Source organism: Embleya sp. NPDC001921, from assembly GCF_053594475.1.
In genome coordinates this window covers 172,331-228,900 of sequence record NZ_JBSFEO010000012.1, presented here as the reverse complement: position 1 = coordinate 228,900, position 56,570 = coordinate 172,331, and the positions used below count along the sequence as shown (strand labels likewise).

Here is a 56,570-nt window from a genome sequence, read left to right as displayed (position 1 = left end):
TGGTTCTACCTCCTCGCCGAGGGCACCAGCCCCGGCGGCGGCAAGCCCAACAGCCCCACCTGCAACAACACCACCCTCACCGGGGTCGGCATCCAACAGGCGGGCAAGATCTTCTACGGCGGCATGCTCCTCAAGACCAGCGGCATGACCTACAAGAAATACCGCACCGCGACCCTCAACTCCGCCAAGACCCTCGACCCCACCTGCGCACTGTTCAACAAGACCAAGGCCGCCTGGGACGCCGTCAGCGTCCCCGCCCAACCCAACGACCCCACCTGCACCGGCGGCCCGGGCCAGAACGACTTCTCGATGACTCTCAGCCCGAACTCGGGCACCGTACAGGCCGGCAACTCGGTCTCGTCGACGCTGAGTACGTCCGTCACCTCGGGTGTGGCGCAGACCGTCGCGCTGACCGCGTCGGGTCAGCCCACCGGCGTCTCGGTGACCCTGACCCCGAACTCGATCCAGTCCGGCGCGTCCTCGACGCTGACCGCGACCGCCGCGGCGAACGCGGCGAACGGCACCTACGTGATCACGGTCACCGGTACCGGCGCCTCGGCCACGCACACGGCCCAGTACACCCTGACCGTGGGCAGCGGCCCGCCCGGCAACGCGCTCCGCAACGGTGACTTCGAAGCGGGTACCGCCAACTGGACGCAGAACGCCAACATCATCACCAACAGCAACCCGGGCTCCGCGCACGGCGGCTCCTGGTACGCGTGGATGATGGGCTACGGCTCGACGGCCACGGAGAACCTGAGCCAGGCCAACGTCACGATCCCGGCCGGTTCGCCGAACCTGCGCGCGTGGATCAAGACCACCACCCGGGAAACCGGCAACACGGTCTACGACACGCTCAAGATCAAGATCGGTTCGACCACTCTGGCCACCTATTCCAACGTCGGCGCCACCGGTGCCTACGTGCAACGCACGGTGAACCTGAGCGCCTACGCGGGGCAGACGGTCACCATCACCTTCGCGGGCTCCGAGGACTCGTCACTCGTCACCACGTTCCTCGTGGACGACGTGACCATCTCCTGATCGCACGCGACCGATAGCGGCCTCGCTCCCGGCGCCCCACGCCGGGAGCGAGGCTTTCGCGTGCGTTCCGCCGCCGGCGGCGCAGGCGACGCCCCCGTGTGCGTCGGAGTCGTCGGGGCGGGACTGGTGTCGGGTGGGAGTGGGGATCGCTCGTCTCGCGCACGTGGGGTTTCGGGGGGCGGTGAAGGGGTGACCATCTCGCGCACGGTGACCGTGTCCGCCGCGCCCGGCACGGATGGTCGGCCCGCCCCTCGGCGTCTCTGGAGAGTGATGGCCTCGAACCAGTCCACCCCCTGGGTGGGCGCGTCGCGGGTGTTGCGCAACCCGCGGATCTGGGTGATGCCCTCGGTCATCGTCGGGCTGTTGGCCTTCCTGCTCTCCATCCTGTACATGGGCGGCATCCTCGATCCGCGCACGGACCTGCGCCGCCTGCCGATCGGCCTGGTCAACGCGGACCAAGGCGTGCCGTCGGCGGCCGGGACGGAGAACCTGGGCGAACGGATCACCGCCGGCATCGCCGCCGCGCCCGACCCCGGAAACACGGTGTCCTGGCGCGTCCTCGACGAGGCGTCGGCGCGCCGACGGATGGCCTCGGGCAAGCTGTACGGCGCGATCGTGGTGCCGGCGGACTTCACCGCGTCGGTGGCCGCCCTGAACACACCCGCGTCGGCCGCGCCGACCCGCCCCACGGTCACCGTACTGACCAACCCCGGAGCGGGCAGCCTGGCCTCCTCGCTGTCCACCGCGATCGCCCAACAGGCGGTGCACGCCGCCTCGTTGCAGCTCGGCGCGACGCTGACCGCCGCGCCGCAGGCGGCTCCGGGGCAGACCACCACGGCCGGTCGCCTGCTGCTCGCCGACCCGATCGCGATCGCCGTCGCGGTGGGCCATCCGATCGCCCCCCGCAGCGGACTGGGCCTGACCGCGTTCTACTACACGCTCCTGCTGGTCCTGGCCGGCTTCCTCGGCGGCAACGTCATCAGCAACGGGGTCGACGTCGCGCTCGGCTACGTGGCCAGTGAGATCGGCCCGTGGCGTACCGAACGCCCGCTGGTGCACATCACCCGCACCCACCAACTCGCGGTCAAGTGCGTGATGTCCGCGGTGTTGTCGGTGCTGACCTCGACCCTGATCATGCTCGCCACGATCGGCATCCTGGACATGGACGCGTCCCATCTGCCGCTGCTGTGGGTCTTCTCGGTCTGCGCGAGCACCGCGGTGGGGCTGGGCGTCCAGGCGATCAACGCCGCCTTCGGCGGGATCGGCCAGTTGGTGAGCATGTTCGTGTTCATCGTGCTGGCGCTGCCGTCCTCCGGGGCGACCATCCCGCTCCAGGCGCTGCCGCGCTTCTACCGGGTGTTGTCCTCGTTCGAGCCGATGCGCCAACTCAGCGACGGCGTACGCGCCATCCTGTACTTCGACGCCCGCGCCGACGCCGGCCTGACCCGGGCCTGGGTGGGCATCGCCTTCGGCGCACTGGCCGGCCTCGCCTTCGGCTTCGCGATGACCACCTACTACGACCGCAAACAACTCCACCGCATCGCCCCGGCAACCGAGTAGCGCCGTCGAACCCGGCCGCGAACGGTCGGCCCGGCCCGGGTCGACTCGGCCCGGTCCCGGGTCGGCCCGGCCCGGGTCGACTCGGCCCGGTCCCGGGTCGGCCCGAGCCGACCCGATTCGGCAGGCTGGGCCGCGCGGTTCAGCTCCTTCAGCATCGCCGAGATGTCGGAGTGCCGGCCCTCCACGCCCTGCAGGGCGGCGATCAGCGTGTCGATGGACAGTTGCACGACGTCCTCCACCGGGACGTCGCGGTACGCCGGCCGGTCCAGGCTGATCCCGTCCGGGTAGCCCACCCAGCCGCGCAGCGCGGCGCGCAGGATCGGCGGCGGCGAAGCGGACTCGATCTCGAACAGGTCCAGCACCAGGTCCACGCCCGCCGCGCGGGCCGACTCGAAGATCCCCCGCACGTCGGGGTCGCCCAGGCCGGTGCGACTGCGGCGAGAAGTCGGGCTGTCTTTCGGTGGAACCGGTGGAGACCGAGTTCGGCCGCAAGACCCGGATCCACCAGTCGTCCTGCACCAAGGACTTCTCCTGCCTTCAGGGGGATTGCCCGGCCTTCCTGACGGTGCGCACGAAGTCCGCGCGCACCGGGCGCGGCGCGGTGCGGAGGCCCGGGCGGCCGGCGTCCGCGCCATCGGCGTCGGGGCGGTCGGTGTCGGGGCGGTCGGTGTCGGGGCGGTCGAGGGCCCAGCGGTCGAGGTCCGGGCAGCCGGCGCGGCCCGTGTCGCCGCGACCGCCCGACCTGTCGCCGCCGCGCTTTCGGGTCGGCGCCCAGGACCTGCGGATCCGGATGGTGGGAATCGGCGGCACCGGCGTGGTCACCGTCGCGCAGGTGCTCGGCGCTGGACGGCCTGCACACCGCCGGGCTGGATCGGACCGGGCTGAGCCAGAAGGCCGGCCCCGTGGTCTCGGACGTACGGATCTCCACGACGCCGGTCACCGGTTCGGCGACCGTGTCGGCCGGCGGCATCGACCAGCTGCTCGGGCTGGACATCCTCGGCACGGCGTCGGCGGCCAACCTGGCCGGCGCGAGCACCGAGCGCACCGTCGCCGTGGTGAACACGGGGCTGGCCCCGACCGGCGCGATGGCCACCGACGTCACCGCGCCGGTCCCCGACACGACGCTCGCGCGGGAGGTGATCGACTCGTGCACCCGCGAGCGGGACAACGTCCACCTGGACGCGCGCGACCTGGCCGAACGAGTCTTCGGCGATCACCTGCCGGCCAACATGATCATGCTGGGCGCGGCCTGGCAACACGGCATGTTGCCCCGATCTCGCTCGACGCGATCGAGGAGGCGTTCCGGCGCAACGGGACCGCGGTAACGCCGGTGAGCTGGATCGAGGGCATCGGCGAACTGCGCAATCCGATGCTCCCTCGAACGGCGAACCCGTAACCCCCGGAGCCGGTGGGCCGATCCGCCCTCCGGCTCCGGCCCTCGCCACGCACGTCGACCCGACCGCGCGCGGCCGGCGGCTCGACGGCGATCACCACGCCGTGGCATCCGGTTCGCGGCGGCGGTGTCGTCGGTGCGTCGTCTCGTCCGCGATGCGCCGGCCCGGTGCCGATCACGCTGATCCGACCGGTCCGCGGGCGCCACGGGATATCGTGATCGAACGCCCGCACCAGCGGCCGAGATCCCGGATCCGTGAGCCCAAGGACCTTGCCAGTGCCTGAGTTTCGCCCTTCGTCATCGGACCGTCCTCGTCTTCGGGAAACGCTCCAGGGAGCGGAACCGTCCGGACTCGACGACTCTCGGGAGGGCGATCCTCCGGGCTTGGACTACGACTACTACGACAACTACGACGCCCCGGAGCCGAAGCGCGGGGGCGCCCACATCGTGGAGGAGGGCGACCCCCGGGACGACGAGGTGGAACACCACGTGCCGCCGGGCGCCAAGGCCGCGAGTCGACGCATGCTGGAGCAGGGTCCGGACGTCTTCGGGACCGATTCGACCGCCGCAACGCGCGGGCGCGTCCCGGCGGACAAGATCCCCTCCCCGTTTCTCTCCGCTCCCGCTCTCGCCCCCGGCTCCGGCTCCGCGGGGATCGCTGCCACCGGCATGACACCGGCCCGCGGCTCGGACCCCTCCGTGAACCGAACCACGCAGGTCACCCACCCGCGCGCCACGACTGTGGGCGCGGGCAGCGACGTGAAGAAGTCACTACAGCGCACACCACAACGCGGCTACTGACCCGTCCCCGGGCCGGCGGGCGTGGGGGCGGGGCGCGGGTGGACTGTCACAGCGGGTCCTGGCTTCGGGGGGTCATGGACAGGAGTCGGGGGCCGGCGACGTGGCGGAAGATCGACCAGTACTCGGCGTGGCCGATCAGCGGGGAGACCACCCGCAGGTCGGCGGCGTCGCGGATGTCCTCGTCCGCGGCGGCCAGCAGGGCCTCCACGATCGCGGCGGTCCGCGCCAGCAGGTCGTCGTTCCGGGTCTCGACGGCCGGGACGATCACGGGCCAAAAGAGCGCGTCGGAGAGGATGCCGTACGGATTGAGCAGGTAGCCGACGGAGGCGTCGGGGATCGCGCGGCCTTCCTGCACGGCGTCGAGTTCGGCGTCCGCCTTCAGCTCGGCAAGGTGGGGGCGCGCCTCCGGGAGCCGTTCCCACAACCAGTCGAACAGTCCTCGAAACGTCAACGCGGGTTCGCGAGACTCCGGCACGTCCTCTCCTCTTCCCGTCAGGTGAACCACTGTGCCCGAAGCGGCATTTGCGATGAGATCGTATCGTTCGACCGGCGCGGGCCCCGCATGGCCGCGCGCGGGGACGCCGTCACGGGTCGACCTCCGGGCCGTTCCGTCCGCGTTTCCTGGTCGCGTCGTTCGAGACCGTCGGCCCGCCGCTGCGCCCCGGTGACGGGCGCAACGCCTCGGATCCCCGCGCGGTTTCGATCAGCGACGCGGCCCGGCCCATGCCCTGGGCCGCGATGCGCGCGGCCCCGGCGGCGAGATTCTGCGGCTCCGGTCTGGCCAGCGTGCGGCGCAGGTGCGCGATCAGGCCCGCGTCCGGAACCACCGCCTCGAGGGCGGGCCGCTTGAACGTGGACGTGAGGAAACGCGAGCCCGTCACCGGCGCCAGCTCTGGTTCGGCCTTCACCGACTCGACCGCGTTCAGCGTGGTGTTCGCGCGCTCCGGATTGGCGTTCAGCCACGCGGTGACGCCGCCCGCCGTGTCGCGCATCTGAAGTGTCCGGTACAGCTCGGCGGACTCGGCCAGGATGACCGACTTGTCGCGGTCCGAGAGTTGGGGCTCCCGGAGCGCCTTGCGATATCGACCGAGCAGGTCGGCCACGTCGACGGGGTGGAACTTCTCTCGGCCGGGAGGGCCCGTGGGTCGCCCGTCGTGAAGTTCGGCACGCAGGGCCGCGGCGGACTTGCCATTGCCGACCCAGGTCCCGGTCTCGTTCGGCTTCAGGTAGGTGTCGGCGACGACGGTACGCAGGTTGGCGTTGTCCACTTCCGGAGGCGTCGCCCTGGCCAGTTGATCCCTCGGCGATCCGGTCGGCGGACCCTGTGGCTGAGACATGTCCCGACCGAACTCCTCCCATGGGCAAACGAGGAAAACCTATCGGGGAGAACCTCGTGTCACATGCGATTGCGGCACATTGCCGGGCCGGACGAGGGACTTCCCCGGACCTTCGGCCTGTTGGCCGCGACCTGTACGATCCGGCCCGGTTCATCCTTACCAAAATGTAGGTACCTGACAAAAATGTAGGTACTTGAGGAACCGCATGTGCCCCTCCAGCATGGAGCGAACGGCGCGCCGAGGTCACCCGGACCGGCGGCGCGCACAGACTCGTTCGAATTCTCCGGGCACACCGACGTGGAGTGGAGCGCACATGGCCGACGAGAATCACACGCCCGTGACCGTGATCGGTCTGGGTTCGATGGGCCGCGCGTTGGCCGCGGCCTTCATCGCCGCCGGTCACCCGACGACGGTGTGGAACCGTACGCCGGGCAAGGCCGCCGCCCTCGTGGCCGCGGGTGCGGTGCACGCCGAGACGGTGGCGGACGCGGTCGCGGCGAGTCCGCTCGTGATCACCTGCCTGACCACCTTCGACGACACCCTCGACGCACTGGCGCCCGCCGCGCGGGCGTTGCGCGGGCGGGCCCTGGCCACCTTGAACAGCGGCTCCCCGATCGGCGCCCGCGAGACCGCGGCCTGGGCCGACGCCCACGGCGCCCGCTTCCTGGCCGGGGCGATCAAGAATGTCCCGGCGGCCGTGGGGGCGCCGGACACGCTGTTGTACTACAGCGGCGACAGGTCGGTCTTCGAGGAGTACGAGGCGACCCTGAAGGTGCTGGGTGGCGACACCGTCCACCTCGGCGACGAGACCGACCTGGCCGCGCTGTACGAGATGGCGGTGGGCGCGATCCTGCTCCCCGCGCTCGTCGGCTTCTTCCAGGGCGCGGCCGCCGTCCAGGCCCGCGGGCTTCGGGCGGACTCCATGGTCGGGTTCGCGGGCAAGTGGCTGGACATGATCAAGTCGCTGCTGCCGATGCTCGCCCGGGAGATCGACAGCGGCGACTACACCGACGCGGCCGCCACCGTGAACCTCTTCGTCGCCGGAGCGGCCCACGACGAGGACCTGGCCAAGGAGACGAACGTCGACACCTCCTGGCTCGCGCCCCTGAACGACCTGGTGCGGCGCACGGCCGAGGCGGGCCACGGTGAACACAGCATCTCGGCGGTGACCGAACTCCTGCGCCTGCCGCCGACGCAGCCCTGAACGCGGCGTCCGGCAGCCGGCGCTCGGTGCCCGGTGCCGGGCACCGACCTGGACGCGACGCCCGGCACCCGGCGCTCGGCGCCCGGCACCGAAAGGGCGTGGAGCGCCGCGTTGGCGAGGGTCAGACGCGGCTCAGTTTGTCCGGGTTGGCCACCATGCGAATGCCGTGGACGAGGCCGTCCGCGCCGATCTCCAGGGCGATCACCGTGACCACCCGTCCGTGTGCGCTGATCCGCAGCGCGGGCTCGCCGTTGATCTCGGCCAGGTCGGACACCATGTCGGCGATCTCGACGCCCTCGTACGGGCGTTTGGTGACGCCCGCGAGCCAGGCCGCGACCTTGTCCGCGCCGAGGATCGGGCGCAGCGCGGCACGGACCTTGCCGCCGCCGTCGGTCCAGATCGTGACGTCCGGGGCGAGCAGTTGCATGAGTTCGTTGAGGTCGCCGCCCGTGGTCGCGGCGAAGAACTTCTCGGTGACGGCCCTGCGGGCGCCCCGGTCGGCCGGGTACCGGGGGCGGCGGGCCCGCACGTGCTCGCGGGCGCGATGGCCCAGTTGCCGGACGGTCGCCTCGGGCCGGTCGATCGCCGCGCCGACCTCGGCGTAGGGGAAGCCGAACACCTCGTGGAGTACGAAGACCGCCCGCTCCAGTTCGGACAGCGACTCCAGCACCACGAGCATCGCCAGGGACACCGAGTCGGCCAGCGCCGCGCTCTCGGCCACGTCCGGGCCCATCGGAATCGGCTCGGGGAGCCACGGGCCGACGTAGGTCTCCCGGCGTGCCCGGGCCGAACGCAGCGCGTCCACCGCGAGGTTCGTGGCGATCCGCACCAGGTACGGCTTGGGGTCGTGCACATCGGAACGGTCCGCCGACGACCAGCGCAACCACACCTCCTGGACGACGTCCTCGGCGTCGGCCGCGCTGCCCAGCATGCGATAGGCCACCGAGAACAGCAGGTTGCGGTGGTCCTCGAACACGTCCGTGGCAACCACGCGTCTCCCTCGTCCCCTCGGTCATCGTGGCCGACGGGTGGCCCGGCCTCCGGTCGGCCACTTTACGGCTCCGCCGATCCTCTTCAACAGGCGGAAGGACTTCCACGGCGAGCCGCTGACGAACTCCTTGTACGTCACCGCCCACCTGCCGGTCAGGACGAACCGACGCGGCGTGTCGTCGGGGTGGGTGAACTGGACGACCGCGTCGTGGCGTCCCAGGCTCACCGGCTGATGGATGTATCCGAACCGGAACGCCTCGGGCTCCCTGCCCCGCACCTGCCGAGCGATCGACGCCGCGGCGTGCGCCCCGGTCGGGATGCCGCTCTGGCAGGTGCCGTGGATGACGCCGTACGCCTGGCGGACCGCCGCCGCGTCGCCGATCGCGTACACCTGCGGGTGGGAGACCGAGCGCAGCGTCGGGTCGACCACGATCCGGCCGCGCTCGTCGACGGTGAGGCCTGCTTCGGCGGCCAGTGGCGACACCCGTACCCCGGTCGTCCACAGCAGCGCGTCGCAGTGCACGAGCTCGCCGTCCTCCAGTTCGGCCGCGTCCGGGAGCACCTTGACGATCGTGGTCGCGGTGCGGATCCGGACGCCGAGGCGGTCGAGGGCCGCGTGCAGGTGGGCGCGCGCCTTGGCGCCCATCATCGCGCCGGGCTCGTGCCGGCCGAGCAGGACGACCCGCAGGGTCGGGTGGTTCTCGGCGATCTCGGCCGCGGCCTCGATCCCGGTCAGGCCGGCGCCGCCGATGACCACGGTGCCGCCGGTCGCGTCGAGCGCGGTGAGGCGTTCGGCCAGCCGGCCGGCCGCGGCGGCGCTGTCGAGCGTGAAGGCGTGTTCGTGCACGCCCGGCACCGTGACGGTGTCGGCGACGCTGCCGAGCGCGTACACGAGGGTGTCGTAGGTGATCGACCGGTCGTCGTGCAGCCGGACGGTACGGGCGGCCGCGTCGACGTGCGTCACCCATGCCTGCACGAAGTCGATTCCGGTGCCTCGGAGCATGTCGGGAATCCGAAGATCGGCGAGTTCTTCGCCGGCGGCCCTCTGGTGCAGCCGCAGCCGCTCGGTGAACCGGCCGATCGGGTTGACCAGGGTGATCCGGACGTCGTGTTTGCGGGTACGCCGGGCCACACCGAGCACCGCGGTCATGCCGGCGTAACCGGCCCCGATCACCAGGATGCGCTGTGTCATGATCCATCCCTTCCTCGTTTGCCCCCGTAGACGGGAAGGGTCGGCGGAACGTGACATGACCACGAAGGTGATCCGGGTCACATGCGAACGGTCACTCCGGGTGTCGGGTGCCGAGGTTTCGCTCCAGGAGTTCGGTGGCGGTTCGGACGCCGACCGCGGACGGGCCGTCGGGTGGGGGCAACCGGCCGTCGGACCGGACCAGTTCGGCCAGCGCGGTGTCGATCGCGGCGTGCGCGGCGAACAGGCACGGTGTGCTGTAGATCGCCGCGTCCACGCCCAGGTCGGCCAGTTCGGTCAGGGACAGCCGCGGCGACTTGCCGCCCGCGATCTGGTTGAACAGCAGCGGCTTGTCCGCGACCGCCGCGCGAATCCGGCGGATCCACTCGACGCTGCGCACGCCGTCCACCAGGACCACGTCCGCGTCGGTCTTGGCCAGCGCCTTCGCGCGGCGCAGGATGTCGTCCGGCTCGGTGGCGTCGGTGCGCGCGACCACGACCAGGTCGCCGCGGCAGTCCAGGACCCGGGTCAGCTTGTCCAGGTAGTCCTCCAGCGGCAGCAACAGCTTGCCGTCGGCGTGGCCGCAGCGCCGGGGCCGCGCCTGATCCTCCAGGATCACCCCGGACGCCCCGGCCCGGTCCAGCCGCCGCACCACGTGGCAGGCCACCTCGGGATCGCCGTACCCGTCGTCGATGTCGACCAGGAGGTGCTTCCGGGGAAAGGCGAGGCGCAGGCGTTCGACGAAGGCCACCATGTCGGGCCAGGCGATGAAGCCGATGTCGGGCAGCCCGTAGTACGAGGCGGCGAAGCCGAAGCCGGAGACGAAGAAGCCGTCGAAGTGGCTCGCCGCCAAGGACGCGGAGTACATGTCGTGGATGCCGACCAGTGGCGTGGTCCGCCCTCGGGCCAGGTCGTCTCGCAATGCGCTGCCGTAGAGCACGAGTTCTCCGAGGGTCGGGCGCGGGGCCGCGGTCGAACCCGACACGTCTCCGAAGCGGGCGGAGCACTTGCGGTCGCCCGAAGGACCGGTCGCCATGTGTAGTCACGCGACTACACAAACAGTATGGAGATCTCGGTTGATTCATGTCAATCCTGACCAACCGCCCGTCCTGGTGGGTGTATCGCGTGGCGGTCGGCGAGTGCGGCGGGGCGGGCGGGTGCCGCGGGTGCCGCGGGCGTACGCTCGCGCGCCGGTCAGGTGGCGGGCGCCCGGTCTACCTCGACCACCTCGACCATCCGGCGCAGTCTCGCCTCGACCCGGGCCGCGTCCCGGGCGAGCACGGTGACCTCGACGGTGGCGGACCCGAACTCGGTGGACACATAGGTGAGTCGGCGTACGCCGTGGTTGTTCAGCGTGGTGGCGACCCGGGCGAGCATGCCGTGACCGTGGCGCATCCGGGCCACCAGCCGGGCGGTCCCGTCGACGGGATCGACCCCGCCGCCCCCGGGCGCGGCGGCCGGTGCGGGTACGGCGGGCGGCGCTGCGGCCGGGGCCGGATCGGCGAGGCTCGGGGCGGGTTCGGCAAGGCTCGGGGCGGACTTCGCGAACCGGCGGGCTTCGAGGACCTGGGTGCCGTCGTCAACCATGAGTCGCTGTTCTCCTGTCGCAGTGCGGGGGATCAAGTGGCGTCGACGAGCGTCGGAGGCAGGGCCGAGCCGGGAAAACAGAAAGACCCCTCGCGAAGCGCGAGAGGTCTGCGTGCGGACGGTGGGCCGCAGGGAAGTGGTCGCCTGGTCAGCCCGGTGTCGGCACGCTGCCGGTAATAATCATCCGACGTCGCATGACATCGAACCTGGCACACCCGCCCCGCGCCGTCCAACGCGTCTCATGATGCGGATGCCGAGGACCGGTCCCCGGACGACGGCGCCCGGTCGGCGGATGCCTTCGTACCGATTCGCGCACCGCCGGCGCCCGGTCGAACAACCGGGCGCCGTCGGGTGTCTCAGAATTTGATCCACTCGCTGGACGTGGTCACCGAGTCCAGGATGTCGACGATCGGGTCGATGCCCACGCCGGGGCCGGTGGGCACATCGAGGTGGCCGTCGGCGAGTTCGAACGGCGTGGTGATGTCGGTGGCGTAGTAGCGACGCGAGGCCGAGGTGTCGCCGGGGAGGATGAAGCCGGGCAGCGCGGCCAGCGCCACGTTGGCGGCCCGGCCCAGTCCGGTCTCCAACATGCCGCCGCACCACACCGGTACGCCGTGCGCCACGCACAGGTCGTGGATCGCCTTGGCCTCCAGGTAGCCGCCGACCCGACCGGGCTTGATGTTGATGATCGACGCGGAGCCCAGGGTGATCGCCGCCGCGGCGTCCTCGACCGACTCGATCGACTCGTCCAGGCAGATCGGCGTGCGCATCTGCTTGGCCAATTGGGCGTGCTGGACCAGGTCGTCGTCGGCCAGCGGCTGTTCGATCAGCAGCAGGTCGAACGCGTCCAGCTTGGCCAGTTGACGCGCGTCGGCCAGCGTGTACGCCGCGTTCGCGTCCACCTGGAGCAGCAGGTCGTCGCCGAACCGCTCACGCACCGCGCGCACCGGCGCCAGGTCCCAGCCCGGCTCGATCTTCAGCTTGATCCGCACATAGCCCTCGTCGACGAACTCCCCGACGGATTCGAGCAGTTGCGGAATCGAGTCCATGATCCCCACGGACACCCCACACGGCACCCGGTCCCGGGAGGCACCCAGGAACGATCCGAACGACTGCCCGGCGGTCCGCAGTTGGGCATCCAGTACGCCGGTCTCCAGCGCCGCCTTGGCCATCTTGTGGCCCTTGAACGGCTTCAGCGCCCGCTTGACCGACAGGGCGTCCACCCGCTCCGGCAGCGCGGGGATGAAGAAGCGCTTGAGCACGTCGACCGCGCCGTCCACGTACTCCGAGTTGTACAGCGGATCGGACATCGCGACGCACTCGCCCCACCCCTCCGCCTCCGGCGTGACCACGCGGAGCAGCAGGATGTCGCGTGCGGTCTCGACGCCGAAGGAGGTGCGGAACGGCGCGCGCAACGGCATCGCGATCCGGCGCAGTTCGATTCCGGTGATCTTCATGGTTCCTGGACTCCTGATCGTTGGGGGGTCACGCGGCGGTGTCGCGCGTGAGGACGTAGCGGGACTTGTCCTGGAAGCCGATCACCCGCGCGCCGTCGGCCAGCAGGCCGCCCAGCACCTCGCGCAGGGCGATCCGCCAGTCCTTGGCGACGCCGGGGTCGGTACGCCGCAACTCCTCGATGTCCGCGGGGAGCTCGACGAGCAGGTGGTCGGCGTCGGTCCGGCCCGGGACCGGCCGGTCGCCGTCGACGGACAGCGCGACCACCGCACCCGCGGGTACCACGACCGGGATCGGTGTCAGGTTCGCGGCCGCGACCACCCTGGGGTCGGACAGGTCCCAGATCACCAGCGCCCGGTCGGTGTCGGTGCCGCCGTTGATCGCGTCGTCGACCGAGCCGTAGAAGTTGGGCAGGTAGCCGTCCGGACGACCGGCAAGCTTGGTCACGTTGAAGTGTGCGTTGCGCCGGATCAGCGGATCGTAGGTCCAGGTGATCCGGGTCACACCGCGGGCCAGGGCCCAGTTGCGCTGGTGCAGCTTGAGCGCGAACCCGGCCGCGTGGCCGGGGCGCGCGCCGGTGATGTGCGAGTGCATCGTGCGGGCGATGGGAGCGCCGAAGAACCCGACGGTGGCACCGATGATGCGCCCTTCCGCGTACGCCCCGGCGACGTAGTTCCCGGCGTGCGAGAGCGCGCGCATCTGTTCGACGGACATCGGCGCGTTGCCCGGTCCGGTCCCCCAGATCTCGCAGAACAGGGTGAACGCGTCCTCGAGTTCGTGGAGTTCGTGCAGCTCCCGGATGACCACGGCGCTCATCGGACCGCCTCGATCAGACCGGCGAGCAGCAGCGCACGCGGCGCCAACTCGGACACGATCACGTGTTCGTGGTCGGCGTGCGCACCGCCGCCGACCGCACCCAGGCCGTCCAGGGTCGGGCAACCGACGCCGGCGGTGAAGTTGCCGTCGGAGGCACCCCCGACGGCCGCGGCGCGCAGCGGCGGCAGACCGCTGCCACTCGCCACCCGGTCCGCGAGGTCGAACAGCGCGCTGGAGGAACTCTCTTCCAGCGGGGGTCTGTTGGGACCGCCGAGCACTTCGATCCGAGCACCCGGCACGGTCGTGGGCAGCGCCCGGATCAACTCGTCCACCCGCTCCTGGGCCTTGATCGTGGGCACCCGTACGTCCACGGTCACCCGGGCCCGATCCGGGACGGTGTTGGACACCGCGCCCGCCTCGACCACCGTGGGGGTCACCGTGGTGCGCCATCCGTCCAAGGCGCCCTCGTCCGCCAGATCGGCCAGGCCGCCGAGCGCGAGCACCAGGTGGGCGGCCTCGATCGCCGCGTTGATCCCCTTCTCCGGCTCCAGGCCGGCGTGCGCGGCCTTGCCGTGCACGACCAACTCGTATTGGGAGCCGCCCTTGCGCCCGGTCTTCAGTGCCCCGCCGTCGGCGGACGCCTCCAGCACGAAGGTCGCCGCGCAACCGCGGGCCGAGTCCTCGATCAGGGTGCGCGAGGTGGTCGAGCCGACCTCCTCGTCGCCGGTGATCAGCACACCGATGCCGTCCAGCGAGTGCAGGGAGGCGAGCGCGTGGAACATCTGGACCAGGCCGGCCTTCATGTCGAAGACGCCCGGCCCCCGGGCGATCCCGTCCACGACCGACCACGGGTGGGTGGCCAACGAGCCCATCGGCCAGACCGTGTCGTGATGCCCGACCAGCAGGACGCGCGGGGTGCCGAACGTCCACTGGAGGTGGGTCACCCCGTCCAGCACGATCCGGCGCGGCGGCACGCCGAGGTGACGCGCACCCTGGGCGGCGACCACGTCCGCGCTGCGCGCCACCGCCGCCAGATCGGCGGAGAAGGACTCGCACCGCACCAGCTCGGCCAGGTCGGCCAGCATCGCGTCGGTGTCGAACACGGGGGAAGCGGCCGCCGAACCGGCCGTCGCGCCGCTCATCGGGCCAGGCCCAGCTCGGCACGGAACAACCTGTGCACATTGCCGCCGAGGATCGCCATGATCTCCTTCTCACCCAGTCCGCGCCGCACCAACGCCTCGGTGAGCGCGGGAAGTTCGGCCGGGCCGTTCAGCCCGGGCAGTTCGCTGGTGGTGTCCACGCCGGTGTAGTCGACGCCCTCGCAGCACGGCGGGGTGATGTCGGCGAGCACCTCGCGCAGGAAGTCGGGGCCGATCCCGACGTGGTCGACACCCACCAGGCCGATGATGTGCTCGATGTGGTCGACGAGCCCGTCGATGTTCTGCCTGTCCCGGTCCCTGGACAGGAAGTCGGGCACGAAGTTCACGCACACGACGCCGCCGCCGGCGGCCACGCCCCGGATCTGCTCATCGGTCAGGTTCCGGTGGTGGTCGCACAACGCCCGGGCACCCGAGTGGGTGGCGATCAGCGGACGGGTCGCCTGTTCCAACACGTGTGCGACGCCGACGGCCCCCAGGTGGGAGATGTCGAACACGATGCCGAGCCGTTCCATCTCGCGCAGCGCCTCGACACCGGCGTGGGTCAGCCGGCTGCCGGTGGCGTCCTCGCCGCTGCCGTCGCCCAGTGCGGAGCGGCCCCAGTGCGCGATCGAGGCGACCCGGACGCCGAGGCGGTACAGCGTGCGGAACAGTTCCAGGTCGGCGTCCACGCCGGGCGCGCTCTCCAACGCGAGCACGAGCGCGATCCTGCCGTCGGCCAGCGCCGCGTCGATGTCGTCGCCGTCCAGGCACAGCCGCACCTCGTCCGGGTTGCCCTCGGCGATCGCGTGCGCGCACTCGACCATCCGCAGTGTCCGGCGCAGCGCGCCCTCCGGGCGGAACTGGTCGTCCACGAACACCGGCAGGACCTGGATGTCCACCCCGCCCTCGCGAAGCTGGGGCAGCCATTGTTCCCGGAAGAAACTCGCCCAGCGGCTTGGTGGTCGTTCGACCACGGCCATCAGGAGGTCGTTGTGCGTGTCCGCCACGACGGCACGGGTGTGCAGCTCGGCGCTCATGTCGCGTCCTTCCGGTCGATGTGTGATCGACGCTAGGCCGCGCCGCGCACCGGGTGCTTCGTCCGAACGGCCAATGCCGGCGACACTTTCCGTCACGGGGCACCAAGCCACAGTGTGATCGCCTCGCTTCGATATCGACGGTTCATCACCGGATCCGACCCCCGCGAAAGCAGGATTCGGACCCATAGGTGGGCCCCGACGAAGAACCCGGCTCGGCTTTGTCGCGCCGGACGATCCCGGGCCGGCGGCCGGGCACCTACCGTGCGCAGGTGTCCCGGTATCCCCCGGCCCGGTCCGGCCGGTCCACGCCGCCGGCCCGGCTCGGGTCGTCCCCCCGATGACCCGGACTCCCCACCCGGCCCGACCGTCCACCCCAGGGATGCGCCCGTGCCCGTCGATCGCCTGCTCCCCACCGACGAAGCCCACGACCTGATCGCCCGGACCCGGGCGTTCGCGGACCGGGAACTCGCGCCCCGGGTGACCGGGTGCGAGGCCGACGCGAGCTATCCCACCGGCCTGTTCGCCGCCCTGGGCCGGGCGGGCCTGTCCGGCCTGCCCTACCCGGTCCGGTACGGCGGCGGCGGTCAGCCGTACGAGGTCTACCTCCAGGTGCTGGAGGAACTCGCGGCCCGCTGGGTGGCAGTGGCCGGCGCCCTGGACGTACACACGCTGGCGTGCCTGCCGACGGCGGTGCACGGCGGCGCGACGCAGCACGAGCAGTGGCTGCCCGGGATGCTGGACGGCGCGCTGACCGGCGGCGGCAGCCGGTCCGAGCCGCACGTGGGCGCCGACCCCTCCGCGGTCACCTGCCGGGCCGAACGCACTCGCGGCGGGCACCTGCTCCAGGGCACCCAGCTCGCCGTCGCGCACGGGGGCCGCGCGCACTTCCACACGGTGTTCGCCCGCACTGGTTCGGCCCGACCGGACATCTCCTGTTTCCTGGCTCCCGGCGCCGACGAGTACCTCTACTTCAGCGCGCCCGAACCGACGGCCGCGCTGCGTGCCATCCCGACCACGACCGCCTATTGGGACGGGGTGTACCTGGAGCCCGAGCGGTTGATCGGCGCACCGGGTCGGGGCCTGCGGATCGCGTTCGACCTGCTGGACGCGGGCCGCCTGGGCACCGCGGCGTGCGCGACCGGACTGGCCCAGGCCGCGCTGGACGTGGTCGGCGACTTCGCCGGCGGAGGCGATCGGCACCTGTTGGCCGAGCCCGCGGGCGCGGTCGACTCCGCCCGGGCGATCTACCTCGACGCGGCCCGCCGGCGCGACGCGGGCATCTCGTACACGCGCCAGGCGTCGGTGGCCCAGTCGGCGGCGGTCGAGGCGGCGCTCGGGGCGACCGCGGCCGCGGTGCGGATCCTGGGGGCGGAGGCGGACACCGACGAGTTCCCGGTGCGGCGCTACGCGCGCGAGGCGGCGGCGCTGCGGGGGCGGATCGCGCCGGTGGGGAAGGGTGGGGGTGCGGGCGCCGGCGGCGGGGGCGGTGGTCCGGGTGCGGGTGGGGGTGCGGGTGCGACGGTGAGCACGGGTACAGGTTCGGGTGCGGGTGGGGGTGCGGGTGCGACGGTGAGCACGGGTACAGGTTCGGGTGCGGGTGCGGGTGCGACCGTGAGCACGGGTACAGGTGCGGGTTCGGGTGCGGCGCCGGTGGCTTCGTGTGGCCCGTCGGCCCTGGCCGCTGTGGGTCCTTGAGCCGCCTCGGGGCCGGGTGGGGGATCTCGGCGGGCTCGGACCCGCCCGGGGTGGTGGCCGACCCGACCGGGGGCTCGGCGGGCCCAGGACCGTCCCGGGGGCTCGGCGGGCCCAGGCTCGTCCCGCGGGCTCGGCGCGGCCGGGTTCCGGAGCCGCGGCCCGTGCAGCCTTGGCCGGAAAGCGAGTTACCCTCGGCCGCGAACTGTCCGTAGAGTGCGCAGCGTCTCGCCCGAGGATCTTCGGCGCGACGGCGACGTCCGCTCCCGGGCCCGCCGCGCCCGCTCCGTCCGGGCGGGGCGACCCGCGTCATCTTCGGCCGCAGGGGAAGTCCGGTGCGAATCCGGCGCTGACCCGCAGCGGTGGTCCGTCCGCGTGACGGCGAGCCCGAATGCCTGGGGCCGGAGCGTTCCATCTCCATTCCCCGTCGTGGTCTACGGGGCGGAGCCCTCGCGCCGCCGTGCCGAGGCCGTGTCGCCCTCCGGGTCGCGGTCGAACGCGCGGCGTGTCCGCCGGGCATGCCGCGTCGCAGGCCCGGAAAGGCTCCGCCATGACGCTCACCCGATCCGGCCGGAAGATCTCCGCCCTGCTCGGCGGTCTGCTCCTCGCCGCGGCGACCGCCGTCGTCCCGGCGACCGCCTCCGCCGCCCCGGCGAACTCCGCCCCGACGAACTCCGCGCCGACGGCCGCCGGTTCGATCCCGGCCGGCAATCGCACCCAGGCCGCCGCCGGTTGGCTGGCCCGGCAACTCGTCGACGGAGAACGCTTCGAGGCGACCTTCGACGGGGTCACCTACCCCGACCAGGGTCTGACCATCGACGCGATCCTCGCGTTCGCCGCCGCCGGGGTGGCCGAGCAGAACGCGGCCAAGGCCACCACGTGGCTGGCCCGCCCGGAGATACTCTCCGGCTACATCGGCGACGGCACCACCAACGCGTACGCCGGCGCCACCGCCAAGCTGCTGCTCGCGGCCGAGGTGCGCGGGGCGAACCCGAGCAGCTTCGGCGGCGTCGACCTGCCGACTCGGCTGCGCTCGCTGCAACAGCCCTCGGGCCGGTTCACCGACCTCTCGCCGTGGGGTGACTACAGCAACGCGTTCAGCCAGTCCCTCGCGCTGCTGGCCCTGGACCGCACGCCGGCGGGCGCACCGGCCGGCGCGGTCGACTTCCTGGCCGGCGCGCACTGCGCGGACGGCGGGTTCCCGCTCGACTTCGGCAAGCCCACCTGCACCAGCGACGCGGATTCGACCGCGATGAGCGTGCAGGCGCTCGCCGCCACCGGCCGTCTGCCGGAGGCGGCGGCCGGCCTGAACTGGCTGGTGGGCCACCAGCTCGCGGACGGCGGCTTCGGCACTCCCGGAGCCGGCACCTCCAACGCCAACAGCACCGGCCTGGCCGCGCAGGCGCTGCTGTCCTCGTGGCGGGTGCTGCCCGGGCTGACCGCGCGACACTTCATCACCGAGCGCCAGGTCCCCTGCTCGGGCACGCCCGCCACGCGTGGCGCGATCGCGTACGACGCCACCGGATTCGACCCGTCCACCGCCACCCGGGCCACCGCCCAGGCGGTACTGGGTCTGGCCGGCACCGGCTTCGCCGGGCTGAGCGCCGCGGGCGCCCGACCGGACGCGCCGAACCTGCGCTGCCCCTCGCCCACGTCCTGACCCGCGATCCGGTTCGCCCGCGCCGTCGGCCGCCGATCACGGAGGCCGACGGCGCGGCGCGGGGCGGCGCGTACAAGCCCACGGCATGCCGGGTGCCGATCACGGTGGTGTCACCCGGGCGGCCCTTGCGCCGGGCGATCCCGGTTCGCCAGCGTGGAGTTGCGCGCACGGCGTGCGCGTTCCGCGCCGAACGGGCCCGCCCGCGTGGGCGCGTCGCGCCGGCGGGGCCCGACGAGAGCAACGGGAGTGCTGTGAGCGACCGGAACGGCGACAGGCGAGCGGACGAAGCCATCGTGCGAGTACGGATCCATCCGGCCATCGGCATCGCGCGCGTGGGCAACAGCACCCGCCCGGACGGCTGGTACTACGGACCCGAGACCCCCGACCCGCAGCCCCTTCCGCCGGGTTTCGCCAAGGACCAGGACGGCGCGATCAAGCGCCAGGCGGCGCGCTTCCGGCTGTACGGCCACGCCGCCGACGGGCGGGTCGTCCGCGAGGTGACCGTCACCGACCCGGGCACCACGATCACGTGGGGCGTGCACGTGGCCAACCGCAAGGCCGGCTGGTACCAGTTCCATCTGCCGCTGGACATCCCCGATTCCCGGGATCCGGCGGCCAGGCCTTCCGTCCGGCGCAATCCGGGCGTGGCCGATCGCGACTCGCTCGTGATCGACCCCGGCCGCAAGACGCTCGACGCCGCCGCGGGCGGCCGAGTGCCGTTCACCGGCGGCCGGTTCCTCGGCCGGGTCGACGTCCCGCTGGGCGAGATGCGCACCGACGAGCACGGCCGGTTGGTCGTGTTGGGCGGGCTCGGCAGTTCGGGATCGCCCGACCACACACCGCTCGCCTCGGTGACCAACAACGACGGCTGGTACGACGACATCTCCGACGGCCCGGTCACCGCGACGGTCACCATCGGCGGCGTGCGCGTCCCGGTGGATCCCGCGTGGGTGGTGGTCGCGCCGCCCAACTTCGCCCCGGACGTGCGGACCATCCGCACCCTCTACGACCTGCTCTTCGACGTGTTCGTCGGCACCGGCCAACTGCCCTTCCCGGCCCGGGTCTCCTTCGGCGAGCACATCGAACCGATCCTGCGCCGGTTCTGTGACCTCCAGTGGGTCAACGCCGGTTTCGCGGCCAAGTTCGGTTGGGCCGGGCCCGATTACTTCCTCGCGCCCGAGGCGCTGCGCCGGTTGTCGAGTCCGGCGCCCGAGCATCGCGAGCTGCGCCGGCAGGTGTACACCGCGCTGCGCGACTACGGGCGCGACGGCAAGTCGCCGATGCCGTGGCCGTGGTTGTACGGGGACGGCATGGCGAGTGTGCCCAGGACGGTGCGCCAGTACATGACGCTCTCGCCGACCCAGGACAGGTTGCTGCTCGCCTGGTCGCGAGGGGACTTCGACGCGACGCCGTTCGCCGGCTACCCGCATCGTGTGGAGGACGCGCCGCCGGCGGCGCAGCCGGGCCTGTTGGACCGGGCCGCGTTGGACTTCTGTGTGGCGGACGCGTTCCATCCCGGGATCGAGCTGACCTGGCCGATCCGGCACGCGTCCATGTTCACCGAGCCGTTCCGGATCCGGCTTCGGGCCGAGGGCGAGCCCGATCCGGACTACGGCGCCACGCTCACCCCGGACGCGGCGCTGGCCGCGAACGGTCCGCTGCACGCGCAGGGTCCGGGCGACCTCAGCCGGTGGATGGCGGTGCCCTGGCAGACCGATACCGCCGGGTGCCGGGCCGGCTACGAGTCGCAGGCCGGGCTCGGGCCGCGCTACGACCCGTACGTGCCCACGTTCTGGCCCGCACGGGTGCCCAACCACGTGCTCAAGGAGAGCGACTACGACAAGGTCAACCGCCCGGACGGCGGCGGAGTGCCGGACCGCGAGGCCGCGTTCGCGCACCGGGCCGTGTGGTTGCGCGGGCTGACCGGGACCACGCCCGAGGCGCAGCGCCGGCAGATGGTGGACGGCTGGTACAAGCTCGGCATCGTCGAGGTGCGGCCCTACACGGTGGGCGACGGCCGATTCCCGGCCCGGATGCAGGTCGAGTCGCCGCCGCAACCGCCGTTCGACCAGGCCTCGGACGCCAACAACCTGGTGAACGTGCACGTGCCGGAGCCGGTGGTCGCCGACGCGGTCACGCGCGCGGTGGCGGAGGCGACGGGGCAACTCGGGCCGGATGTGACGGTGGGCTACGTGGACAACATCGATCCGTATCTGGACACACCTTGATCGTCGAGGAGTCGGGGCCGGGGGCGGGGGCGGGGGCGAAGTCGCCGTGACCGGGCTCCGGATGCCGAATGTCCGCCGCCGGCGCTACGACGTCGTGGTCGCCGGTGGCGGGCCGGCGGGCTCGGCGGCCGCGATCACCCTGGCCGGCGCGGGCCGGCGCGTCCTGCTCGCCGACGTGGGCACCGGACCGCCGGCGGTCGGCGAGGCGCTGCCGGGCGCGGCCCGGACGCTGCTGGCCGATCTGGGCCTCGCCGACGCCGACACCGCGCCGGGGCATCTGGCCTGCTACGCCACGCAGTCCGCGTGGGGCTCGCCGCATCCGGTCACGGTCTCGGCCATCAGCGACCCGAACGGGCCCGGCCGGCACCTGGATCGCGCGCTGTTCGACCGCCGGCTGCGCGAACGTGCCCGCGCGGCCGGTGCCGAGGTCGCCGAGCACACCCCGGTCGGCGCGCCGGCGCGCCATGCGGACGGCACCTGGTCGGTGCCGCTGGGTCGGGCCGCCCGGCGCGAGAGGGTGGTCTGCGACTGGATCGTCGACGCGACCGGACGCCGGGCCACGGTCGCCACCGGCAGCGGCGGCGCGCGGCGGCGTACGCACGACGCGCTGGTCGCGACGCACCTGACCCTGGCCGGCCCCACCGCTCCCGACACCGACGCGAGCACGCTGGTCGAGGCGGGCGCGGACGGCTGGTGGTACACCGCGTTGCTGCCCGGCGATCGGCGGTTGCTCGCGTACTTCACCGACGCCGACCTGCCCGCCGCGCGAGCGGGCGAACCGGCCGGCTTCCGTGCGCTGCTGGGGGAAACCACGCAGGTCGCCCGACGGCTCTCCGGGTGGCCCGTACCCAAGGACGCGATGCCGCGTCGGGCGCCCGCGCACGGCGCGCATCTGGATCGGGTCTGCGGCGACGGCTGGGTCGCGGCGGGCGACGCGGCGGTCGCCTTCGACCCGCTGTCCGCTCAGGGCATCCTCACCGCGCTGTACACCGGCCTGAGCGCGGGCCACACCGTGCACGCGTGCCTGTCCGGTCGCCCGGACGCGCCCGACACCTACCGAGCCCGCGTCGCGGACCTGCTCCACGCCTACCGCCGCAACCACCACGCCGCATACGCCGCCGAACGCCGTTGGCCGGACCGCCCATTCTGGCAACGAAGGCACCAGCCTCCGACCGCCGGATGGCTCGAGCCCGCCGGACCCGACGCCTGAGGGCGCGATGTGACACCGGCGGGCGAACGACGGCCGCCGGAGCACCGTCATTACCCGTCGAGGTGTTTCACAGCGTCGTCAACTCACTCGTTCGGGTGAGCCTCGCCCGGAATCAGGACCATCGGCCACGTGCATGCGTACGGTCTCGACCCGACGGCGACATATCGGCCTGGTTGATGGCCCGATGTGTGGTCGGCGGTAATCATGGAGACATGACGCGACGCGAGCCACAGGGACGGAGGCCATCGGTGAGCATGGTGACCGCACATGCAGGCATGCCCGTCGAGGAGTTCGAAGGCATTGCCCGCGACACCGCCGAGTCGGTACGACTGGAATTCATCGGCGGCAGGGTGGGAGTAAAGGCTATGCCCGACGGCGACCACGACGAATTCGTCGTCTGGCTCATCGAAGAATTCGCGCGACAGCAGCGCACGCTTTCGGTGTACCCCGCACGTGGCCTGAAGATCGAAAAGTATCGGAAGGGCCGGGCTCGCCCCGATTGCGCCGTCGCCCCCAAGCGCAGCTTCGTCGGGCAGGGCGAGTGGGCCGATCCCGCAGCGGTGCTCATGGTCGTAGAGGTCACGTCCCTCGACCCGGATACCGACCGTCGGGATCGTGCGGACAAACCTCGCGCATACGCTGAAACCGATATTCCGATCTATCTGCTGGTTGATCGTGACAGTTGCGAAACCGTCCTGCACAGCGACCCCGCGAACGGTACCTACACCACCATCGTCAAGCGCCCCTTCGGCAAGCCCGTGCACCTCCCGGCTCCCGTCGACCTCATGTTGGAGACCGAGGATCTCCTGGACCTGGTTCGTTGACGCGCCGCTGCGGCGGTGGGCCCGTGGGCCCACCGCCGGGGGTCGGGTCAGGGCTGGGTGGCTTCGCGGGTGCTGCGGGGGCGGAGGTCGGTCCAGACCTTGTCGATGTGGGCCAGGCAGGCCGGGCGGGTGCCCGTGAAGCCTTCCGCGCGCCAGCCGGGTGGGATGTCGCGGTCGGTGGCCCAGACCGAGTATTGCTCCTCGTCGTTGATCACGACTCGGCAGTGGCGCTCGGGGGGTTCGTCGGTGGTCATACCTTCTCCAGTTCGGATGTGGGTTCGCTGTCGGGATCGGACGCGGGGGACTTCCGGGCGAGCGGCGATGGGGGTGCGGCGTTCGCGCGCTTCCGGCGGCGTTCCTCGATGCCGATCAGGTCGTCCGGCATCGCGTCGGGGACGTCGTCGTCGAAGCGTGCGATCACCCGGTGGCGCAACGAGGCGAGCGCGAGCAGGATCATCGCCGACGCGCACAGCAGGTACAGGAAACCCGTGCCGCGGCCCTCGCCGACGCCGATCACCCGGCCGACACTGGAGGCCAACGCGCCGTCCGCGGTGAACAGTGGTTCGAGCAGGTGTACCGCCAGCGGCGCGATGACGCCGAAGCCCAGCGGGAGGGTGGACCAGGCCACCATCGTGTTCAGCGCGATCACCCGGCCGTGGAACCGCTGCGGCACCTTGACCTGGATGATCGTCGCGTAGATGCCGTTGAGCAGCGACAGTCCGAAGAACACCCCGAAGAAGCCGACGCCGACCAGCACCGGCGAGGGCCGCAGCCCGGCCACGAAGGCGAACACCGCGATCAGCACGGTGGCCAGCAGGATGCCGTGCATCCGGCGGTGCCGGGGGCCTCCCCACACCCCCATCGCCAGGCCGCCGAGCAGCGCGCCCGCGCCCGCCGCGACGCCGACCGCGCCCGCGGTGTGTACCGATCCGAACGAGAGCACCAGCGGCGTCATCAGCACCAGCATCGGCGCGAGGAAGACGTTCAGCAGCGCGAAGTAGAGCAGCATCGTGCGGAATCCGGCGTGCCCCATCGAGTAGCGCACCCCGTTGGCGATCTCCTTCACCATGCTCTCGCGCCGGGTCTGCGCCATCGTGTCGGGGAAGGGCACGAACGCGACCACCGTCACCGCGATCACGAACGTGGTGATGTCGATCACCAGGATTCCGCCGAGTCCGATGCTCGCCAGCAGCGCGACCGCGATCAGCGGCACCACCAACTGCGCCATCCCGGTGCTCATTTGCACGATGCCGTTGGCGTGCCCGAGGTAGCGCTTGGGCACCAGTTGCGGAACCGCCGAGTTGTAGGCCAGGCGTTGGAACGTCGCCGTCACCGACAACACCACCAGGAGCCCGTACACCGCGCCCACGCCCAGATGGCCGCCCCACAACAGCAGCGCCATCACCACCTGCACCGCGCCGGCGGCGCAGTCCGCGGCCAGCATCACCGAGCGGCGACTGTTGCGGTCCACCACCGCGCCCGCCAGCGGCGCGACCACGATCCCGGGGACCAGCGCCAGCACCGAGAACAACGCGAACTGGGTGAGCGAATCGGTGCGCAGATAGATCCAGATCGGGATGGCGAACTCGGTCAGCGCCGACCCGGTGATCGAGGCGAGTTGTCCGAGCGCCACCGCCATGAACCGGCCCATGCTCGGCCGTACCGCCGGTGTGCGCGACGGTGTGGCCTCGACTGCGGATCCCGGCTTGTCCGCGGATCCCGGCCTGTGATCCGATTCCGGCCCGTCCGCGAATGCCGGCTGGTCGGCAAATGCCGGCTTGTCCGCGAACCCCGGCCCGTCCGCGGATCCCGCCCCGTCCGCGGATCCCGCCCCGACGTTCGGGCCGGAGACCCCGTCCAGCCACCAACCCGCGTCCTCACCGCGCGCCGCCCGGGTCAGCGCTTCGGTCCGGTCCCGGGCCACCGCCTCGTGGGTGGCGGTGACGATCTCGGCCAGTTCGTCCGCGCGGTAGCGCAGGAAGTAGTGGCCGGCCTCGTCGATCACCACCAGGGCGGTCGAGGCGGCCATGAAGTGCCACTCCCGGTAGCGCTCCTGGTAGAACTCGGTGCTGGGGTCGCGCTCGCCGATCACCGAGATCACCGGCGCGGCCAACGGCCGCATGCCCTCGGCCATCCGCCGGGTGAAATACTCCTCCGAGGTCCGGCCGTCCTTGCGCATGTTGCGGACGATGAAGGTGACCTGCTCCTCGTCCAGGTCGCCCAGGTCCGCACCCATCGAGGTGAGCCAGTTCAGGTGCACCCGGTCACCGCGCAGTCGCTCCAGTCCGGCGAACCGGGACAGCGCGCCGAGCACGCCGCCCTCGGGTCGGGCGAACGGGAAGATCGCGCCGAGGTAGACCGCCTCCAACGTGCGCCCCGACTCCTCCAGGAGGTGGGCGATCTGCGCGGTCAGCGCGCTGCCCACCCCGCAGTGGCCGTACAGCGCCAACGGTCCCTCGACCCGGGCCAGGATCTCGTCCACGCACTCCCGCGCCACCTCCTCGATCGGCCGGGGTGCCTCGGGCATGGACAGGTCGTGGCCGGGGATCGCCACCGAGTACAACGCGTGGCCGGCCGGCAGCGCGTCGGCCAGTGGCTGGTACACCACCGCGCTGCCGCCGCCGTAGGGCACGCACACCAGCGAGAGCACACGCTGTGCGAGCGGTACGGGACGGGTCAACTCGTGCAGCAGCGAACGTGGTTCGTCCGCGCCGCCCGGGCGGTCGATCAACGCGGCCAGTTCCCGGATGGTGCGGTGCTTGAACAACTCCAGCAGGCTCACCTGCCGACTGCCCGGCGGCAGCGCCTTGCGCAGCCGGGCCAACACCTGCATCGCCAGCAGCGAATGCCCGCCCAGCTCGAAGAAGTCGTCCGTGACGCCGACCGAGGCGAGATCGAGGACCGCCGTCCAGATCCCGACCAGGACCTCCTCGGTCGCGCCCGCCGGAGCCACCCGCTCCGCGTCGCCCGCGCCCGCACCCGCGTCCGGTTCGGGCAGCAGGGCCCGATCCACCTTGCCGTGCGCCTTCAGCGGCATCCGGTCCAGCCATACGAACCGGGACGGCACCATGTACTCGGGCAGCCGAACCAACAGTTCGCGGCGCAGCTCGGCGGGGGCCGGCGGCTCGCCCGGATGCTCCTCGGCCGCCACCAGGTAGGCGATCAACCGCTGCGCGCCGGCCGGGCCACGCGCGTCCACCACGGCCTGCCCGACCGCGTGCTGGGCGCGCAACGCCTCCTCGATCTCGCCCGGTTCGACCCGATAGCCGCGAATCTTGACCTGCTGATCGCTGCGACCCAGGAACTCCACGTCGCCGCCGGGCAGATACCGGCCCAGGTCGCCGGTGCGGTACAACCGGGCGCCCGGCGGTCCGAACGGGTCGGGCACGAACCGATCGGCGGTCGCCCCGGGTTGCCCCAGATAGCCGCGCGCCAACCGCTCGCCGCCGATGTGGATCTCGCCGGTGACCCCGATCGGCACCGGTTCCAGGTGCTCGTCGAGCAGGTACACCCGGGTGTTCGCCAACGGTCGGCCGATCGGCGTCACCGTGCGGGTGGGCTCGTCCTGCGGACGGACCCGGTAGGTGGTCACGCCCACCGTGGTCTCGGTCGGCCCGTAGTGGTTGACCACCGCGCACCTCCCGAGCCGGGCCAGGTCCCGCGTCCACTCCCAGGACGAGCCCTCGCCGCCGAAGATCAACAACCGTCGGGGCAGCAGGCGTTCCGGACCGACCTCGGCGGCCAGGCCGGCCAGATGGGACGGTGTCATCTTCAGGTAGTCGACCGGATGCCGCTTCAGGTGCTCGGCGAACTCCGCGCCGGACAACCGCTTGGGGATCAGGTGCAGTTCGCCGCCCGTGGTCCAGGCGAGGTACAGCGCGGTGATGGCGAAGTCGAAGGACAACGACTGGGCCAGGCCGTGCACCGACCCGGGCGCCACCTCGAATCGTTCGCGCACGCCGTCCAGATAGGACAGCACCTCGCGGTGCTGCACCGCGACACCCTTGGGCCGGCCGGTGGATCCGGACGTGTAGATGACGTAGGCCAGATTCCCCGGCCCGGCCGGCACGGGTGGCGGGCCGGCCTCCTCGGCGTCGGTCGTGTCCGGTTCCCGATCGAGCAGGATCACCGTGCCGGGGTGGCCCGCCGTGCGCTCGCGCAGCGTCGTGTCCGTCACCAGGACCCGCACGTCGGCGTCCGCCAGCATGAACGCCAGTCGCTCGACCGGCTGTTCGGGATCCAGCGGCAGGTAAGCCCCACCCGCCTTGAGCACGGCCAGGACGGCCACCGCGAGGTCGAGCGACTGTTCCAGGCACAGCGCCACCGGTGTCTCCGGGCCGACCCCGTGCCCGCGCAGTCGGAGCGCGAGCCGGGCGGCGCGCGCGTCGAGTTCACCGTAGGTGAGCGTCTCGCCCCGGTAGGTCACCGCAGGCGCACGCGGAGCGCGGGCCGCTTCGGCCTCGATCGCCGCCGTCAGCGTCGGGTGTTCGGGCGGCGGCGCGGCGGTGTCGTTCCAGCCGGTGGTGACCTGGGCCCGCTCCGTCGGCCCGAGCAGGTCGATCCGGGACAGCGGCGTCCGCGGATCGGCGACCACCGCGCGCAGCAGGGTCTCCAGGTGCCCGGCCAGCCGGGCCACGGTGCTCGCGTCGAACAGGTCGGTGTTGTACGTGAGCAGGCCGTGCATCCCGGTCGCGGTCTCGAACACGAACAGGCTCAGGTCGAACCGGGTGACCCGGGAGTCGCCGGTGAACCAGTCGTGGGTGAGCCCGGCGAAGCCGCGCTCGCCGCGCCCGTAGTTCTGCAGCGCGAAGGTGACCTGGAACAGCGGCGTGCGGCCGACGTCGCGGGTGACGTTCTGGTCGCGGACCACCCGGTCGAACGGGAGGTCCTGGTGGGCGTACGCGTCCAGGCAGCTCTCCCGGACCCGGCCCAGCAGTTCGGTGAAGGTGGGGTCCCCGTCCAGCGGTGCCCGCATGGCCAGCATGTTCACGAACATGCCGACCATCGGTTCCAGGTCCGGATGGGGGCGTCCGGCGATCGGGGATCCCACCGCGAAGTCGCGTTGTCCGCCGTGCCGGGACAACACCGCCTGCCACGCGGCGAGCAGCGTCATATAGGAGGTGGCACCGTGTGCGCGCCCCGACTCGGCGATCGCGGCGGCGAGTTCGGTGTCGAGGGTGAAGGTGTGCGCGTCTCCGGCGAAGGTCTGCCGGGCCGGGCGGGGTCGATCGGTGGGCAGGGCGAGCGTGCCGACCCCGGCCAGCCGCTCCCGCCAGTACGCGGCGGCGCGTTCGCCTTCGGGACCGGCCAACCGCTCCCGCTGCCAGGCCGCGAAGTCGCCGTAGCGCACCGTCGGCGCGGGCACCTTCGACTCCCGGCCCGCCGTGAACGCGTTGTAGTCGGACATCAGTTCGTTCACCAGGAGGTGCACGGACCAGCCGTCGCCGACCAGGTGGTGCAGGACCACCACCAATACGGTGTCCTCCCGGTCCAACCGCACCAGCGCGGCCCGCAGCAGCGGCGGCACCTCCAGGTGGAACGGCCGGGCGAACTCCGCGCCCACCAGCGCCGCCGCCCATCGCTCGCGCTCCTGGGCGTCGAGGTCGCCGTCGGGCGAGTGCCGGGCGACGGTGATCGGCGTCGGCGGGTGCACGGTGGCCACCGGTCGACCGTCCGCGCTGGTGGCGAACGTGGTCCGCAGGCTGTCGTGCCGGGCCGGCAGCGCGTTCAACGCGCGTTCCAGCGCGTCCTCGTCGAGCCGTCCGCGCAGACGCAGCGCGAACGGAATGGTGTACGCGGCGGTCCCGGGGGTGAGGTTCTCCATGAACCACAGCGGGATCTGCGCGGACGACAGTGGTACTTCCGCGCCTTCGGGCAGGCGCGGGATCGACGCCGGGGCGGTCGTCGCGGATCTGCGCAGCCGCTGTTCGAGCAGGGTGCGCTTGGCGGCGGACAGTTCGCCCGGCCGGGTCGGCGGCGCCGGGGTGAGCGTCATCGCGGGTCTCCCGTCTCGGCCTGGTCCAGCACCAGTCGTTCGGCGTCCGCCTCGGAGAGCGCGGCCAGTTCGGCCACCAGGAGTTCCTCGACCGAGGCGGCCAGCCCGGCGACCGTGGGGTCGGCGAACAGGGCGCGGATCGGCACGGTGAGTTCGATCGCCGCGCCGAGCCGGGCCACCGCCCGGGTGGCCAGCAGCGAGTGCCCGCCGAGCGCGAAGAAGTCGTCGAGCGCGCCGACGCGTTCCAGGCCGAGCACCTCCGCGAAGGTCTGCGCGACCAGTTCCTCGGCGCTGCCGCGAGGGGCCACGAAGGACGCCTCCGGGGTGGCCCGTTGCTCGGGTGCGGGCAGCGCGGCCCGGTCCAGCTTGCCGTTGGCGGTCAGCGGCAGGCGGGCCAGCACCACGAAGGCGGCGGGCAGGAGGTAGGCGGGCAGCGTCCGGGCGAGCGCGGCACGCACCGCGTCCGGATCCGGGACCGCGGCGTCGGCACGGGGCACCAGGTAGGCGACCAGCCGTCGATCGCCCCGTTCCTCGCGCAGCAGCACGGCCGCCTGACCGATCTCGGGCCGCGCGACCAGGGCCGCCTCGATCTCGCCGAGTTCGATCCGGTAGCCGCGCAGCTTGACCTGGTGGTCGGTTCGGCCGAGGAACTCGAACTGTCCGTCCGGGCGTTGCCGGGCGCGGTCGCCGGTGCGGTAGAGCCGCGCGCCGGGTGGTCCGTACGGATCGGGCACGAAGTGAAGCGCGGTCAGGCCGGGGCGGCCGAGGTAGCCCCGGGCCGGCCCGATGCCGCCGACGCACAGTTCGCCGGGCACTCCGGGCGGCACCGGTTCCAGGTGCCGGTCCAGCACGTGCACGCGCGTGTTCGCCAGGGCCCGGCCGATCGGCGGACGGGTGCCGTCCCACGGCTCGGCAAGCGGGCCGGCCAGGGTCGCCGAGGTGGCGATGACCGCGGTCTCGGTGGGGCCGTACGTGTTGACCAGGTCGACCCGATCGCCGAACACCTCGTGCCAGCGCCGCGTCGAGGCCACGTCGGCCTGGTCGCCGCCGATGATCAGCAGCCGCAGCGCCGGCGGCCACGGCAGGCCGGGTGTCTGCGCGACCAGTTCGTGCCAGTACGGCGTGGGCAGGTCGAGCACGGTCAGCGTGCGACCCGCGTCCGTGCCGAAGAAGTCCGGCAACAGCGCGTCGGCGGGCGCGAGCACCAGCGTCGCGCCGCCGAGCAGGGTCGGATAGACCTCCTCGACATGCGTGTCGAAGCCGAACGAGGCGAATTGCAGGACCCGGTCGCCCGGGCCGGTCCGGTAGCGCTCGCGCATCCAGGCGAGCCGGGCGGCCAACGCCGCACGGGTGATCAGGGTGCCCTTGGGCCGGCCGGTGGAGCCGGAGGTGTAGACGAGGTAGGCGAGGTCCTCGGGGCCGGCGATCGGCGCGAGCGGCTGCGCCTGCGCCCCGTCTCCCTCGCCGTTGTCGGCTCCGGCGCCGTCCAATGGCAGTACCGGCCACCCGAAGTCGGCGAACCGGTCGGCGAACTCGGCCCGGCACAACAGTTGTTCGGCGCCGCTGTCGGCGAGCATGTAGGCGATCCGCTCGGCCGGCAGGGTGGGATCCACCGGCAGGTAGGCGCCGCCCGCCTTGAGTACGGCCAGCAGCGCGACGATCGTCTCGATCGAGCGCTCGGCGCACACCGCGATCACCGAGTCCGGCCCGGTGCCGCCGCGCCGCAACACCCGGGCCAGCCGGTTCGCCCGGGCGTGCAACTCGGCGTAGTCGATCCGGTGGTCACCGGACTCGACCGCGTCGGCGTGCGGGGTGCGCAGCGCCTGTACCTCGAAGGCCAGGACCGGGTCGCGGCATTCGCCGAGCGGCGGACCCGCCGCGCCGGCCAGCACCCGCGCGCGGTCGGTCGCCGGCAGCAGCGGCAGCCGGGACAGCGGCGTGTCCGGGTCGGCCACGGCGCCTTCGAGCAGGGTCTCCAGGCAGCGGGCCATACGGGCGACGGTCTCGGGGACGAACCGTTCGGTGTCGTAGACGAACTCGACCACGAGTTCGTCTCCTTCCGGCCACACCTCCAGGGCCAGGTCGAACTTCGCCTGGCGAAAACCCGATTCGAAGACCTCGGCGCGCACCTCGCCGAGCCGCAGCCCGGGTCCGGCGGGTGGTCGCAGGGTCAGCATGGTCTGGAACACCGGCGGGCTGTCCGGATCGCGCTCCACGTCCAGGGCGCCCAACAGCCGCTCGAACGGCACGTCCTGGTGTTCGTAGGCCTGCAGCGCCACCGTGCGGGTGCGCGCCAGGAAGGCCCGGAACGAGGGGTCCCCGGCGGTGCTCCCGCGCAGGACCAGCGTATTGAGGAAGTAGCCGACCAGCGGCTCGTACTCCTCCTCGTCCCGGCCCGCCAGCGGCGAGCCCACGCACACGTCCTCCTGGTCGCAGTAGCGCGAGAGCAGGGTCTGGTACGCGGCGAGCAGGGTCATGTAGAGCGTGACCTTCTCGCGGCGCGCGAGTTGCTCGATCCCGGTGCGCAGCCCGGCCGGCAGGTGGTGGGTGACGGTGCCGCCGCGCGCCGTGTGGGTGCCCGGAGTGCGCGGGCGGTCGGCGGGCAGGTCCAGGGTCGGCGCGCCCGCGAGTTGCCCGGTCCAGTAGGCCAGTCGCGCGTGGAATCCGGGCGAGTCGACGAGTTCGCGCTGCCGCCGTACGTAGTCCCCGTAACTCAGCGCCGGCTGGGCCAACGGGGAGGGCTGCCCGGACGTGAACGCCCGGTACAGCGCCGCCAACTCGGCGTCCAGGACATTCATCGACCAGCCGTCGGCCACGATGTGATGCAGGATCAGACACAACACGTGGTCGTGTGCGGCGTCGTCCAGGCGCAGCAGGCTCGCCCGCAGCAGTGGGCCCCGGGCCAGGTCGAACCGTTGGTTGGTGCGCTCGGCGACCAGTTCGCGGGCGTGGCGCTCGCGTTCGCCCGGGACGCCGTCGACGCTCACGCGTTCGAGCACGAAGCCGCCGGGCGAGCCGATCACCTGGGTGGGTACGCCGTCGCGGTCCGGGAAGGCGGCGCGCAGGCTGCCGTGCCGGGCGACCAGTTCGGCCAGGGCGCGTTCGAGCGCGTCGGCGTCCAGCGGGCCGCGCAGGCGGTGCACCTGGAACATGTTGAACGCGGCGTCGCCGGGGTTGATCCGGTCCAGCAGCCAGAGCCGTTCCTGGCCCGCGGACAGCGGTAGGTGCTCGGTCCGCCCCGGTTCGGGACGGTTGGCGGGCCGCTCGGCCGGCGGCTGCCCGTGGGTGTGCGGATCGTGGGTCGGAGAGGGGTTGTTCATGGCCGCCGTTCGCTTCGCATCGCGGAGACCGCGCTGGTGAGTCCGGTGATGGTCGGGGATTCGAAGAACACGTGCAGCGGTACGTCCACGCCCAGGCGCTTGCGGATCCGGGCGCCGATGCGGGTGACGGTGAGCGAGTGCCCGCCCAGGTCGAACAGGTCCTCGTCGGGGCGGATGTCGTCCAGGCCGAGCACTTCGCGCCAGATCGCGGTGATCTCGGCGGTCGTGCCGAGATCACCGGACTCGTGTTCCGGGTCGGGTCCGCCGCGCTCGTCGCCGGCGAGCGCCGGGCCCGGATGCGACTCCGCGGTGCGCAGGCGCGGCGGAGCGGGCAGCGCGGCCCGGTCCAACTTGCCGTTGGGCGTCAGCGGCAGGCGCTCCAGCACGACGTAGGCGCCGGGTACCAGTGCGCGCGGCAGGGTCGCGGCCAGGTGCACGCGCAGTTCGGCCGGACTGGGGGCGGGGCCGCCGCGCGGTACCAGGTAGGCGACCAGGCGCGGGCCGTCGGCGGCGTCCTGCCGGGCCAGCACGGCGGTCGCCGCGATCTGCGGATGCCCCAGCAGCGCGGCCTCGATCTCGCCGAGTTCGATCCGGTGGCCGAGGATCTTGACCTGGTGGTCGACCCGGCCGAGGAACTCGATCCGGCCGTCCGCGCGGTAGCGGGCCCGGTCGCCGGTGCGGTACAGCCGGGCGCCGGGCGGCCCGAACGGGTCGGGCCCGAACCGGTCCGCGGTGACGCCGGGCAGGTGTCGGTAGCCGCGGGCCACTCCGCTGCCGCCGATGTACAGGTCGCCCGCGACGCCGACCGGCACCGGCTGCGACTCGTCGTCCAGGATGTACATCCGGGTGTTGGCGATCGGGCGGCCGATGCTCACCCGGTCCTCGTCCATGCCGATCTCCGCGACGCTGGACCACACCGTGGTCTCGGTCGGGCCGTACGCGTTGACCAACCGCCGCACCCGGCGGCGCAGTTCCCGGGCCAGCGGTACCGGGAGCGCCTCACCACCGGCGACCGCGAGCACGGCGGGCTCGCGGAAGCCGGCGTCGAGCAACATCCGCCAGCCGGACGGGGTGGCCTGCACGTGCGTGACGCGTTCGGCGCGGATCAGCCGCAGCAGCGCCCCGCCGTCGCGCACCTCGCCGTCCTGCGCGAGCACCAGTCGCCCGCCTGTGATCAGCGGCACGAACAGTTCCAGGGCGGAGATGTCGAAGGACGCCGAGGTCAGTCCGAGCCACACCGCGTCGCGATCACCGCCCAGGATGTCGCGCATCGACGCGAGCAGGTTGACCAGCGCGCCGTGCTCGATCTCCACGCCCTTGGGCCGTCCGGTGGAGCCGGAGGTGGCCAGCACGTAGGCCAGGTCGCCCGGGCGCGGCGGCGCGCACGGCCCCTCGGCGTCCGCCGCCGGAGTCCCGATCTCCTCGATCAGCAGGGCGCCGGCGGCGTGTTCGGGGAATCGGGTGAGCAGGTCGTGCTCGGTCAGCAACATCGTCGCCGCGCAGTCGCCGAGCACCGAGGCCAGCCGCGCCGAGGGGTACTCGGGGTCCAGCGGCAGGTACGCGGCGCCGGTCCGCAGGACGCCCAGCAGGGCGGTCGGCAGCGCGGCGGTGCGCCGCACGCAGACCGCCACCAGGTCGCCGGGGCCGACCCCGGCGGCGCGCAGGCGCTCGGCGACCGCGTCCACCGCCGCGCCCAGGTCGGCGTAGGTCAGCCGCTCGGCGCCGCAGTGCACCGCCGGCGCGTCCGGGGTGCGGGCGACCTGCGCGGCGAACAGTTGCGGCAGCGTGGCGGGGTCGTGCTCGCGGGCGGTGTCGTTCCAGTCGCCCAGGATCGCGGCCCGCTCGCGGTCGGACAGCAGCGCGAGCCGGCACAACGCGGTGTCCGGGTCCGCGACGATCGCCCGCAGCACGGTGGTGAGGTGGTCCGCGATGTCGAGTGCCGTGCCCGGATCCAGGGCCCGGGCGGCGTAGTGCAGGGTCAGCGTGAGTCGGTCGGGGTCGTTCAGGCATTGCAGGTGGAGGTCGCCGCGCGCGGACCCGTTGAACATGGTCCAGTCGATCGAGGCCGGCAACTCGGTGAAGCCGGGCACCTCGGTACGGCGGCGATAGCTCATCGACACCGGGGCCAGGGCCGGCCGCGGGGTGAGGCCGGGTACCGCGCGGCCCAGCGGCACGTCGCGCACCGTGTACAACCCGCGCAGGTCCGCGCGCAGCGCCCGGACGAAGGCGCCGAACGGCATGTCCGGCAAAGGCACCGTGTGGACCGGGAGTTCGTTGACGTACGGACCGATCCGGTCCCGGGTGTGCGGGGTGCGGGTGCCCAGGTCGACGGCGACCGTGGGGTGTTCGTTGCCGTAGCGCCACAGCAGCACGTGCAGCGCGCCCAGCAGCAGCGCGAACGAGCTGACGCCCAGCGATTCGGCGGTGTCGGCGATGCCGTGCCGCAGCTCGTCGTCCACCGGGATCGGCACGGCCGCGCCGGGGCCGCCACCGGTGCCGGTGCGTCCGGATCCGGGGAGCACCACGCCGGGCGGCTCCTGCGGCTCGGCGGCGAATCGGGACTTGGCCAGGGTGACGCGGCGGGCGAAGTCCACCGCCTCGCGGGCGCCGCGCTCGGCGTCGGCGGGATCCGCCGGGTCCGGGAGGGCGGGCAGGTCGGGCTTGGTGCCGGTGGTGAACGCGGTGTAGTGCGCGGCCAGTTCGCGAACCAGGATGTCCTTGGAGCCGCCGTCGAAGGCGAGATGGTGGGCGACGATCAGCAACACCTGGGGCCCGGTGCCGGCGTCGATCAGGGTGAAGCGCACCAGCGGGCCGATGGCGGGGTCGAACGGGCGCACCGTCTCGCGTCGGATCAGCTCCGCCGTCGCGGCCTCGCGCAGGTTCGCCGGTGTGCCGGCGAGCCGCTCGGTCACCAGGCGGGGTGGGTCGGCGGCGGGAACCAGCCACAGTTCGCCGTCGGCTTCGCGCAGCGCGCCGCCCAGGACCGGGTGGCGGGCCACGAGCGCGTCGCACGCGTCGGCCAGGGCCGACGCGTCGAGGTCGCCGGTGAAGCGGATGGCGAGCGGCATGTGGTGTGCGGTGCCGGTGCCACCGGCGAGTTCGGTGAACCGGATGCCGTGTTGCGCCGGGGAGACCGGGGCGCGGTGGACGGGTTCCGGCGGCAGGGATACCGGCTGGGACTTGCGCATCGTCAGCCCTTCTCGATGGCGGTCGGTGAGTGCACCAGCGCGTCGGCGTCCCCGAACACCGGCGCGTGGGGGTGGTCGAGCGCGTGCTCGCAGGCGTCGACGAAGGCCCGGGCGAGGCCCTCGACGACACCGCGCTCGAACGCCCGGTCGTTGTACAGCAGCCAGCCGGCGATGGTGCCGTCCGGCTGTTCGGCGAGCGCCAGTTCCGGCACGCCCAGGTCCGGTCGGCCGCCGGGCGTGCCCCATTCCGCGTCCAACTCGCGGGGCAGCTCGAAGGGTTCGGAGAGCAGGCCGAGGAAGTGCGCCGGGTTGGTCCAGCTCTCGTAGCGAATCCAGGCCGCGTCCGGAAAGCGCGGGTAGAACTCGGCGAAGGGGTAGCACTGATGCTCGTTGGCGGCCAACGCGGCGCCGCGGACCCGGTTCACCAGGTCCTCGAAGGAGGGGTCGCCGTGCAGGTCGACGCGGATCAGCAAAGATTGCACCAGGCAGCCGACCAGGTTCTCGCTGCCCGGTCGCGAACGTCCCGGCACCGGTGACATCACCACGATGTCGCGGGTGCCTGCCGCCTTGGCCAACACGCTGGTCCAGCACGCGGTGGCGAGCATGAACGCGGTCGCGCCCCGCTCCCGCACGCCGGCGCGCAGCCGGGCGACCAGGGCCGCGTCCAGGGCGAACCGTACCGAGCCGCTGTGCAGCCGGTCGGTGACGATCCGGCCCGGGAAGGGATCGATCGCGGTGGGCGCGCCCGCCAGCGACGCCTCCCAGAACGGCCGGGTGCGCGGCCACTGCGCGCGGGCCCAGGCCAGGTGCTCCGAGCAGGTCGGTGTCGGCGGCGGCAACGGACCGGGCCGGCCGGTGCGGGTCGCGGAGTACCCGAGTGCGAGTTCGCGCAGCAGCACGCCCATGGACCAGCCGTCGAAGACCATGTGGTGCACCGCGAGAATCAAAACGTGGTCCTCGGCGTCGAGTTCGATCACCAGGGCGCGCACGAGCGGACCGGCGGCCAGGTCCCAGTGGTGCTCGCGCTCGCTGCGCGCGTGCTCGCGGGCGAACCGTTCGCGTTCGGCGGTCGTCGCGCCCCGGGCCCGCACCCGGCGTACCTCGGGCGGCAGTTCCGGCAGGACGATCGCCTCCGCGGTGCCGTCGCGGTAGTGGAACACCGTGCGCAGCGCCTCGTGTCGGCGCACGATTTCGGCCAGTGCCGCCTCCAGCGCGTCCGGGTCGAACGCGTCGGTGATCCGGATCCCCACACTCACCGGGCCCACGTCGCGCGTCTCGTCGGTCGCGTGCATCCAGACGAAGAAGTTCTCCTGCTGCGAGCTCAGCGGCATCCGGGCCGCCGCGTTCGCCGGCTCCGGCGCGCTCGGGCGCACGGTTTCGGGTCCGGCGCGCGCGGCGTCGATCCACGCCGCCTGGGCGACGAGTTCGGGGTGGTCGAAGGCGAGCGACGCGGGCACTTCCAGGGCGAACAGGCGCTCGGCGGCGGCGGCCAGTCGACCGGCCTTGAACGAGTCCCCGCCGAGCGCGAAGAAGTTGTCGTCGCCCCCGGCGCCGGCGGCGCCGAGCACCTCGTCCCACAGTCCGCTGATCGCGACCTCGGTCGCGGTCGCCGGGGCTCGCCCGGGGGACGTGTCGGCCGCGCTCAAGCGGGCCCGCAACTGCGCTTTGCGCACCTTGCCGGCCGGGTTCCTGGGCAGGGTGTCCACGCGCAGGAAGCGGGTCGGGATCTCGTGTCGGGCCAGCCGTTCGCGCAGGAACACCCGCAGGTCCTCGGCGGACGCCTGGGCGCGGAGTACCAGCGCGGCGGCGACCATGGTGCCCATCGACGCGTGCGGCACGCCGAACACGGACGCGTCGGCGACGGCCGGGTGTTCGTACAGCGCGGCCTCCACCGCGAGGGTGGACACGCGCAGCGCGCCGGACTTGATCAGGTCGCTTTCCCGGTCGACGAGGTACAGGTAGCCGTCCGCGTCGAGCCGGCCGATGTCGCCCATGCGCACCCAGCCGTCGGCGAACACCTCCGTGTCGGCCCCGGGGTCGCGGTAGTAGCCGCGCGACGCGGTGGGCGAGCGCAGCCAGATCTCGCCTGCCTCGCCGACCGGCACGGCCTCGCCGTCCGGGCCCAGGACCCGCAGGTCCTCTCGGCCGGTACCGCGCCCCACCGAGGTGGGCCGTTCGGGGTCGAAGACCATGGTGGTCTGCGCGGGTGCCGCCTCGGTGGAGGTGTACGCGTTGACGATGGTGGCGTCCGGGAACGCCTCGGTCAGCGCGAGCGCCGTGGCCGGGGGCAGCGCGGCGGCGGTCGAGCCGAACAGTTGCACGGAGCCGACGTCGTACCGGGTCCAGGCCCGGGAGTTCACCAACTCGCCCGCCATCGCGGGCACCGTGAACACCGTCCCGACCCGATAGGCGGCGATCAGCGCGCAGAACTCCTCGGCGTCGAATTCCGGCGCGCACAGCGCGGTCGGCGCGGCGGTCAACGCGTTGAGCAACATCGTCTGGCCCGCGTTGGTGCCGATCGGGAAGGCGTGCAGGAAGTGCCGCGAATGGGCCAACTGCCGTCGACGGGGCGCGGGTTCGTGGCCGAAGGCGAGGTTGGCGTGGGTGGCGGCGACACCCTTGGGGGTGCCGGTGGTGCCGGAGGTGTACAGGATCTGGGCGAGGTCGTCGGGGCCCGGCGGGGGCGGGTCGGGTGGGTCCGCGGCGGCCCGATGCGGCACCGGATCGCGGTGTGCGGCCCGTTGTGCGGCGGCCTCCAGCTCGGCGGCGGGGGCGGCCCACGCGTCGGTCGCCGGTGGCCGGATTCCGGCGCCGTGCAGGACGGCGCCGGCCGCGCAGTGGGTGAGCATGGTGCGCAGGGCGGCGGGCGGCAGGCGCTCGGGCAGCGGCACCGCGACCGCGCCCGCCTGCTGCACCGCGCAGTAGGCGACGGCGTAGTCGGCCCATTCCGAGCCGGTGAAGATCAGCCCGATCCGATCCCCCGCGCGTACCGCGCGGGCCCGCAACTCCCGTGCGAGCAGTGTGGATCGCTGGCCCCAGGCGGCGAAGGTCAGGCGGCTTTCGGAGCTGCCGGGCACCAGGATGGCGACCCGTTCGGGCTCGACGAGCGCGCGGGCTGCCAACAGGCCCGGCACGGTCGGCCCCGACAAGGTCGGGTCGGTGGAGGTGGCGCCGGTCGCGGAGCGCGCCGGGTCGGTGGGTCCGCGGCGGGTGTCGGCGGCGGTCATGTCGCGATCCGATGCGGCGCGATCGGGTCCGGACATGGGTGAGCTCTGGCTCTGCGCATGGGATATCTCCGGGGTAGGAGTACGAAACGCGGAACGCCATGGGCGACATCGGCCCATGCTGAGCGGCGGAAAATGCCATACGGGAACCGCCGATCCGGTCATGGAGCGATGACCGTCGGCGACGACTCCAAGACTGTCAATGGACTAGACCAATGACAAGAGCCGGCCGGAATCCCGCTGCCGATCCGGGGCACAAACCGTGCGGTGGGCCGCCGCGCCCGCCCAGCGCGCGAAACCACCGGTTGGTCGGCCGGCGTCGAGCGAATGCCCCGATTCCCGTGCCTGGCGGGCGAATTCACCCGTCGAAAACTGGGTCTGTCGCCGCCGTCGTTCCGGCGCTAACGTGAGCCTGCCGCACTTCCCTAACCCAGGGTCGATGACCGGTGCACCCGGCGTACCGGCCGGGTCGTCCGGCATCGGCGGAAAGGTATCGCCATGCGCACCGCATCGAATGCCGCTCGGAACACCCTCGACGCCTGGCGCTCCGGCGCCGAAACGGCCGACGGCGTGGAGAACCCCGCCGGTTCGCTCTACATCGGCGGATCCGCAACCGAACAGAGCCTCACCGAGATCGACGTCGCCGCGATCAGCTGCGGCACCGCATGCTCCGGGTCGCGCACTCGCCCCTGTTGTTGATCCGTTCCGCACCGACCCGCCGCCCGGAACCGTCGCCTGTCGACCGGTTCCGGGCGGCGGGTCCGTCCTCGATGGGTGGCGATCCGCGCATGGCAATCCCGGTCCGGCCGCGCCCCGTGGTGACGTACGACGACGCCGGCGAATTCGACGCCGCGTTGGAGCCGTTGATCCGGCCCGCCCTGGACCGCTTCCGACGTCGGCTGCGGGCGATCCCCGATCCGCTGTCGGCCGTCGAGCGGGAGATCCTGCTGCGTGCCGCGCACCGCTCGCTGCTGGACGTGGTCCGGCCCAAGGCCAACCGGCTGCTGCTGCTCGAACTGCACGCCGCCCGGATGTCCGGCCGGCTGACCCGAGACACCAGCGCGCGACGCTGGGACGAGTTCCTCGAACTCGCCTCCAGTGCCGAGTTCTGGAGCGAACTCCAGGTCGACTACCCGGCGTTCGCACCGCGCCTGGAGCGGGTGATCCGCAATCGTTGCGCCGCCCTGCTCACCCTGGCCCGCCACCTGGCGAGCGACCGCCCGCGCCTGACCGACCTGCTCGGCACACCGCCCGGCGACCTCGTGGAGATCCGCCTGGACGCCGGCGACTCGCACCGCGGCGGCCGTACCGTCGCCGTGGTCCGCTTCGAGGCCGGCCGCGCGGTGTACAAACCCCGATCGCTCGCCGTGGACGCCGCGCTCGCCGCGACACTGGACGAACTCCTGGCCGGCACCCCGCACCCGGATCGCATCAAGGTGCCGCGCGTGCTGCTCGGCACCGACTACGGCTGGGCCGAGCACATCGAGCACCGCCACTGCGCGAGCCCCGGCGAACTCGCGCGCTTCTACCGGGGCTTGGGCGAGTGGATGTGCGTGATGCAACTGCTCGGCGCCACCGACCTGCACTCGGACAACGTGATCGCCCAGGGACCGGTGCCGTGGGTGGTGGACTGCGAGACGCTGTTCAGCCCCGAGCCGCGGATGGCCGCCAGTGGACTCGGCGACGCCTTCGACACCGCCGCCGCCGCGGTCCGGCGCACCGTGCTGCGCACCGGGCTGTTGCCCATGCGACTGGCCCAACTCGTGCTCCAGGGCGTGGACATGTCCGCCGTGGGCGCACTCCCCGAACAGCAGCCCCGGATCCCGGCCCCGGTGATCGCCGGGGCCGGAACCGACCTGGCCCACCTGGCGATGGAGCCCGCCGACGTGGGCGGTTCGGCCAACCTGCCCGCGCCCGACGCCGATCCGATCGCCCATCAGGACGACATCGTGGGCGGCTACCGCGACCTGCGCGACCGACTCGACGCGCTGGACCGGGACGGCATGCTGCGCCCGATGCTGGACGGCTTCGTCGGCTGCGACCTGCGCGTGGTACTGCGGCCCACCCAGGTCTACGTGGAGATCGCCCGGATGTTGTGGCATCCCGCGTCCCTGCACGACGAACCCCCGGCCGTCGAACGCGCCCGGGACGTGCTGACCCGGCAGGCGAAGGCGCTGCACGGCGCGCCCTCCACCCCGGAGGTGGTCGGCGCCGAGGTCGCCGACCTGCTCGACGGCGACATCCCGTTCTTCGGCGTACGGCCCGAACACGGCCGGATGGACGGGCCGCGCGGCACCACGTGGGGAGAGCCGGGCCGGCTGATCGACGCGAGTGTCGAGCGCTGGCGGGCGGGCGATCCGCGGTTCGAGGAGGTGATGATCCGCTCGTCGCTGCTGGGCGTCTACCGCGACCGCAGCGCGATACCCGAGGCGGATCGACGGCACGACACCCCGGTTCGGACCGGCGACCTCGAGGAGCGGCGCCGCGACCTGGCCGCCCGATTCGCCCGGGACCTGTGCGCGCGAGCGGTGATCGGCGCGGACGGCACGGCCACCTGGATCGGGCCGGTCTACACCGAAGGCGGTTTCAGCGTGCGGCCGTTCGCGGCCGACTTCTACAGCGGGCAGGCCGGGGTCGCGCTGGCACTGGACACCTACCTGGCCCGCTCCCGCGCCGGCCGGGTGCCGACGGTGCCCGGTCTGCGGGCGATCGCCGACGGCGCGATCCGGGCGCTGGCCGCGATGGAGGACGCGGTACCCACCGGCCGGCTCGGCGCGTTCGACGGGATCGGCGCGGCCGTACGCACCTGGCTGGCGCTGTACGCCTCCTCCGGCCGGCCGGCGGACCTGGAGCGCGCCGTGCGGCACGCGGAGCGCGCGCCGGGCCTGTTGGCCCAGGACACCATCCTGGACGTCGCCGGCGGCGCGGCCGGGTTGATCGTGCCGCTGCTGGCCCTGGCCGACCCGACCGGCGACGGCACATGGCGCGAGGTCGCCGAGTCCGCGGGGGCCCTGCTGGTCGAGCGCTCCCTCGTCGAGGAGGGCGACGGAGGCCGCACCGCGCGCTGGCCGACCGCGCTCTTCCCGGACGGCATCGGCGGATTCGCGCACGGCTCGGCGGGCATCGGCTGGGCCCTGGACCGCCTGTCCCTCGCCACCGACGATCCGGCACCGCTGGAACCGGCGGCCCGAGCCTGGGCGTTCCAGGAGGACCTGTATCGGCCGGAGGCCGCCGCCTGGCTGGACGGCCGGGAAGCGGACCAGGTTTTGTACCTGGACTCCTGGTGCCACGGCAGCACCGGCATCGGCCTGGCCTCCTGGGACCTGTACGCGCGCACCGGCGCCCCCGCCCACCTGGACCGCGCGCTGCGCGCCGCGGCGGCGACCTGGCGCACCGGATTCGGCTGGGACTACACGCTGTGCCACGGCGACGCGGGCTCCTGGGAACTCCTGGACACCCTCCTGCGCGGCGCCCCCGACCGGCTGCGCGCCCACCTCCCGGACGCCCCCACCCGGGACCACCTGGACGCCCTCCTGCTCACCGCACTGGAAACCTACGGCCCCCTCACCAAGTCCGTCACCGACACCACCACCGGTCTGCTCCCGGGCACCGCGGGCGCCCTGCACCAACTCCTGCGTCTGGACCGCACCGACCCGGAACGCGTTCCGTCACTGCTGCTGCTCGACGAGTTGTAGGACGCCACGGGGCGGGTCCCCGAGCCCCACCCTGCTGCTCGGCGGGCATCGAGGACACGTCCCGGGCGAGTCTCACCCCGCCGGATCGGCGTACGCCTGCGCCTGGAGGCGGTACAACTCCGCGTACTCGCCGCCCTCGCACATCAGTTGCTCGTGTGTGCCCTGCTGGACCACCTCGCCCGCCCGCAGCACCACGATGCGATCGCATTCGCGTACCGAGGCCAGGCGATGGCTGATCAGCACCACCGTGCGCCCCGCCGCCAGGCGCCGGATGTTCGCGTACACCGCGTGCTCCGCCCGCGCGTCCAGTGCCGCCGTCGGCTCGTCCGCGATCAACAGGCGCGCGTCCCGGTAGAAGCCGCGCGCGACGCCGATCCGCTGCCACTGCCCGCCGGACAGGTCCACCCCGGCCCGGAACTTCTTCGACAACAACGTGTCGTACCCGTGCGGCAGACGCTCGATCAGGTCGTGTGCCCCCGCGTCCCGCGCCGCCCGCAGCATGGCCGCACCCTCCGGGTCCACCCGATCGGCGCGCCCCAGCACGATGTTGCCGCGCGCGGTCAGCGGCCAGCGGGTCGGCTGCTGCATCACCAGCGCCACCTGCTCGCGAATCCCGGCCGGATCCACCTCGGCCAGGTCGGTGTCGTCCCAGTGCATCGTGCCCTTGTCCGCGTGGTACAGCGCGGCCAACAGGAGCGCGAGCGTGGTCTTCCCGGACCCGTTCTCGCCGACCAGGGCCACCGTCTCGCCCCGGCGGATCACCAGATCGACGCCGCGCAGCGCCGACTCCGCACTCCCCGGATAGGCGAAGTAGACGTCCCGCAGCCGGATCTCGGCGAACCCCACCGGCACCGCCGCCGTCGTGCCCGGCCGTGCGCGAGCACTCGCCTGCTCCAGGAACGCGTGATAGTCGGTGATGTACAGGGACTTCTCGTAGAGCCGGTCGACCGCGACCATCAACGTGGCCAGCGAACCGCTCGCGGTACGCACCGCCAGCACCGCCGTGCCCGCCACCGCGAGCGGCACGATCTCGGCCCGCACCAGCAGGCCCAGCGCGAGGTACGTGGCCCCCAGCGCCAGACCGGAGAGCGTCCGTCCGATCAGCCCCACCCGGACCTGCGCGTAGCCGACCCCGACCTCCGCCCGCTCCACCGTCCCGGCCAGCCGCCGGAATTCGTCCAGCAGCGGCCGCTCGGCGGTGCAGGCCCGAACCTCCGCCGCCGCCTCCCGGGCGCTGAGCAGGTCGGCGAACAACCACAGTCGCCGATACAGCGTCATGCGCCGGACCATGCCCTCGAAGCCGATCCGGGCCGAACGCAGCGCCGCCCACCCCTGCGGCGCGATCGACAGGGCCAGCAGCGGCAGCAGCACCGGATGCAACCCGGTCACCACCCCGATCCCGACCAGCAGACCCACCAGCGCGCCCAGCAGCTCGACCGCGTGCCCCAGGGCCAGTTGCGCGTGATCGATGCCGCGGTCGCGGGCCCGGGCCAGCGCGTCGTGCCAGTCCGCGTCGTCGAACGCGCCCAGGTCCGCGCCGACCGCCGCGGCGTGCAGCCGATTCTCGGCCACCCGGCGAATGCCCGGGGACAACCGCGCCTGGGTCGCCGCCACCACGGTCTCCAGCCCCGCCCGCACCGCCGTGGCCGACACCACCGCGATCACCGCCGGCAGCGCGGCCCCGACCCGCTCCGGCGCCGGCCCCGAGGCGAACAGCGCCCCCAACGCGCGCGCGGTGGCCAGCAAGGCCAGCGCCGTGGCCACCCCGGCGGCCGACTGGGCCAGTACCAGCAGCCACGTCGCCCGCCGACTCGCCGCCCGGGACAGTCGCCACACCTGCGCCAGCGCGACCGGCAGCCGGGTGAGCATCCGACCCAGGCCCGCGTTCGCCGCGTCCCCGTCGAACGGAGTGTCGTATCCCTGCCCCAACTCGTCGAACTCGCCCATCCCCGAAGGCACTTGCCCAGCCATCCCGAACCCCTCCCGGTCGACGGGTACGGTATGCCCGGGACGGGGGTGCGCTACGGGTACCGATGGGATCCGACACCCTCCGGGGCAACTCCCGCTGCCACGCCCGGCCCCGTCCGGGATCGGCGCCGCTCGGTCGGGGATCGACCCGCGACCACTCGGTCGCGATCGACGCGAGTCCGCTCAGTCCGGGATCAACCCGCTGCGCCGGGCCAGGGCCACCGCCTCGGTGCGGCGGGACGCGCCGACCTTGGCCATGATGTTGGAGACGTGCACACTCGCGGTCTTGGCGCTGATGAACAGTTCCTCGCCGATCTGCCGGTTGGTCCGGCCCTTGGCGAGCAGTTCCAACACCTCCTGCTCGCGCGCGGTCAGCAGCGCCTCGCCGGCCGGCGTCGCGTTCGGATCGCCCAACCGCGCGCGCCGCACCGCCGCGTCCACCGCGTCCCGCAGCGGCACCGATCCCAGCCGCTCCGCCGTCCCCCGCACCCGCCGCGCCAGGTCGGCCGCCTCGTCCCGGCGCCCGGCCGCCACCAGCGCCTGGGCCAGCCGCAGTTCGCTGCGCGCGCCCTCGAAGACGTTGCCGTAGTCGTACGCCCGGACCGTCTTCTCCCACAGCGCGACGTCCCAATCACCGGACACCCGCGACCACTCGGCCTCGACGCGCAGCAGCCAGGCGGTACCCTCCGCCCCGGTCCGCGGATGGCGACGGCCGGGCCAGGTCGCCGTGGTGCGGGCCAGGTCGAGGAACTCCCGTGCCGTCGCCATCTCCCGCTCCACCCCCTCGGCGTCGCCCGCGGCCCGCAGCCCGGCCACCGTGTCGCCGATCGCGGACAGGGCCAGGGCGGACAACCGCACACCCACGTCCGGGTACCGGTTGTAGTCCTCGGACAGTTCGGACACCGCGCGTCGCGCCCAGTCGGCCGCCGCGCGGGAATCACCGCGCCAGGCCGCCTCGTCGGTCAGCACCAGACCGCCCACGAGCGTGCCCATCCAGTTGAACGGCCGCCCCTCGAACAGCACCCGCGCCCGCTCCGCGGCACCGGGCTCACCGCGCCCCAGCAGCACGTACAGCTCCGCCGCCGCGACGTGGCCGAACGCCGAGGGCACCGTCGAGGGCACCTCCGCCAGGGCGTCGTCCCAGCGCCCCAGCGTGTACAGGAGCTGGGCGCGCAGATAGCGCATCTCGAGCGGATACGGGGAGGTGGTCCTGGTGCTGCTGCGGGCCAGTTCCAGGCCCTCGTCCAACCAGCGCAGGCACTCCTGGAGCAGGCCCGACTCGAACGTGCCCATGGCCAGGTTCATCAGCGCCCGCAGCTCGATCGTCGGATTCCCCGAGCGGCGGGCCAACTCGCGTGCCTGAACCAGTCGTTGGCGTCCATCGTCGGACTGCCGGCTGGACTCCAGACCGGTCAGCGAGATGATCGCGTCGGCGAGGGCGTCGTCCGTACCGAGTTCCTCGGCGACCGCCAACACCTGACGGCCGACCCGCCGGGCGGTCTCGTCGTCCTTGTAGAAGTACGCGGCCTGCACGTACGTGGCCGCCGCCCACAACCACGTGTGCGACGGCGGCTCGGCCGGGATCATCTCGAGCGCCTGTCTGCTGTACTCGAACGCGGCCTGGAGGTCGTCCACGCTCATCAGGCTGGAGGCGAGCGTGTAGCGGACGGTCACCGCCAGATCGACGTCCGCGTGCTCGCCGAGCCGATCCAGGGCGGTACGCGCGAACGCGACGGCGCGGTGCGCCTCACCGGCTCGGACCGCGGCCGCGGACGCGCGCAACATCAGCGACACGTTGTCGGTGTCCACCGACTCCCGCGCGTTCGGCACCGCGTCCCACACCTCGAGGGCCGTTTCGACCCAGCGCATCTCCTCGGCGGGCGCACCCACGCGCGCGGCGTGGTCGGCCGCCTCGATCGACGCGGTGAGCGCTCCGGGCAGGTCGTGAGCGGCCCGGTGGTGGTGTGCCCGCTCGGCCGGACTGGCGGCCCGGCGCTCCGGGGCGCCGAGCAGCTGGGCGAACACCGCATGGATCCGCACCCGTTCACCCGGCAGCAGGTCCGCGTACGCCGCCTCGCGGATCAGTGCGTGGCGGAACGCGTAGGTGTCGCCCTCGCCGGCGACCAGAAGGTGGCGCCCGACCGCCTCGCGCAGCGCCGCCTCCAACTCGTCGTCCGGCAGGTCGACGGCGTCCCGGAGCAGCCGGTGCTCGACCCGGCGCCCGGCCACGGCGGCCGTGCGGATCACCCGCTGGGCGGTGCCCGACATCTGCTCGATCCGGGTGAGCAGCACCTCGGCCAGGCCGCTGGGCACACCGCCCGCCGCGGTGTCGGTGGCGGCCCGCAGTTCCTGGGCGTAGAACGCGTTGCCCTCGGCTCGCTCGACGATGGCCCGTACGGTGTCCTCGGACAGCGGGTGGGCGTCCAGGCCGCGCACCAGGCTGGCCACGTCCTCGTCGTCCATCGGGCGCAGGTCCAGCCGCCCGACCGAGGGCAGCCGGACCAACTCGGCCAGCAGCGGGCGCAGCGGGTGCCGCCGATGCAGATCGTCCGAGCGGTAGGAGGCCAGCACGGTCAACCGCTGGTACGCGGCGCCGCCCGGGCGCTGCGGCAACAGCCGGCTCAGCAGGAAGCGCAGCAGGTCGCGGGTCGACTGGTCGGCCCAGTGCAGGTCCTCGACCACCAGCAGGACGGGAGCCGACTCGGCGAGGTCACCGAGCAGCGCCGCGACGTCCTCCAACAGCCGCAGCCGCACCCCGGAGTCCGGCATCGTGCCGGCGTACTCCGCCGCGCCCCCTCCGGCGCGCAACAGCCGCTCGACGGCCGGGTGCGCGGCCAGTACGTCGGCGTACCGCTCCTCGGCGTCCAACCGGCGCAGCACCTCGACGAACGGCAGGTAGGGCAGACCGACGTCACCGAGATCCACACAGTGGCCGGTCAACACGGTCATCCCGGCGCCGGCCGCCCGCGCGGCGGCCTCCGCGAGCAGCCGGGTCTTGCCCACTCCGGCGTCCCCGGCCAGCAGTACGGCACACGGATCACCCGCCCGCCCACGCGCCAACGCCTCGTCGAGCCGGGCGACCTCCTCGCCCCGCCCCACCAGCGCCGCATCCCAACCCACGTCAGTCACCGCGCAATCGTGACACGCGCCCGGGACACAGGACATCTCACCCCACGACCGTGTGCTGCCACGACACACCGCGGCGACCCGCGGGCCCTCCCGGGGGCGGCACGCGCGCACTCCGTGTGGGGTGAATGTCACGGATCGTGCGCGAAAAGGCCACCGCGGGCCGCGGTGGCCTTTCGTCGTGCGGGACGGGCGGGGTCGGGCGGGTCGGCTCGGTTGCGCTCCGGGCCGGTGGCGCGCCCCGAGTGCCAGGGGTGGTCGGGCTCGGGGGTGGTCGGGCTCGGGGAAGGTCGGGCTCGGGGGTGGTCGGGCTCGGGGGGGGGTGGTCGGGCTGGGGGAAGGTCGGTGCGGCGTCGGTCAGCTATTGATCGAGTAGCTGTCGCCGTAGACCTTCCACTTCAGCGGCGGGTTGAGGTCGAGGTTGCCGGCCTTGAGGAAGACGCGCTGCGCGGTGTCGACCCGGCTGGTGTCGCTGTGCGCGTCCTCGTGCTTCATCGCGACCTTGCGGGCGTCGAGGAAGGCGTTGAGGTAGGTGGTCTCGTTGCCGCCCTGGGCCGGCGGCTTGGCCTTCTTGAGCGCGTTGGCGCGGATCGAGCTGAAGCTGTCCCGGTCGCCACCGTCGCCGTGCATGACGATCGCGTCGTAGTAGATGAACTGGCCGAGTGCGCCCAGCCCGTCCGCCTTGCCGCGGTTGACGGCCGGGTTGAAGTACACGCGGTCCCGCTCGTCGTTCTGAGCCTGGCGGAAGTCGGCGTCGGCGGCGGCGGTCGCCCAGGCCTTCGTGAACGAACTGCCCAGGCCCGCGTGCGAGTCCGTGCCGTTGACCTTGCGCAGTGCGGGCAGGAACTTGGCCAGCACGTTGCCGGGCTTGCGCGCGGTGTACAACTCGACCAGGTCGAGCATGTCACCGGTGCCGGAACAGAAGCCGATGATTCCGGCCGTGTATCCGCGCCCGTCGTCGATGTCCTCGATGTACTTGTACTGCGCCTTCCAGTCCAGGGTGGAGTTCTCCGCGCTGGACACCAGTTGCATGGCGATGTCCTTCTTGTGCGGGTCGTCCAATCCGATCCGCGCGGCGGCGACCTGGGCCGCCGCGCCGGTCGAAGCCGACTGCGCGGCGTCGTTCGTCACCGCGTGGGCCAGCGGCCCGGGTACGGCGATCAGCAGTCCGGTGGCCACAAGCAGAGTCAAGCGCTTGCGGCTGCGTCCAAGGTGAGAGTGCACGTGCGTCTCCGTTCCGGCTCTACGGCCACGTTCGGGGGGCTCCGTGTCCATCCTTTGTTAGGAAAGTTTCCTAACAAGGACGAGTCACATTGAAGCACTGCCGGGATCCGCCGCCAAGGGGACCGAGGGCATCACCTGAAAACTGATGTGCCGTCATCAGGGTTGGTCACAAAGCGACCTGATGACCGATCAGGTTCGAAAGACGGTGCGCACCGAAGGGCCGTCCGACACCACGATCCGGCCCGAGCGGTCCCAGGCGGTGATCCGGCCCGCGTGTTCCCGAAAGCCGATGGTGTCGGGGGCGGCACCGGGGAAGGCTATGTTCGCGACGGCGTCGGTGTCCGTGCCCGGGTACACCGACGCCGAGCCCTCGCTCGGCACGAGCAGGTGGGCGTCCCCGGAGACGAGGACGGCCTCGAAGAGGGTGGGCACGACGACACCGGTACCGGTGACCAGAGAAGGTGGCATCGTGCCCTCCAGGGTGGACCGTTCCCGCAGGATCCATCCCGGCATGTCCCAGCGCCACTTGGCGAGTTCCGTCATCCGTTCGGTGCCCTCCCGGGTCTTGGCCAGGGCCGCGCACGAGGTCGCGGTCCGGGTCACGCCGAGGAACGACGCGGGTGCGGCGTCCTCACGCCGGACCACGCGTGGTCGCGGGGTGGTCGTGTCGAGCACTGTGATCACCCCCTGATCCAACGTCACCAGGTGTGCGCCGTCGAACGAGTCGGGGAACTCCCGTGCCGACAACGTGGCCCAGTGGCGGATCCGGCGGGTGAGCACCTCCAGCCGGTGGATGTCGCGGGACGCGCCGCGTTCGGCGACCAACAACGCGACGGCGCCGTGATCGGCGAGGACGATCCCGTGCGCCGGCACGTCCCAGCGAACCCGCTCGCGGCCGTCGGGGCCGAACAGGCGGGTACCGGCCGCGCCGCAGGCGACCAGGACGGTACCGTCGGGCAGGGCGGCGGCACTTCGGATCGGCACCCGCCCCGGGAGGTCGCCGGCGGTCACCGCGACCGGGCGGTCCCGCCGCACGCGCCCGGGTTCCTCGGGCGGACGCAGATCGACCGCGGCGAGCGGATCGGCGCGGACGCGGAGCGCGTCGAATCGACGGCGTACGCTCCCGGGCGGCGAGGCGATCACCCCGGCGGGCCGTCCCGACGCGCGGGCGAGGGCCCGGGCGGCCAGGGTGGCCAGTTCGCGATCCCAGGCGGGGTCGGCGGCCGACAACTCGGCCAGTGCGGACGTGAAGGTGTCCAGCGCGGTGCGGTCGGCGCGGACCGCGAGCGAGCCGGTTTCGGTTCCGGTTCCGGCTGCCGGCTCGGTGGCCGCGGTCCGGTCGCCGGGCTCGACCCCGCTGTCGCGCGCTTCGGTCCCGCCCACGTCCACGCCCACGTCCGCGTCCGCGTCCGCGTCCGCGTCCAGGAACGCCACCACCGCGGGCCTGGCCTGCTCGATCGGCGCTTCCGTGGCAAGGTACGCCAGCAGCCGTGCTCCGATCTTGCCGCCCTGTGCGATGCCGGCCGTCACGTCGGCGGCCACCGCCGGGCGCAGGTCGCGGTCGGGCCAGGCGGCCTCGACCGCGCCCAGATGGTCGCCGATCGCCTGGCAGGCCGCGACCCACTCGGCACGCAACGCGGCGGCCGTCCGCGGGTCGGTCGGCGTCAGCCGCCCGATCGCGGTCGCGAACGCGCCGTGCAGCCGCGCGAGCCGCACCGCCCGCTCCCGCTCGCCGGCGCGCCACCACAGCCCCACCACCAGGTCCGGTGCCGCCATGCGGTTCTCGGCCAGTTCGGCGGCCGCACGGAAGCGACCGTGGCGGGTGTACAGGGCCACCGCCGCGTCCGGTGAGCCGAGCAGGTCCGCGAGCGCGAACGCGGACTCGTCGATCCGGTCGTCCCGTTCGAGTCGTTCGGCCGCGTCCGTGTACAACACGCGCAGGCGCGCGAACATCGCCGGTGCGATCCGCAGCGCGGCGCCCGCCGGGCCGACCCGGCCGGCCGGCCCCAGGTCGCCGGTTCGCGGCCTCGGTACCCCGAGCGCCGGCGGAACGCGCTGCCCGTCGGCCGATGCCTCGGACAGCGCGATGGCGTTCCGCAGCGCCTGTTCGTAGCGACCGCGCTCGAACTGCCGAGCAAGGTCGCGCAGGTAGCGCTCCTGCCGGTCGACGACCAAGCGGGCCAAGGGGCTTCGCATCAGCTGCTCGGCCAGACGCGCACCGAGTGCGCCCAGGAGTCGTGCGAGCGGACGGCGGGGGCCGGTCCCGTCCCGGGACCCGCCGACGGGGGGCGCCTCCACTCCCCCGGTGCCTCGGCCGGTCCCCGCGTACCGGCCCACAGGGGCACCGCGAGAGCTTCGACGCCACAGCAGTACGGCCGACACCAGGACGGCACCGAGCAGCGCGATCGGGGCTCGGCCGTCGGCCACCGTGCCGAGCGCGGCGACGGCGCCACCGACGACCAGGGCAACGACCCCGACCGAGGCGACGATCCCGAGGAAGGCGAACGGTTCGCGCCCCGCGTGCGGCAGCGACCGCGCGGAGCCTGACCCGAACCTCGCGAAGGCTCGCCCGAACCCTGCCGAACCGCGCCCGCCGACACGGGGGTTCGCCAACTCGGCCGCGACCCGTTCCGCCCGCTCGTCGCGCCGGCCCACCCCCGCCCGCGCCCGCAGGTCCGGAGTGGTTTCCGGAGCCGGCTCGATCGGGACCTCGGGGCGGGCCTCGACCGCGTCGAGCGCGGGCAACCACCGGATCGGCAGCCCGTCGACGCGCAGCCACGACGCGGGAGTCAGGACCGGCAACCCGGCCAGGGCGACGGTGACCCGCCGCCCGCCGAAACGCCGCACCAGATGTCCCCGGTCACCGGGTCCTGACTGCAAGCCCGGTTCCACCAGGGCCTGATCGAGCAGGCACAGCGGCGTGCCGGGTGCGTGCTCGGCCCGCACGACACGCTCCGCGCCGAGCCGCAACAGCCAGCGCCCGTCCGGCAGCGCGTACAGCCGAGCACCGGGGTCCCACAGGGCCAACACCCGGGCGGCGGCCTCGTCCCGCCCCAGGACCGGCACGTCCAGAAGGAATCCGGCGGCCCGCACCGAACCGCGATACCCGGTCGCGCCGCGGCCCGGCGACCCGTCGGGGGTCCCGTCCGGCGTCCCGTCCGGCGGCCCGTCGGGGGTCGCGCACGGCGACCCGTCCGGCGTCTCGTCTCGCGTCGCGCCCGTCATACCGCCGCCAAGGTCGCCAGGACCCGACCGGTCACCGGGTGGCCGACCGTGATCCGCCCGGTCCGGTCCCGCATGGCGATCAGCGGCAGCGTCGGATGTACCGTCAACGGGTCCGTCGCGCCGGACCAGGCGCCCAGCACCCGATCGCCGTCCGAGGTGTGCGCGCGCACCAGCTCATCGTCCGCCGACGTGCTCACGAGCGCGGCCCTGCCGTCCTCGACGACCAGACCGATGGGTCGCACCCCGAGCGGAACGTGCAACACCTGCTCCGGGGCGTCCGGCGCGGTGTGGATCCGCCACCTGGTCGGATCCTCGGCGCACCACCCGAACGCGCCGCCGCCCAGCAGGTGATCGGTGACGTCCACCGCGGTGATCGGCCCGGCGCGGCCGGTGAATCGCAGATGCCGGGTGCCGGTCGGCGCGGTCATCAGCGGTTCGTCCCGGAACGAACCGACAGCCGGCGCGATCGAGACCTGCTCGATCCGGACCGGCGACTCCCCCGCGCGCAACCGCCACCACGCACCACCGATCCGCCAGAGCACCGCGCCCGGTACGTGTAGGACCGGCCGGATCGGATCGTCACCGGTCATCGCGCCCGGGTCCGGGTCCAACCCCTCGATGGGCCCACCGATGTCCTCCGCCTCCCACCACGGCCGCCCGATCACGTGTACGGCGAACTCCCCCCGGGAGAGTGTCACCACGATCAGTCGGCGGCCCCACCAGGACGCGGCGTGGACGGCGCCGCGGAAGCCGTGCCGGGTCGGTCGGCCCAACGGTCGCCCGTCGGTGGGGATGTACACCGAGAGCAGCTCGCCCGGTCCCTCGCCGCGCATCAGCAGGTATCGCGACCCCCCGGTGAACGCGGGCAGTCGCACCGGACCCACCGAGGGCCGCGGTGGGGTCGACTCGATCGCGGCGAACTCGCGTCCGCGCAAGGCCCGGACCGCGATCTCGGGTGCGGGCAGGGGGAGTTCCACGGCCGCGCCGGCGATCGACACCAGGACGCGCGACGCGCCCGCGGCCGTCCATCCGGCCTCGCGCGCGGTGATCACCCGACGTCCCGTGGTGGTGGTACCCAGGATCCACACCTCGTCGGCGGCGTCCGCCTCGGCCACGCGCTCCGCGACCTGCCCGGGTGTGGGTGGCCGGCCCGGGCGGATGCTCAGCCAGGAGCGCAACATCCGACGCAGATCACCGGTGAGCCGGGTGCCCGGATCCGTGCCGAGCACTTCGACCACCAGGTCCATGTCGCGCGCCTGGGCCTTCGCGGCCAGCACGATCAGGCAGGCGAGTTGCACCAGACGCGGCGCACCGGCCTGGAGCGGTCCGGCGTCGATCAGCACCACCACCCGACCGGTCGGTCGCGGGTCGACGAAACCCGGTTCCAGGTAGAGCAGTTCGCCGGACGCGGCGTGGCGCAGGAACTCCGTCCCGCACTCCTGGGCCCACAACCACTCGGATGCGAGCAGCCGCTCCGGATGTCCGCGTCGGCTGATCCCGCCATGGCCCGCGAACTCCCCGGCCGGAGCGGCGCCGGGTTCGGCCGCCGACAACATCGTGTCCAGTCGTCGAATCATCGGCCCCAACGCGGTGCCGAGTTCGGGGGTGAGTGCGCGCAACGGACCGGCCCAGGGCGCGAGCGCGTCCGGCAGCCTCACCTGCCGCCGCCGGCCGCCAGGGTCGCCGGCGCGTCCCGATCCGCCGCGCCGGCGGGCATGGGCGCCACGAGAACTCCGTCCGGCAACAGGACCACGAGGTCGCGGGAGCCCAGCGCGAGACGCCACAACTCGGCCGAGGGCGCGGGCCGCATCGTGGTGGGCGTCAGGGCCTCCCCGTCCCACCCGAGATAGCGCAGCCCGTCCGGCCGGGGCAGGTCCTCGCCCACGACGACCAGCCAGTCCCGATCTCCGACGGCACGCAGGACGTCCCCGCGCTCCAACCGCTCGACGACCCGCAGCGCGAGACTCGGCACGGCCGAACCCCGGGCCAGGACGGCGGCGACCGGAAGCGGCGGTTCCCGGGGATGCCACGCGGGCGCGGCGGGGCCGGCCGCGAACGGCTCGTCGAACGGCTCGTCGCGTGGACCGGAGGCGGTCGCAGGCGCGGGCCCGGCCGGGTCCCGGGGGCCGATCCCCTCCGCAGGGCCGGCCGGGTTCATCCGCCCTGGTGCCCGCACGGGCCCACCCTCCGGGTGCCTTGCCGGCTCGGCGGCGTCCGTCATCACGACCCCACAGCCGCGACCAACCGCTTGCGGATCGAGGCCAGTTCCGCGCCGAGGTCGGGTGTCGCGAAACCGGCGTCGATCTCGCGCAGCACCGCGTCCAGCCGCAACCTCCGGTCCTTGTCGGCCGGTTCCGTCCCATATCGGTCCAGCAGGGCCCGGCCGGTGGCCACGAGGCGCAGTGCCCGGGCGGCGCTGCCCCGCGAGTACTCCTCGGCGGCATGGAACAGGCCCCGGTTGGCCGCGTCGCCGATCAGGTCGGCCAACACCTCGCGCGCCGCCGTCTGCGCGGCCGGGTCCGGCGCGATCAGCGGCAGCGTCCACAGATCGCCGGCCTCCGCGACCACGCGCCCGTCCAAGACGGCGGCCGAGGCCACCAGCTCGTTGCGAGCGCACCGCCCGCCGGTCGGTGATCGGTACGCCCGCCGCCCGCATGCGCCGGATCGCCGTGGCCAACACCGGTCGGACCGCACCGAGTTCGCAGGCGAGCGCCGTCGCCGCAAGGCGGTCGAGCCCGGCCCACGCGTGCGGGGCCGGCACGTCGGGCCGAGCGGCGCGGGTGTCGCCCTCCTCCAGCAGTTCCTCCAAGCGCGCGTCCGCGACCGGTTCGACGAACACCCGGGCCAGGAACCTGTCCGCGAAAGCGGCCGGCGCGGGATCCTCCGGAACGTGGTTCGCGGCGCCGACGCACACCCGCAGGGGCGTCGCCCGCACGGTTGCGCCGCGCCGGGAGACGCGTTCGTTGAGCAGCCCGAGCAGCGTGTTCAGGATCGCGGTGGAGCCGAGGAACACCTCGTCCAGGAAGGCGATCTCCGCCTCCGGCAACATGCCGGCCGTCTCGATCTCGACGACGCCCTCACGCAGTCGGCGCAGGTCGACCGGGCCGAAGATCTCGTTCGGCTCGGTGAATCGGCCCAACAGGTACTCGAAGCAGCGCCCGCCGAGCTGCTCCGCGATCCGGCGCACCGCCGACGACTTCGCCGTCCCGGGTGGACCGACCACCAGCAGGTGTTCACCCGCGACCGCGCACAGCGTCACCACCTCGGCGACCACCTCGCGATCGACCAGACCCACCCGCGCGGCGGCCAACGCCGCCCGCACCGCGAGCGCGTCCTCCCCCCCTGCGTCGACTCCGAGACGATCATCCGCGAAGTCTATGCATCAAGCCTCGCGCGCACATTCGCGTTTCCGAAGCGCCGCGTCGGAGCCGGCCAAGCCGCGCCCAAGCCGCGTCGGAGCCGCCGATGCGCGGCATCGAAAGCGCCGCATCGCCCGTCCCGACGGGTCGGAAGCCGGCCCGAGCCGGTGCGGCCTTCACCCCGTCGCCGGGTCGGACTCCGGGCAGGGCGCGAGTCGATGCGAGCGCCCCGACAACCCGTTGGACCCGATGTCGGCCGGTATGCGGCGACGCGCCCGTACCGTTGCGGCGAGGTCTCGAATCGGACGGGTAACCGGTTGATTACGGACTGATTCGGATCCGATGGCAGCCAACCGCGCCGTCGCGTGGCAGCATCGTGGCATGGACGAGCATCCGCAGCCCGAAGACGAGCCCGAGTGGCTCGACCACGACGACTTCGAGCGGCTCTTGGCCGAGGTTCTCCCGGACCCCAAGCCACAGTTGCCACCGCTCGCCGACAAGCGGGTCTACGAGCGCGCCGGCCGAGGCGACACCGGCAGTTGAGCGACCCGGTCGGCCCGAGGCCGCGCAGGCGCCCGAGACCCGGGCGTCCGACGTCGGCCCGGCCGGCCGGCGCGGTTCATCGGCGGAACCAGGCCGAGTCTTTTACCGCGCGGGAGAGTTCGGCCTGATCCAGGGGCGGCGCCGCCAGCGGCGGGCCGTAGGTCGTGCCACCGACGATGCCGGCGGTGACGCGGATCTCGATGCTCCGGCCGTCCGCGCGGGTCACGCTCGCGCCGAAGCCACCGGTCGACCGGTGTCCGGCCCCGGGTTCCTGCTGGTTCGGCGGCGAGGTCCAGGTCTTGAGCAGCGAACCGTCGGACAACGTGTCGTTCACACACTCCGTGTTCGGCGCGACCACGCCCAGGTCCGCGCACCAGTCGTGCGCCCACTCGTCCGCGATCGTCGGGGGCCGCTGATCCGCGTTCACCTTCGGGTCGTACACGGTGACGTCCAGCCAGCCGGTGCGGCCGTCCCGGCTGACCAGGTAGCGCCCGGACAGCGGATTGGGCGTGTAGAGCGGCGTGTTGGTGAACGCCTCCT

38 protein-coding genes, 1 pseudogene and 1 riboswitch (1 of these 40 cut by a window edge) are annotated in these 56,570 nt (G+C 73.0%); of the genes and pseudogenes, 13 read left to right on the top strand and 26 right to left on the bottom strand.

The genetic code is table 11. The features are described from left to right. Positions 1-1,041, top strand: a 1,041-nt coding sequence (locus ACWCPW_RS17185) for a M4 family metallopeptidase (RefSeq protein ID WP_449762362.1), incomplete at its 5' end; no start/stop codon positions are given. A gap of 270 nt (positions 1,042-1,311) precedes the next feature. Beyond that, a complete protein-coding gene (locus ACWCPW_RS17180) occupies positions 1,312-2,601 on the top strand; it encodes a YhgE/Pip domain-containing protein (protein ID WP_449762361.1) in 1,290 nt (429 codons plus the stop codon). Here ACWCPW_RS17180 and ACWCPW_RS17175 read toward each other — a convergent pair. Together ACWCPW_RS17175 and ACWCPW_RS17170 are read right to left on the bottom strand one after the other, a co-directional pair. Next, positions 2,556-3,008, bottom strand: a complete 453-nt coding sequence (locus ACWCPW_RS17175) for a hypothetical protein (RefSeq protein ID WP_449762360.1) — start codon at positions 3,006-3,008, stop codon at positions 2,556-2,558. The two genes, ACWCPW_RS17180 and ACWCPW_RS17175, sit on opposite strands and share 46 nt — an antisense overlap. A gap of 130 nt (positions 3,009-3,138) precedes the next feature. Continuing rightward, positions 3,139-3,423, bottom strand: coding sequence for a hypothetical protein (locus ACWCPW_RS17170; protein ID WP_449762359.1), 285 nt, complete (start codon positions 3,421-3,423; stop codon positions 3,139-3,141). Positions 3,424-3,443: 20 nt separating this feature from the next. On the opposite strand from ACWCPW_RS17170, the gene ACWCPW_RS17165 reads away from it, so the two are divergent. After that, complete coding sequence (locus ACWCPW_RS17165) at positions 3,444-3,926, top strand: 2-oxoacid:acceptor oxidoreductase family protein (protein ID WP_449762376.1); 483 nt, start codon at positions 3,444-3,446, stop codon at positions 3,924-3,926. 452 nt (positions 3,927-4,378) lie between these two features. Continuing rightward, positions 4,379-4,795 (top strand): hypothetical protein, encoded by a 417-nt coding sequence (locus ACWCPW_RS17160; protein ID WP_449762358.1) that lies wholly within the window; start codon positions 4,379-4,381, stop codon positions 4,793-4,795. A 46-nt stretch (positions 4,796-4,841) separates the two neighbouring features. Here the strand turns inward: ACWCPW_RS17160 and ACWCPW_RS17155 are convergent, their stop codons facing one another. Further along, positions 4,842-5,270, bottom strand: a complete 429-nt coding sequence (locus tag ACWCPW_RS17155) for a hypothetical protein (RefSeq protein ID WP_449762357.1) — start codon at positions 5,268-5,270, stop codon at positions 4,842-4,844. 109 nt (positions 5,271-5,379) lie between these two features. Beyond that, a complete protein-coding gene (locus ACWCPW_RS17150) occupies positions 5,380-6,132 on the bottom strand; it encodes a hypothetical protein (protein WP_449762356.1) in 753 nt (250 codons plus the stop codon). Between the two features lie 313 nt (positions 6,133-6,445). Between ACWCPW_RS17150 and ACWCPW_RS17145 the strand changes: the two genes are divergently transcribed. Further along, positions 6,446-7,336: an NAD(P)-dependent oxidoreductase gene (locus ACWCPW_RS17145; protein WP_449762355.1), complete on the top strand. Its 891-nt coding sequence runs from the start codon at positions 6,446-6,448 to the stop codon at positions 7,334-7,336. A gap of 121 nt (positions 7,337-7,457) precedes the next feature. On the opposite strand, the gene ACWCPW_RS17140 is transcribed toward ACWCPW_RS17145, so the two are convergent. From ACWCPW_RS17140 to ACWCPW_RS17105, 8 genes are all read right to left on the bottom strand, one after another. After that, complete coding sequence (locus ACWCPW_RS17140; protein ID WP_449762354.1) at positions 7,458-8,327, bottom strand: RNA polymerase sigma-70 factor; 870 nt, start codon at positions 8,325-8,327, stop codon at positions 7,458-7,460. Positions 8,328-8,348: 21 nt separating this feature from the next. Further along, complete coding sequence (locus ACWCPW_RS17135; protein WP_449762353.1) at positions 8,349-9,518, bottom strand: NAD(P)/FAD-dependent oxidoreductase; 1,170 nt, start codon at positions 9,516-9,518, stop codon at positions 8,349-8,351. Between the two features lie 91 nt (positions 9,519-9,609). After that, positions 9,610-10,455: an isocitrate lyase/PEP mutase family protein gene (locus tag ACWCPW_RS17130; RefSeq protein ID WP_449762375.1), complete on the bottom strand. Its 846-nt coding sequence runs from the start codon at positions 10,453-10,455 to the stop codon at positions 9,610-9,612. Positions 10,456-10,709: 254 nt separating this feature from the next. Further along, positions 10,710-11,102 carry a hypothetical protein gene (locus ACWCPW_RS17125; protein ID WP_449762352.1) on the bottom strand — a complete coding sequence of 131 codons (393 nt, stop codon included), beginning with the start codon at positions 11,100-11,102 and terminating at the stop codon, positions 10,710-10,712. A gap of 356 nt (positions 11,103-11,458) precedes the next feature. Further along, the gene (gene menC, locus ACWCPW_RS17120; protein WP_449762351.1) at positions 11,459-12,559 is read right to left on the bottom strand and encodes an o-succinylbenzoate synthase; all 1,101 of its coding nucleotides are present in this window, start codon (positions 12,557-12,559) and stop codon (positions 11,459-11,461) included. 28 nt (positions 12,560-12,587) lie between these two features. Continuing rightward, complete coding sequence (locus tag ACWCPW_RS17115; protein WP_449762350.1) at positions 12,588-13,373, bottom strand: GNAT family N-acetyltransferase; 786 nt, start codon at positions 13,371-13,373, stop codon at positions 12,588-12,590. Continuing rightward, positions 13,370-14,515 carry a M20 family metallopeptidase gene (locus ACWCPW_RS17110; RefSeq protein ID WP_449762349.1) on the bottom strand — a complete coding sequence of 382 codons (1,146 nt, stop codon included), beginning with the start codon at positions 14,513-14,515 and terminating at the stop codon, positions 13,370-13,372. The genes ACWCPW_RS17115 and ACWCPW_RS17110 overlap by 4 nt, the downstream gene beginning before the upstream one ends. Next, the gene (locus tag ACWCPW_RS17105; protein ID WP_449762348.1) at positions 14,512-15,549 is read right to left on the bottom strand and encodes a dipeptidase; all 1,038 of its coding nucleotides are present in this window, start codon (positions 15,547-15,549) and stop codon (positions 14,512-14,514) included. Before ACWCPW_RS17105 ends, ACWCPW_RS17110 begins: the two co-directional genes overlap by 4 nt. 387 nt (positions 15,550-15,936) lie before the next feature. Between ACWCPW_RS17105 and ACWCPW_RS17100 the strand changes: the two genes are divergently transcribed. The 5 genes from ACWCPW_RS17100 (at position 15,937) to ACWCPW_RS17080 (ending at position 23,163) form a co-directional block, all read left to right on the top strand. Continuing rightward, positions 15,937-17,244: an acyl-CoA dehydrogenase family protein gene (locus ACWCPW_RS17100; RefSeq protein ID WP_449762347.1), complete on the top strand. Its 1,308-nt coding sequence runs from the start codon at positions 15,937-15,939 to the stop codon at positions 17,242-17,244. Between the two features lie 322 nt (positions 17,245-17,566). Further along, a riboswitch (cobalamin riboswitch) is annotated at positions 17,567-17,637 on the top strand. A gap of 154 nt (positions 17,638-17,791) precedes the next feature. After that, a complete protein-coding gene (locus tag ACWCPW_RS17095) occupies positions 17,792-18,901 on the top strand; it encodes a prenyltransferase/squalene oxidase repeat-containing protein (RefSeq protein WP_449762346.1) in 1,110 nt (369 codons plus the stop codon). A gap of 251 nt (positions 18,902-19,152) precedes the next feature. Then, positions 19,153-21,129 (top strand): LodA/GoxA family CTQ-dependent oxidase, encoded by a 1,977-nt coding sequence (locus ACWCPW_RS17090; RefSeq protein WP_449762345.1) that lies wholly within the window; start codon positions 19,153-19,155, stop codon positions 21,127-21,129. Positions 21,130-21,190: 61 nt separating this feature from the next. Continuing rightward, on the top strand, positions 21,191-22,339 hold the full coding sequence (locus ACWCPW_RS17085) for a tryptophan 7-halogenase (protein WP_449762344.1): 1,149 nt from the start codon (positions 21,191-21,193) through the stop codon (positions 22,337-22,339). Positions 22,340-22,593: 254 nt separating this feature from the next. Beyond that, positions 22,594-23,163 carry a Uma2 family endonuclease gene (locus ACWCPW_RS17080; RefSeq protein WP_449762374.1) on the top strand — a complete coding sequence of 190 codons (570 nt, stop codon included), beginning with the start codon at positions 22,594-22,596 and terminating at the stop codon, positions 23,161-23,163. Between the two features lie 47 nt (positions 23,164-23,210). On the opposite strand, the gene ACWCPW_RS17075 is transcribed toward ACWCPW_RS17080, so the two are convergent. From ACWCPW_RS17075 to ACWCPW_RS17055, 5 genes are read right to left on the bottom strand one after another with little or no spacing between them, the layout of a single operon-like run. Further along, complete coding sequence (locus ACWCPW_RS17075; RefSeq protein WP_449762343.1) at positions 23,211-23,417, bottom strand: MbtH family protein; 207 nt, start codon at positions 23,415-23,417, stop codon at positions 23,211-23,213. Further along, positions 23,414-29,158 (bottom strand): non-ribosomal peptide synthetase/MFS transporter, encoded by a 5,745-nt coding sequence (locus ACWCPW_RS17070; RefSeq protein ID WP_449762342.1) that lies wholly within the window; start codon positions 29,156-29,158, stop codon positions 23,414-23,416. Before ACWCPW_RS17070 ends, ACWCPW_RS17075 begins: the two co-directional genes overlap by 4 nt. After that, a complete protein-coding gene (locus ACWCPW_RS17065) occupies positions 29,155-32,478 on the bottom strand; it encodes an amino acid adenylation domain-containing protein (protein WP_449762341.1) in 3,324 nt (1,107 codons plus the stop codon). The genes ACWCPW_RS17070 and ACWCPW_RS17065 overlap by 4 nt, the downstream gene beginning before the upstream one ends. Next, positions 32,475-35,666 carry a non-ribosomal peptide synthetase gene (locus ACWCPW_RS17060; RefSeq protein WP_449762340.1) on the bottom strand — a complete coding sequence of 1,064 codons (3,192 nt, stop codon included), beginning with the start codon at positions 35,664-35,666 and terminating at the stop codon, positions 32,475-32,477. Before ACWCPW_RS17060 ends, ACWCPW_RS17065 begins: the two co-directional genes overlap by 4 nt. Positions 35,667-35,668: 2 nt before the next feature. Then, positions 35,669-38,893 (bottom strand): AMP-binding protein, encoded by a 3,225-nt coding sequence (locus tag ACWCPW_RS17055; protein WP_449762339.1) that lies wholly within the window; start codon positions 38,891-38,893, stop codon positions 35,669-35,671. 495 nt (positions 38,894-39,388) lie between these two features. Here ACWCPW_RS17055 and ACWCPW_RS17050 point away from each other — a divergent pair, with 495 nt between their 5' ends. Together ACWCPW_RS17050 and ACWCPW_RS17045 are read left to right on the top strand one after the other, a co-directional pair. Next, on the top strand, positions 39,389-39,589 hold the full coding sequence (locus tag ACWCPW_RS17050; protein ID WP_449762338.1) for a DUF6229 family protein: 201 nt from the start codon (positions 39,389-39,391) through the stop codon (positions 39,587-39,589). An 89-nt stretch (positions 39,590-39,678) separates the two neighbouring features. Further along, positions 39,679-42,585, top strand: a complete 2,907-nt coding sequence (locus ACWCPW_RS17045; RefSeq protein WP_449762337.1) for a type 2 lanthipeptide synthetase LanM family protein — start codon at positions 39,679-39,681, stop codon at positions 42,583-42,585. A 72-nt stretch (positions 42,586-42,657) separates the two neighbouring features. Here ACWCPW_RS17045 and ACWCPW_RS17040 read toward each other — a convergent pair whose 3' ends face one another. From ACWCPW_RS17040 to ACWCPW_RS17005, 8 genes and pseudogenes are all read right to left on the bottom strand, one after another. After that, complete coding sequence (locus ACWCPW_RS17040) at positions 42,658-44,556, bottom strand: ABC transporter ATP-binding protein (RefSeq protein WP_449762336.1); 1,899 nt, start codon at positions 44,554-44,556, stop codon at positions 42,658-42,660. A gap of 180 nt (positions 44,557-44,736) precedes the next feature. Then, positions 44,737-47,718, bottom strand: coding sequence for a helix-turn-helix transcriptional regulator (locus ACWCPW_RS17035; protein ID WP_449762335.1), 2,982 nt, complete (start codon positions 47,716-47,718; stop codon positions 44,737-44,739). Between the two features lie 318 nt (positions 47,719-48,036). Continuing rightward, on the bottom strand, positions 48,037-48,903 hold the full coding sequence (locus ACWCPW_RS17030) for a chitosanase (protein ID WP_449762334.1): 867 nt from the start codon (positions 48,901-48,903) through the stop codon (positions 48,037-48,039). 189 nt (positions 48,904-49,092) lie between these two features. Next, positions 49,093-52,128: a bpX6 domain-containing protein gene (locus ACWCPW_RS17025; protein WP_449762333.1), complete on the bottom strand. Its 3,036-nt coding sequence runs from the start codon at positions 52,126-52,128 to the stop codon at positions 49,093-49,095. Next, positions 52,125-53,786 (bottom strand): hypothetical protein, encoded by a 1,662-nt coding sequence (locus ACWCPW_RS17020; protein WP_449762332.1) that lies wholly within the window; start codon positions 53,784-53,786, stop codon positions 52,125-52,127. The genes ACWCPW_RS17025 and ACWCPW_RS17020 overlap by 4 nt, the downstream gene beginning before the upstream one ends. Continuing rightward, on the bottom strand, positions 53,783-54,304 hold the full coding sequence (locus ACWCPW_RS17015; RefSeq protein ID WP_449762378.1) for a bpX5 domain-containing protein: 522 nt from the start codon (positions 54,302-54,304) through the stop codon (positions 53,783-53,785). The genes ACWCPW_RS17020 and ACWCPW_RS17015 overlap by 4 nt, the downstream gene beginning before the upstream one ends. A gap of 44 nt (positions 54,305-54,348) precedes the next feature. Next, on the bottom strand, positions 54,349-54,726 hold the full coding sequence (locus ACWCPW_RS17010; protein ID WP_449762377.1) for a hypothetical protein: 378 nt from the start codon (positions 54,724-54,726) through the stop codon (positions 54,349-54,351). Between the two features lie 229 nt (positions 54,727-54,955). Further along, positions 54,956-55,390: pseudogene (locus ACWCPW_RS17005) on the bottom strand (AAA family ATPase); the annotation flags it as partial. A gap of 478 nt (positions 55,391-55,868) precedes the next feature. Between ACWCPW_RS17005 and ACWCPW_RS17000 the strand changes: the two are divergent. Further along, the gene (locus ACWCPW_RS17000; RefSeq protein WP_449762331.1) at positions 55,869-56,030 is read left to right on the top strand and encodes a hypothetical protein; all 162 of its coding nucleotides are present in this window, start codon (positions 55,869-55,871) and stop codon (positions 56,028-56,030) included. 76 nt (positions 56,031-56,106) lie between these two features. Here the strand turns inward: ACWCPW_RS17000 and ACWCPW_RS16995 are convergent, their stop codons facing one another. Beyond that, positions 56,107-56,570: the 3' portion of a hypothetical protein gene (locus tag ACWCPW_RS16995; protein WP_449762330.1), read on the bottom strand. Its footprint extends 505 nt past the window's final position; only the last 464 of its 969 coding nucleotides appear in the window; its start codon lies beyond the right edge, outside the window; its stop codon occupies positions 56,107-56,109.

What these genes read in the sequence shown, in the direction of transcription:
- ACWCPW_RS17070 (WP_449762342.1), bottom strand. Translation starts at nt 29,158, where the DNA reads ATGACGCTCACCCCGGCGCCGCCGACCCGGCCGGGCGAACTGTCCGCC.
- ACWCPW_RS17150 (WP_449762356.1), bottom strand. Translation starts at nt 6,132, where the DNA reads ATGTCTCAGCCACAGGGTCCGCCGACCGGATCGCCGAGGGATCAACTG.
- ACWCPW_RS17065 (WP_449762341.1), bottom strand. Translation starts at nt 32,478, where the DNA reads ATGAACAACCCCTCTCCGACCCACGATCCGCACACCCACGGGCAGCCG.
- ACWCPW_RS17050 (WP_449762338.1), top strand. Translation starts at nt 39,389, where the DNA reads ATGCGCACCGCATCGAATGCCGCTCGGAACACCCTCGACGCCTGGCGC.
- ACWCPW_RS17115 (WP_449762350.1), bottom strand. Translation starts at nt 13,373, where the DNA reads ATGAGCGCCGTGGTCATCCGGGAGCTGCACGAACTCCACGAACTCGAG.
- ACWCPW_RS17085 (WP_449762344.1), top strand. Translation starts at nt 21,191, where the DNA reads ATGCCGAATGTCCGCCGCCGGCGCTACGACGTCGTGGTCGCCGGTGGC.
- ACWCPW_RS17145 (WP_449762355.1), top strand. Translation starts at nt 6,446, where the DNA reads ATGGCCGACGAGAATCACACGCCCGTGACCGTGATCGGTCTGGGTTCG.
- ACWCPW_RS17095 (WP_449762346.1), top strand. Translation starts at nt 17,792, where the DNA reads ATGACGCTCACCCGATCCGGCCGGAAGATCTCCGCCCTGCTCGGCGGT.
- ACWCPW_RS17060 (WP_449762340.1), bottom strand. Translation starts at nt 35,666, where the DNA reads ATGCGCAAGTCCCAGCCGGTATCCCTGCCGCCGGAACCCGTCCACCGC.
- ACWCPW_RS17035 (WP_449762335.1), bottom strand. Translation starts at nt 47,718, where the DNA reads ATGTCCTGTGTCCCGGGCGCGTGTCACGATTGCGCGGTGACTGACGTG.
- ACWCPW_RS17000 (WP_449762331.1), top strand. Translation starts at nt 55,869, where the DNA reads ATGGACGAGCATCCGCAGCCCGAAGACGAGCCCGAGTGGCTCGACCAC.
- ACWCPW_RS17040 (WP_449762336.1), bottom strand. Translation starts at nt 44,556, where the DNA reads ATGGCTGGGCAAGTGCCTTCGGGGATGGGCGAGTTCGACGAGTTGGGG.
- ACWCPW_RS17045 (WP_449762337.1), top strand. Translation starts at nt 39,679, where the DNA reads ATGGCAATCCCGGTCCGGCCGCGCCCCGTGGTGACGTACGACGACGCC.
- menC (WP_449762351.1), bottom strand. Translation starts at nt 12,559, where the DNA reads ATGAAGATCACCGGAATCGAACTGCGCCGGATCGCGATGCCGTTGCGC.
- ACWCPW_RS17125 (WP_449762352.1), bottom strand. Translation starts at nt 11,102, where the DNA reads ATGGTTGACGACGGCACCCAGGTCCTCGAAGCCCGCCGGTTCGCGAAG.
- ACWCPW_RS17110 (WP_449762349.1), bottom strand. Translation starts at nt 14,515, where the DNA reads ATGAGCGGCGCGACGGCCGGTTCGGCGGCCGCTTCCCCCGTGTTCGAC.
- ACWCPW_RS17135 (WP_449762353.1), bottom strand. Translation starts at nt 9,518, where the DNA reads ATGACACAGCGCATCCTGGTGATCGGGGCCGGTTACGCCGGCATGACC.
- ACWCPW_RS17105 (WP_449762348.1), bottom strand. Translation starts at nt 15,549, where the DNA reads ATGAGCGCCGAGCTGCACACCCGTGCCGTCGTGGCGGACACGCACAAC.
- ACWCPW_RS17180 (WP_449762361.1), top strand. Translation starts at nt 1,312, where the DNA reads ATGGCCTCGAACCAGTCCACCCCCTGGGTGGGCGCGTCGCGGGTGTTG.
- ACWCPW_RS17075 (WP_449762343.1), bottom strand. Translation starts at nt 23,417, where the DNA reads ATGACCACCGACGAACCCCCCGAGCGCCACTGCCGAGTCGTGATCAAC.
- ACWCPW_RS17025 (WP_449762333.1), bottom strand. Translation starts at nt 52,128, where the DNA reads ATGACGGGCGCGACGCGAGACGAGACGCCGGACGGGTCGCCGTGCGCG.
- ACWCPW_RS17055 (WP_449762339.1), bottom strand. Translation starts at nt 38,893, where the DNA reads ATGACCGCCGCCGACACCCGCCGCGGACCCACCGACCCGGCGCGCTCC.
- ACWCPW_RS17080 (WP_449762374.1), top strand. Translation starts at nt 22,594, where the DNA reads ATGGTGACCGCACATGCAGGCATGCCCGTCGAGGAGTTCGAAGGCATT.